Source organism: Vibrio marinisediminis (genome assembly GCF_014050145.1).
GTDB lineage: Bacteria > Pseudomonadota > Gammaproteobacteria > Enterobacterales > Vibrionaceae > Vibrio > Vibrio marinisediminis.
In genome coordinates this window covers 1-49622 of sequence record NZ_JACFYF010000020.1, presented here as the reverse complement: position 1 = coordinate 49622, position 49622 = coordinate 1, and the positions used below count along the sequence as shown (strand labels likewise).

Below are 49622 nucleotides of genomic sequence, written 5' to 3'. Positions count from 1 at the left end.
CATGATCGCTGTCATACCGAATTCACGAACACCGTAATGGATGTAGTTACCGGCAAAGTCACCCGTTTCTAGAGACTTAGAACCAGACCACATTGTTAGGTTAGAAGGGGCTAGGTCAGCAGAGCCGCCCATGAATTCAGGTAGCATAGCACCAAACGCTTCTAGTGCATTTTGTGATGCTTTACGTGATGCAATGTTTGCTGGGTTAGCTTGCAGATCAGCAATAATTTGATTTGCTCTCTCTTCCCACTCACCTGGTAGTTCACCGTTTACGCGGCGTTTGAACTCAGCTGCCAGCTCAGGGTATGCTGCTTCATAAGCTGCAAATTTCTCGTTCCACGCTGCTTCCTTAGTTGCGCCTGTTTCTTGCGCAGACCACTCTGCATAGATTTCCTGCGGAATTTCAAAAGGACCGTGCTCCCAACCTAATTCTTTACGTGTTGCTGCAATTTCTTCAGCGCCTAATGGTGCACCGTGACAGTCGTGTGAACCTGATTTATTTGGTGAACCAAAACCGATGATGGTTTTAGTACAGATTAGGGTAGGGCGAGGGTCTGCTTTTGCCGCTTCAATAGCTGCATTGATTTCGTTAGCATTGTGACCGTCTACTGCTGGGATAACATGCCAGCCGTAAGCTTCAAAACGCTTAGGTGTATCGTCAGAGAACCAACCTTCAACATGACCATCAATAGAGATACCGTTGTCATCCCAGAAAGCAATCAGTTTACCTAGACCCAACGTACCCGCTAGAGAACAAGCTTCGTGAGAGATACCTTCCATCAAGCAGCCATCACCCATGAAGACATAAGTGAAGTGGTCAACGATGTCGTGATCTTCTTTATTGAATTGTGCCGCTAGTGCTTTCTCAGCTAGCGCCATACCTACGGCGTTAGTAATACCTTGACCTAGAGGACCTGTTGTTGTCTCGATACCTGGTGCGTAACCATACTCTGGGTGACCCGGTGTTTTTGAGTGCAGCTGGCGGAAGTTCTTAAGATCATCAATTGATAGCTCGTAGCCACTTAGGTGTAGCAAAGAGTAAATCAGCATTGAACCGTGACCGTTAGACAGTACGAAACGGTCGCGATCAGCCCATTCTGGGTTTGATGGGTTGTGATTTAGGTGAGAACGCCAAAGAACTTCGGCGATGTCTGCCATACCCATAGGTGCACCAGGGTGACCTGAGTTCGCTTGTTGAACACCATCCATGCTTAAAGCACGGATTGCATTGGCTAATTGTTTACGATCCATAATAAGTACCAAATATCACTTGTTTCAAAAAGGGGATAATAAGAGGGGAACGCAAACGTTCCCCTTATTGATTCTGTTGGTTACAGCTTAGCTGCAATCATCTCTTCTAGTTTGCCTTGGTCAACGGCAAAATTGCGAATGCCTTCAGCTAGCTTTTCAACCGCCATTGGGTCTTGGTTGTGGTCCCATAAGAACTCAGAATGTGTCATTGCTGCTGGGCGAGCTTTCGTGCCTTTAGTGTCGATCAGTTTCTCAACGACTTCGCCTTCTGCTGCTTCTAGTTCTGCTAGTAGAGCAGGAGCGATAGTCAGACGGTCACAGCCAGCAAGCTCAAGGATTTCGCCGATGTTGCGGAAGCTTGCGCCCATAACAACGGTGTTATAACCATGTTCTTTGTAGTAGTTGTAGATAGCAGATACTGATAGCACGCCTGGGTCTTCAGATGCTTCAAAATCACGACCTTCCTTCGCTTTATACCAATCCATGATACGACCAACGAATGGAGAAATTAGGAATACGCCCGCTTCAGCACATGCGCGTGCTTGTGCAAACGAAAACAGAAGCGTTAGGTTACAGTTGATGCCTTCTTTTTCTAGGATCTCTGCAGCACGAATACCTTCCCAAGTCGAAGCCAGTTTGATTAGGATACGGTCATTGGTAATGCCAGCATCGTTGTACATTTTAATCAGTTGGCGAGCTTTTGTTACGCTACCTTCCATGTCGTAAGATAGACGAGCATCTACTTCTGTAGAGATGCGTCCTGGAATGGTGGTTAGGATTTCTTTACCAATGTTTACCGCAAGCATGTCACAAGCATCTTGAACTTGTTGTGCTTTGTCTGCGCCTTGTGCTTTTGCGTATGCGATCGATTGTTCAATAAGTGGCGCGTACTCTTCAATTTGAGCGGCTTTAAGAATTAGAGATGGGTTGGTGGTTGCATCTTCTGGCTGGTACTTTTTGATAGCATCAATTTCGCCAGTATCAGCGACTACAGTGGTGAGTTTACGAAGTTGCTCTAATTTGTTGCTCATAATCGATCATCCTATTTCTTAGTTAACACCACATCAGGCTGTGCATTAACATTTGCAAGCGAGTTAACGAATAGTGCGAGGCTAAAATAGTCTGCTTCTACTCATTAAACAGAAAACTTATGCCGTTAGAAGTGATGCTGTGAGCATTTGTTCTAACGATGAGTAAATGATGTGTTCATATTTATCCTATTGGCACTCAAAGTCAATCAACTAGTGCCAATTTCAGTGAGCTGAATCAACATTAATTTGATGGAAAATGACCCGTAGCGTGACTAAACGTTTGCTTAAAGAGAGTAAGGGATGAAGGGGAGTGACGAGCTTTACAATTTGACATGAGAATTTGTCATGCTTGCGAGCAAAAGTTGCATTCAATTCCGTTTGTGACATATGCTAAGGCACTGAGCGGATGCTCATTTAAATGTGTATGCAGTACCTCAATAATTAGACCCAACATCTCAGCGGTTGTTGAACGAAAGCTGATGTGGGTTATAGGTAAACAAATTTGGACTGTTATGGTGACCAATAATCAAGACAACACAATTGATAGTAGTGATTTACTGACTGCAATCTCAGTGGCTTATTATCAAGATGGGGCAACCCAAGAAGAGATCTCAAAGAAATTTGCTATCTCGCGCGCGAAAGTTGGGCGTTTACTGAAACAAGCACGCGATGAAGGTATTGTAGAGATCACCGTTAAGTACCACCCAGTGTTTAGTGCGAAGATCGAACAGCGCTTAATAGAACGTTTTGGTGTCAAGAGGGCTTTGGTGGCGCTCGATCAGCCAAGCGAAGAGCAACAACGTTTGCAAGTGGCTGGGTTGGTGTCGAAGTATTTAGCCAGCACATTACAAAACGGCACGGTAATGACAATTGGACAAGGGCGCAACGTTTCAGCCGTCGCTCACCATGTTGGCGTTATTCCACAAAAGGATGTGAAGTTTGTTTGTGGGATTGGCGGCATCCACCCTCGTGGGGGAATGTTTAATGCCGACCATATTTGTCGTCAGTTTGCTAAGAGTTATGGAGGTTCTTCTGAAACACTCTATGCGCCTGCCTATGCAGAAAACAGAGAGCAAAAACTGGCGTTTATGCAAAATGCGACCGTTAAGCAAACACTGGACTTAGCACGTAAGGCTGATGTTGCTCTGATTGGTATTGGCGACATGAGTGAAAACAGCTACATGGTTGATCTTGGTTGGTTTACTGCTGATGAGGTGGTGCAATCTCGCATGTTACAGGGAGTTGTTGGAGACTTTGCAGGCTACGACTTTTTTGATATCCATGGTATCGCTGCTAAAACAGTGATGAGTGATCGAGTGATTGGTTTAGGGATCGACGAGTTTAAATCGATATCCGAGGTGATCGCCATTGCCGCTGAAAATAGTAAGCCGCTGGCATTACTTGGTGCGCTTCGAACTGGGGCGGTCGATGTTATCGCGACCAGTGTTAGTAATGCGCTTACCGTTCTCAATCTCGATGAACAAATTGCCGATTCAAAAAAGCATCAATCAACGGATGATTAACCTTATGTGATGCCTTTATATAAGCAGCCCCTCAGTGAATACTGGGGGGCTGTGTGTTTTTTGCTTACAAGTATTTGCTGTCGCTACTCAATAGGCAGGTCGACTCGCTGTCCCCACTCAGTCCACGACCCGTCATAAACCGCTAGGTTTTTATACTCACATAAGTGGGCGGCTAACAGTACGATAGCGGCGGTCACGCCTGAACCACAACTAAAAATATACTGCTGTTTATTGTCGGCTAACGTATTCGCTAAAATGGCACGTAATTGCTCAACAGGTTTTAGACGCGAACCTTCAATAAGCTCTGCGAACGGTAAACATACAGAGTTTGGAATATGACCACTTCTTACACCGACTCTCGGCTCAGGTACTTCTGAGCGAAAACGGGCTAATGAGCGGGCATCAACGGTTAGGCTTGTCGAATCATTAATCGCATCAAGTACATCGTCAGCATTAACGAATAAGTTAGGATTAAGCTTGCCAGAAAAATCGCCTTGTCCGGTTGGTTTTGCATAGTCTAGAGAGGTGTCAAACCCAGCGTTTTTCCATTCGGTAAGACCGCCATCAAGAATATAAACCTCTTTGTGTCCCATCGCCTTGAACATCCACCAAGCCCGCGGAGAAGCAAATGTACCGCTATTATCATATACAACGATGATCGAATCGTTGTTTAATCCCAGTAAGCTAGCTAATTGATTAAAGCGCTCTTCAGAGGGCTGCATGTGTGGCAGTGATGAGTCTGGGTCGCAGAAATCTTTGTCATAATCAAAACGCAGTGCGCCGGGGATTTTATTGATCTTATCCTTTTCAGTTTCGGCAGGGATCTGAAAATCAATACTGGCATCAAGAATCACCACATTTTTCTTTTTTCTCAGTTGTTCAAGTTGTTGCGCAGAGATTAATGGTGACATTACGTTTCCTAGTCAGGTTTGGTGATGAGTTAAAGCTACAAGAAGCGAACGGCTAGAGCAATCGAGAATAGTGTCATGGTAGAAAATTATGGCTTGATCGATTCACTTTGTTGTCGGTAACAGGCTTTAAATCGGTAACGGCTCTGTTGCTGGAATAATGTTGATTCGAGTTCCAGTGAAATGCGCGAGCCTTTAGGGCATTCGACAGTAGCAGGGGAGGTGATCAATAGCGTTTGATTGTCGTCAGTCATAACATTGAGATAGCGACGGTGCCCATCAAGAGATTGGGTTAACGTTTGAGAAATGACCGTGCCTTGGATTGTTACTGGGCTTTGCGATGACAAGAGCCAAAGAGTGATTGCGAGAATGAGACAAGCAATAAAAAAGGCGACAATAAAGATTCTCGGGTTATTCATACCATTCCTCTTATTTGATCGCCTCTCAATTTACAAGTTTCTGCTTAGCTACAGACTGTACAGCTTGGCATCTTCATTAAGTTCATCTCGCGCCAAGACATCGTCATTGCGTCTAAAATCAGGATTTTGCCTTGCTTAGGTGTGCCATAGTTAGCAATCACCTTGATCGCTTCCATCGCCTGCATTGCGCCGATAATACCGACAACTGGTGCCATAACGCCAGCTTCAACACAGCTAAGTGCTCCGCCACCAAATAGACTACTTAAGCACTGGTAGCAAGGTGCGCTCTCATCTTGATAGGTAAAGACACTGATTTGACCTTCCATGCGAATAGCCGCACCTGATATAAGCGGTGTTTTGGTTTGGTAGCACAAACGGTTGAGTTGGTTACGGGTTTCAACATTGTCGGATGCATCAAGCACCAAAGTGTGGTTTTCGATCAACGCACGCAACTGCTCATCATTCAGACGTGAATCTACCGTGGCAACCTCAATAAATGGGTTGAGTTGTTTTAACGACTCCGCGGCGGATTCGACTTTCTTTTTACCAATATCCGCATCATGGTGAAGAACTTGGCGTTGAAGATTCGAAAGCTCAACGTTGTCATCGTCAATCAGCGTTAGTTTACCTACACCGGCAGTGGCGAGATATTGGCTAGAAGCACAACCAAGCCCTCCCGCTCCAAGAATGAGAATAGAGGCTTGTTTAAGTGCTTCTTGACCGTCGAAATCAAACTGCTTGAGCACGATTTGTCGGTTATACCTGAGCATCTCTTGATCAGATAAAATCTCCACACTCGCTCCTAGTATAACGTTGAGTTAAACAGTTGGATCTGCACCGTTTCGCCCACTTCCACACGACCACGTTCGCGCTCAAGGACAACAAAACAATTCGCAAGGCTCATAGAACGGAACGCACCAGAGCTTTGATTACCCGTTGTTTCAACCACAAATTGACCGTCTTCTATGGTATAAACACCGCGTTGGTAATCTGTACGACCTGGTCCTTTCTTAAAGGCGGTTTTGGTGATTGCAGGGATAGACTCAGGGGCTTTCCATTCAGTGTGACCGGCTAATTTTGCTAGCATCGGCTGAACCAAAACGTACATGGTTAGCACGGCTGAAACAGGGTTACCTGGTAAACCGCAGAACCATGCGGTATTGAGTTTGCCGAATGCAAATGGTTTACCTGGTTTGATCGCCAACTTCCAAAAGCCAATTTCACCAAGCTCTTCAAGAATATCTTTGGTGTAATCCGCTTCGCCCACACTGACGCCACCAGAGGTGACAACCACATCCGCTAACTGTTGTGCTTGCTCAAACGTTTCTGCAAGGGTTTTTGGGCAATCAGGAATAATACCGAGATCGATCGCTTCACAACCAAAATTTTCGATAAGTGGTTTAATACCATAGCGGTTGCTGTCGTAAATTTGCCCTTCAGCCAGTGGCTCACCAAGTGGTTTCAATTCATCGCCAGTAGAGAAAAAGGCAACTTTAGGTTTACGCACTACAACCACATGGCTGACACCCAGTGTCGCGATCATTGGGATATCACGCGGGGATAAACGAGCGCCTTTAGGCAGTACGATATCACCTTGCTTAATATCATCACCGGTTGGGCGAATGTTATTGTTCAGCTTCACTTCGTCTTGCAAGAATAAAATGCCATCCTCAGTAACCTGAGTGTTTTCTTGCATGATAACCGCGTCGCAACCTTGAGGGATTTTCGCACCCGTCATTATTCGAACGCAGGTGCCTTGTGGCCATTCACCTTCAAAAGGTAGACCAGCAAAGGACTTACCCGCTAATGGTAAGGTTTTTGATTGTTCAAGGTCCGCAATGCGGAGGGCGTAACCGTCCATTGCAGAGTTGTCAAAAGGAGGCACAAAAATTGGCGATAGAATCTCTTCAGCCAGTACGTAGCCTAAAGCCTCAGCAAGGGGCAAGCGAAGGGTGGTTTGAATCGGTTTAATGCGCGATAGCATGTTATCCATCGCTTCTTCTAGTGGCATCAAGCCCGGAGCGTCACAGCAACCCATGTATGATTCCTAATGTATTTCTAGTTTGAGCCAACTTTAACATACTTTCCGCGCCACAATAAGGCTGCCGTCGCTTTGCAAGCCTAGCCCTTAAAGAAAATGTGGGTGTAATTCGGCAAAAATCCGAGTATCCTTGTCACCCGTCCGCAAGGAGTAATTGTGAGGAAGTGGAATGTCAGGTCTTAGCGAATCAGCGAAGTTAGTAAAAGATGCGCTTGAAAGCCGCGGACTCGAAACGCCAATGGTGCGTAGCGGGTTCAGTCGTGAAGAAAAGAAGGAAAAGATTCAATATCATATGCGTGAGATATTAACGCTACTTGATTTGGATTTAACTGACGACAGCTTAGAAGAGACCCCGCATCGTATTTCAAAGATGTATGTTGATGAGATTTTTTCTGGTCTTGACTATCAAAACTTCCCAAAAATCACCGTCATCGAAAATAAGATGAATGTCAGTGAAATGGTTCGAGTAAAGGACATTACTTTAACCAGCACTTGTGAGCATCATCTAGTCACTATTGATGGTAAAGCGGCTGTGGCGTACATTCCGCGTGGGAAAATTATTGGTCTTTCTAAGATCAACCGCATTGTGAGATTTTTCTCACAGCGTCCACAAGTACAAGAACGTCTAACGCAGCAAATTCTCGTTGCGTTGCAAACGTTACTTGAGTCGGATGATGTCGCGGTCACTATTGATGCAACCCATTACTGCGTGAAATCACGTGGGGTAATGGATGCGACTAGCGTAACCACAACAACTGCGCTGGGCGGAATTTTTAAATCTATCCCTGCAACCCGTGCTGAATTTCTACACGGCTTGAGATAACCTTTGGGTTATACCAGATTACGGAAAACCGCTTCGTATGAGGCGGTTTTTTTATTCAACAATTTTAAGCTGCTAAGCCTGCAATATGTAACTGAGGTTTAGGGCAATATCGACGAGAAGAGATTGTGACAGATTCATTTAAATCCCTGCCACTAAGAAATGAGCTACTAACAACGCTAGACACACTTGGCTATACGCAAATGACGGCTATTCAGGCACAAAGTCTGCCGACACTGCTTGAAGGTAAAGATGTTATTGGACAAGGCAAAACAGGCTCAGGCAAAACAGCAACGTTTTCACTGGCACTATTGAGCAACCTAAATGTTCAACGTTTTCGTGTACAGTCGCTAGTACTGTGCCCAACGCGTGAGCTTGCGGATCAAGTAGCAAAAGAGATTCGTACATTAGCGCGTGGCATTCACAACATTAAAGTACTGACTTTATGTGGCGGTATGCCAATGGGACCACAAATAGGTTCACTTGAGCATGGTGCACACATTCTAGTTGGTACCCCAGGTCGAATTTTGGACCATTTGAGCAAAGGTCGAATCGATCTATCTGAGCTAAATACCTTAGTGCTTGATGAAGCTGACCGCATGCTAGAAATGGGCTTCCAAGAAGCGCTTGATGCGGTGATCGAACAAGCACCAAAACAACGCCAAACCTTGTTGTTTAGTGCGACTTTCCCGAAACAGATTGAAGCGATTGCAAGCCGTATTACTCAATCACCTTTGATGGTAAAAGTAGAATCGACGCACCAAACCACGACGATTGAGCAGACATTCTTCAAACTAGAGTCGACACAAGAGCGTGATGATGCTTTGGAAGCTTTGTTGTTGACTCACCGCCCTCAGTCATCAGTTGTATTCTGTAATACCAAGAAAGAAGTGATGAACGTGACTGACGAGTTACTGCATCGCGGTTTTAGCGTTGTAGAGCTTCATGGTGATATGGAACAGCGCGAACGCGATCAAGCACTGACTATGTTTGCTAACAAGAGTATTTCAATTTTAGTTGCGACAGACGTAGCGGCTCGTGGTTTGGATGTTGAAAACCTAGATGCGGTCTTTAACTTCGAATTGTCACGCGATCCAGAAGTTCACGTACACCGTATTGGTCGTACCGGTCGTGCGGGTGCGAAAGGACAAGCGTTTAGTTTCTACAGTGAGAAAGATGGTTACCGTGTCGCTCTGATTGAAGAGTACATGGATATCGAAATTTCACCAAAGGCACTACCAAGTAAACCAAGTGGTGAACCTTACCAAGCAGCAATGACAACTATCCAAATTTTGGGTGGTAAGAAGATGAAAGTGCGAGCAGGTGATATTCTAGGTGCGTTAACTAAGACGGCAGGTATTGATGGCAAACGCATTGGTAAGATCAATATCTTAGCGATGGTTTCATACGTAGCAGTTGAAAACGATGTGGCGAAAGTAGCATTGAAACAACTGCAAATGGGCAAAGTGAAAGGCAAAGCACTTAAAGCTCGTATCATGAAATAACTGACGCTCTGTCGGTGATTCATTTCAATAGAACCAAATCCAGTCTCTATTGAAAAATGGCTCTGTTTACATGATGTATTTAATACATCAGTGAACGGAGCCTATTTATTTAATTTCAAACGGCTTTCCACCTCAGTGGTTCACACTAATATCGACTTAACTTCTCGTCTCGGAGTCATGGCTGTTGCTGGGGCTTTTCCTAAACGAAACAACATTTGCACTGTGTCGTTAGTTTCAATTTGGAAATGCTGCTTAAACGTTGTTTGCAGAGAACGCATATCATCATATTCTTCTAAAATTTGGCTCATCGGGTGCATAGCCACACCTAAATGACTGCAGGTTAGATTGATACGATTGTAGATTTCACCAATTTTTATCTGTGTTTGCCGACTATTCTCTTTGGTCACTAACAGAGCGTAGTGAGGGTTGTCAGCTACGACTTCTTTCACCTTATTAATACCTTGTTGTCCAAATGAGGTAGGGTCGCGTTCAGCTTTTTCACGACTAATAAACATCGTTTCTGCTATCCATTTTTTTATGCCAGAGACTCCGTTTTGCTCCAACCCAAACCCATCGCGATATTTGGCAAATTCTTCGTTGGTAAATCGGAACATATTGATGGTCTCTAAGCTTCTGTATTTATTACTTTCTTCAATGGTTATTGCGTCAACTAAATAGCTTGCCATCTTAGTTTTATCTTTGTGGTCACTGATAAACTTGATGTAGTGTTGTTGATCAGTGACTAAATGAGAAAGGTTAGCTAGCACGGAGTCTGGAAGCATAGTCGGACTGTAAGGAATCTTCGTCGTTTGTCGACGTGAGAGCTCGCGAAATAATGTTTCATTGGGTAATGTTTCACCATGTAAATCCTCTCCAACAGTTGCTTTAACAACGTCAAGAGTGATGTCGACCACAGGCAGTGGTTCCAAACTTAGGTTGTCGTATTCGCCTTGTGGAAAGTAGTTAATTTGGGGGCGCATACTAAAATGTTTTGCTGCAATAATTAAACTATCAACAAAACAGCCGATTCCGATATGAATTTGTCGATGATAAGGGTCTGTCTCAGGTAGCAGCCTTTCCTCATCGACGAAAATACGAATAACGTTGCTTTTGCTTAGGGATACTTTCCATGGCTGTTTGTTATGTGGGTTTGGGCATAGCATTGCGTAACTGATCAATGTCTTACGAATATCTTGATAATCATGCAATGGTCTCAGTATTACGGGTTTTTCATCTGATAACTGAGTGATAACCAGAGGAGACGCGGCGACTATTACCGCACCTGTTCCCATCACCTTAATAAAACTACGTCTGTTCATTACTTTTCCTCCATGGAAAAAATAGATAGAATACATTCCATGGAATAAATATACATTCCTGGGAATGTATTATCAATATATATTGAGAGAATGATCTGCATGAAAAGTGAAATAGCAAATAACTTATTCATTTCTTTAGGAATAGTTAATCAGCTTACAGAAAGCTTATTGGTTCGACACTTGGTCCCTTTTGGTATCACTCCATCTCAATTTACTATTCTCACTCACTTTTTGCGCCATAGAGATGAGGCTCAGACGATTAGTGAATTAGCAAAAGTGATGCAAATGAACCAGCCTGGGCTGACAAAAGTCATCAATAAATTGCATCAAATGGACATGCTGGATATCGAGAAAGACCTAGTTGATGGGCGTAAAAAATGGATACGGATTAATGCATACGGGGTTGAAACAGTACAAGCCGCATACGTTAGTTTCACACCCGTAATAGACGAGATTTTTGCACAGTGGGATGAAAATGAGATGCAACAAACATTGGAAAAGATTGATAAATTGAAAGTGTGGTTGGATACAAACCGAGCTTGATAGCAATGTTCATATGAGTTTAGCTTTGGTTTTTGAGTTGATCCCTTGTGGCTAAACAAGGGATCGAGATTGATACTAACCGCAGCAACTACAATTGCGTTTGTATTTGCTCATTTTGCCAATGCCAGGGTTGAAGGTATTGGTTGGGTCGAGTGAATGATAGAACTCTTGAAGTTGTTTTTCTGCTTCATAAAGGTGCCCAACGTTATGCTCTGCAGGGTACTTGGCCCCTTTTTCTGTCAGAAGTTTAAGCATCAGCGCTTTTATCTTCTTGGTATCTGCCCCTTTTTTGAAAATATAATCTTGGTGGAATACATGGCACATGAAGTGTCCGTAATATAAAGCCATGACCATATCTTTAGTGATCTCTTCAGGTAACTGTTCCACCCAATCGACATCATTTCTTCTTAATGCGATATCAAGCGCGAGAATATCTTCGACGTCATTGGCGTGAACGGTTTCATAGCGAATGGCGGCACCCGCAGCAGCAAAGCGATGTAATAGGGCTTTTTTACCTTCATCTCCACTACATTCGAAATAGTCGCATTGGTCTTGTTTCGACCAAGTGTTTTCAAGGTATTTCTTAGCCTCTTCAATGCCGCCATCACTCATCTTGAGAATCAAATGGTGCTCGTACTTATCACGGTATTCGAGCATACGCGCTGGCAAATGCTGGGGGAATAGCTTGGTTAGCCAGTAGAGCATGATGTCAGGCAAATCTTTTGATACAAAAGGTACGCGTTTTAGAAAGGTTTCAACTTTGGCTTTCAAGCTGAAAAATTTAGGCAGATTGTCGGTACCAAGGTGATTGATCGACAAAAACACATCTTTACCGTACTTTTCTGCCAAATTAAAAATATCGCGGTGCATATACTCACCCATTTCAGGTAAGTGTTTAAACTGGCTCAGTATGTCGCGGCGCAGCATAGTAAGCTTGGCTGGGTCATTACAGCCAATATAGAACAACTGCTCTTTTTCTGGAACAGGGTAAGTGTCTACACGTACTGCAAATACGGCGAGCTTTCCGGCGCAACCGCTAGCCTCAAACAATCTGCGGGCATCGGCATTAAATCGAGAAGGGGTATCAGCATCAACGCTACGTACTCGGTCATTGTATTCACGGTCGGATGCCATTGCATCGCTCTCTTGGATTTGTTCTGGCTGAAAGTGTCCTTTCTCTACATTGGCAAGAATTTCTTCTGGTGAGTCACCTAAACCCGTGATGCCAAGGTGATTAACCAATTCGAGTTTTCCTTCTTTGGTGACTCGACCAAATAGTGCTAGCTCAGTATAAGCCGGACCACGTTTGACTAATGCACCACCCGAATTGTTGGCGATGCCGCCAACAACGGTTGCACCAATAGTGGATGAACCGATCACTGAGTGAGGGGCTCTGTTGACTGTTTTTAATGACTTTTCGAGCTGGTGCAAGCTCACACCCGGTAAGCTAATGATCTGTTTACCACCTTCTAAAAGGTGCAGTGTTTTGATGCGAGTAATGTTGATGATCACCACTTCTCGGTCATAGTCATTCCCACTGGGTGCAGAACCTTCTGTTAATCCAGTTTTCGCTGCCTGCATGATAATGATGCAATTAGCCGCTACGGCAGCTTCAAGTAAACGCCACTGCTCAACGAGCGAAGTCGGAAATAAAACGGCCAGTGCTTTACCTTTTCCAGAGCGAAACCCAGAGCGGTAGTACTCGGTTTTGTGTTCCTGAGTCAGCACATTGTCTTTGCCAATAATTTGTTCGAATTTGGCTATTAACTCTTGGTTATTCATAGGCTTTCCTGGTTTCGTCACTGAACTTGAGCGGGATGTAATAATTGATTTACAGTCTAATAACATTCAGGTGTGGCGGCTAGAGAGGTGGATCATGAATTTAGCGAGCAAAAGAAAAGATCAATGTTTCACTTTTCAATAAAATTCTATTTTTCAATGTGATAGTCTGATTTGATTATTCGAGTTTTTCCAAAAATGCTGTTCACTAATTCCAAAACTGCTATTAAGTGGGCGCTTTAGGTGAGGGATGATGAATCAGATTTGCGTGATCAAAATCACGAGTCATAAAAAAGGAGTGAATCGTTCACTCCTTAATAAGTTTGGATGGTGAGGAGGCTTGACACCCTAACAGCACGTTAGCATGGCATTCCACTGTCTCTGTTGCGCTTTAAACTCAGACTTAAGTTGACGATAACGGATAAGCAGCAATGATCGCTCATACTTTTCCACTAAGTTGTGACGTTTTTGTTCGACGATTTGTTTTTTTAGTTCGAAGTAGTCGTTGAGTTTTTTCATTAGTTGCTCAAACTCTTTGTTTAGAGCGTCTTTAACGTCTTTGTTGTCAGGGCGAGCGTCGAGCCTTTCAATCGCCTGCTTAAAGGCTTGTTTGGCTTTCGCTTGTTCAATCTTAATTTGCGGTGTGATACGCAACTTCTCTGCTAAACCTAAATAGTGAAAGCTTTTAATCAACCATTTGGTTGGATCGTACTGCCACCAATAAATACCGTTACGGTAATCATTTTCAAAAATATGATGAAAATTGTGGTAGCCCTCGCCGAACGTAAAGAAGGCGAGCACACCATTATCTCGTGCAGTATTTTTGTCGGTATATGGCTGTTTACCCCAAATATGAGCGAGCGAGTTTATAAAGAACGTAGTGTGATGGCTAAGCACTAAACGTAAAGCCCCTACAATCAGCAACATACCGATGATGTCTTGATAGACTATGCCTAATAGTAGGGGGATACCAATGTTGGTGACTATTGCCAGCAGTAGGTAGTGTTTGTGCTGCCACATCACCACCCAGTCTTTTTGCAGATCACGACAATTACCGTAGTCGTTATAAGTGTCTTGATTGTAGTTTCTAAGCATCCAACCAATGTGTGAAAACCAAAAGCCGCGCTTAGCTGAATAAGGGTCTTTGTCATTGTTGTCAACATGCTTGTGGTGAACTCTGTGGTCTGAACTCCAATGTAATGCACTGTTTTGTAGGGCAAAGGCTCCGCCTAACGCAAAAATCACGCGTAATACAGGGTGAGCTTGATAGGTTTTGTGTGACCAAAGGCGATGATAACCCGCGGTAATAGACAGATTACAAAATGAGAATGCGACAACTAGCCAAACCCAATGTTCTAAAGCATAACCATGTTGAAATCCGTACCACGGCGTAATAACCGCAGCGAGTACAAAGGTAATTAGAAAAAGAAGCACATTTAGCCAAATTAGAGGTGGCTTTTCCACAGCACGCATTGCTATATCCTTTAAGCGAACAACTGTACGCTAGAATATCAGCGTACAGTTGCAAGTCAAATTAGTGTTGTTGCAAATTGTGAAGGCGGATATTTTTGGAATGTTTTGCTTTTTTTTTGTTAATGAATAGTATAGATGGAGGATTAACTCTTTACAGGAAGTAAAAAGGAACTGGCAATGGAAATAAAAGTAGCTGGATATAAAGACTACGAAAGAATTGCGCATCTACATGCTCAGAGTTGGAAAACCTATTATCAAGGTATATTAGGCGCTGAGTACTTAGCGAATGAAGTCATTGATGATCGATTAGTGATTTGGCAAACCCGATTAATTAACCCACCATTTAACCAACATGTGTTGATCGCCGAAGAGAAAGGCGAGCTCTGTGGGTTCATTTGTGCATTTGGTAATCATGATTTTGAAAAGGGTACTATTGTTGATGCTCTGCATATCAATGCCAATGACAGAGGTCGTGGTACAGGAAAAGCCTTAATCATCGAGATGGCGAAGTGGATTGAGCAGCACTTTCCAAGCAATGGCGTTTACCTAGAGGCGATGGCGGACAATAAGCAAGCGACAGGTTTTTACGAACACCTCGGTGGGCAGAACTCGCTCGAACGTTTATGGGATGCCCCATGTGGTCATCAGATTACAGAATTGGTCTACACTTGGCCATCTCCAGCGAAGTTGCTGGAAGGGTTGAATGTCAAGTTGACCGTATGATAATGATTAGAGTTCGAAACAGATTGATACAATTTTAGCCCCGATCTTGATAATGTTCGGACATAAAACGTAGTACCGTTAGTTAAGTTACTGTTACTAAAACTTATCTAGCGGTATTTTAATGAAAAAAACCATACTTGCTACAGCGCTTATTAGCTCGCTGTTTTTAGCTGGTTGTGGAGAATCTTCACAAGGTCAGCCTCAATCGAATGCGCCACTGGTGGTGGCAGAGCCAGTAATGGCAACCTCTCATCAACAAAGTAAATCTTACATTGGTCGCGTTGAAGCCGTCGAAGACACTAATATTACCGCACAAGTTTCCGGATACCTTAAACAGCGTCATTTTGAAGAAGGGCAAATGGTGGAAGCGGGTCAACTGCTTTACACCATAGAACCTTCGTCATTTGAAGCGCAGCTTGCCGCTTCTAAAGCAAGTTTAGCTCAAGCTAATGCCACGCTCAAAAAAGCACAATTAGATTTTAACCGTGGTAAAAATCTACTACCGAAAGGCAGTATTTCTCAATCGGAATTTGATCACCTGACAGCATCGCTGCTTGGGGCAGAAGCTCAAGTTGAATCGGCAAAGGCACAGCTCAGCCTTGCTGAAGTGAACCTTTCTTTTACTCAAATCCGCGCGCCTTTCTCGGGACGAATCAGTTCAAGCTTAGTTAGTACTGGTGATTTGGTCTCTCCCCAATCCGGTATTCTCACTACTTTAGTCAGCCTAGACCCCGTTCACACCAGTTTCAGTGTTAGCGAGCGCGAGCGCTTGGAAATGGGTATGGATAAAGTGAAAGGCGATGGCAGCGATGAAAGCGCAGGGGTAGAAGTGAAACTGGTGTTAGAAAATGGACAGTCTTTTGAACACCTAGGCGAGCTTGATTACTTAAGCAACCGAATTGACCTTAATACTGGCACGATTGCGATGCGCGCTATGGTGCCGAATCCAGATCATCGACTGCTTCCAGGCCAGCATGTTCGTGTTGAACTGCGTGAAAAAAACAAAACTGAAGTACTCGTTGTACCGCGCCGCTCTGTGCAAACGGACTTGGAGGGTAACTTTGTTATGTTGGTCAGTGAAGGAAATATTGCTGAACGACGCAACGTTGAATTGGGACGACAACTGGATGAAGGAATTATCGTAAGCAGCGGTATTAGCAGTAATGATGTTGTTATAACCCAAGGGTTGCAACGTATCCGCAATGGAGTTCCTGTTCGCTTTGATACTCAAGCACAGCAATAACCGGAGGCTTGATGTTAAGTAGATTTTTTATTCAGAGACCAAAGTTTGCGCTGGTCATTTCCATTATTCTGACTTTGGCAGGGGCTATATCGTTAGCGATACTGCCCGTTGCTGAGTACCCAAAGATTAGTCCACCGTCGGTAAGTGTGACTGCTTATTACACCGGTGCGAGTGCGGAGGTTGTGGAGCAGGCGATTGCAGACCCGTTAGAAGCGGCAGTCAATGGTGTTGAAGACATGATTTATATGTCTTCGAAAAGCGCTAACGATGGTTCATACAGTTTGAACGTTACTTTCGATGTCGGTACTGATCCCGATATGGCGCAAGTGAATGTACAAAACCGAGTGTCTCAAGTTGAGTCCAAATTGCCGCAAGAAGTGCGCATGGTTGGCATCACGGTGAAAAAGCGTTCACCTGATTTGCTGATGGTACTTAACTTCTATTCTCCTGACGGTAAGTACGACGATCAATTTTTGATCAACTACATCAATTTAAACGTGAAAGACCAGCTTGCCCGAGTGACGGGTATTAGCGAGGTTAACGTTATTGGTGGTGGTGAATACGCAATGCGTGTTTGGCTTGATCCTGAAAAGATGGCTAATTTAAAGCTCACCACAACTGATGTGTATGCGGCTTTAAAGGAACAAAACGTTCAGGTGGCAGCGGGTAGAGTAGGGGCTGCGCCATATAACGATGCTCAAGAAGTACAGTTCAATTTGGTAACCAAAGGTCGTTTAGAGACGGTTGGCGAATTTGAAAATGTCGTATTACGAGCCAATAGCGATGGCTCTACTGTTTATTTGAAAGACGTAGCGCGTGTCGAGTTAGGTAAAAAATTCTATGACGGTAGCGGGTTATTCCGAGGTCAAGATGCTTCGATTGTTGCGCTCTCACTACAGTCTGATGCGAATGCACTAGAAAGTGGTCAAGCGGTGATGGATCTGCTTGAAAACCTCAGTGTTAACTTCCCAGAAGGCATGGAGTATGAGACCAGCTATGACACAACAGTCTTTGTTGCGGAATCAATAAAAGGGGTAGTAAAAACCCTGATTGAAGCGATTTTATTGGTGATCGCTGTTACGTATTTATTCTTAGGCAGCGCTCGAGCGACCCTGATCCCGGTGGTGGCGATACCAGTGTCACTGATTGGTACTTTTGCAGTGATGCAAATGACAGGCTTCACCATTAATACGGTGACCTTATTTGGTTTGATCCTAGCGATAGGTATTGTGGTTGATGATGCCATTTTGGTTATCGAAAACGTTGATACCACCATGGCAAAAGATCCAAGCATTTCGCCGAGAAAAGCTACCTTGATTGCGATGAAAGAGGTAACAGGACCTATTGTAACCTCAACCATGGTCCTACTTGCGGTATTCTTGCCCGTTGCAATGTTGCCGGGCATCACCGGAATTATGTATCGACAGTTTGCATTAACTATCTGTATTTCTGTGGTAATTTCATCAATCAATGCATTAACGCTTTCACCTGCTCTTTGTTCTCTGGTCTTAAAGCAAGGCGGAGGTAATACCGCGCGTTGGTTCCAGGCATTTAACAATGGTCTAGATGCCGTTACTGCAAAGTATGGTCAAATCGCGGGTTTCCTCGTGAAAAAGACGTTACTACTTGCGGGTTTCTTCCTCGTTGCACTGGCAGCAGTCACTCTATTTGCCAAAACAACATCAACGGCGTTTGTACCACAGGAAGATAAAGGCATCTTGTTGGTCAATGTACAGCTACCAGACTCTGCTTCGTTATCGCGAACAGAAGAAGTCACCGAGGAGTTGATAGGTCTAGTTGAGCAAGAGCCGGGAGTCGATGGGGTGACGGTTGCCAATGGTTTTGCCTTTATGACCGGAGCGGCGGCCTCAAATGGTGCTTCGTTGTTCATTAAGCTTCACGATTGGGAGATGCGTAATAAACTGGATGGTGAACATTCATCAGATGCTATCGCGCAGCGTATCAATGGACAGGCAGCAATGAAACTACCGCAGGCGGTTGTCTTTGCTATGGGACCACCGGCTGTACCGGGTATGGGTGCCGCGTCAGGTTTCGAGTTTGTATTGGAAGATACATTGGGGCGCAGTCGAACAGACTTGTCTATTGTGATGAATCAACTCATCGAAGAAGCGAAGAAGCAACCGGAAATTGGTTTTGCATTTTCGACCTTCCGCGCTAATGTGCCACATTACTACGTAGATATTGATCGAGAAAAAGCTCAGCAATTGGGTATATCATTGTCGAGTATTTTTCAAACGTTACAAGGTAACTTGGGTTCACTGTACGTCAATGACTTTACCATGTTTGGTAAGAATTTCCGTGTGACGATGCAGGCGGATGCCCAGCATCGTAGCGGTATGGATGATTTAGAGCGTTTTCATCTACGTTCATCTACAGGGATGATGGTTCCGTTAAGTACTTTAGTGACTAACGAACAGATCTTTGAACCTGATGTTGCGTGGCGTTATAACATGTATCGCAGTGCAGTGATTCAAGGTCAGCCTGCTCCTGGTTATTCGAGCGGTGATGCGATCGCAGCGATGGAGCGTGTTGCGGCTGAAATGCTACCGCAAGGTTATCAATATGAATGGACAGGGATGGCGTACCAAGAGGTACTTGCTGGTAACCAAGCTATTTATGCCTTCGCATTAGCTTTGATATTTATTTATCTGTTTATGGTGGCGCAATATGAAAGCTGGAGTATTCCTCTAGCCATTATTCTTGTGGTACCGGTGGCGACTCTCGGTTCCTTCCTCGCACTGAACTTAACAGGGACACCATTGAACCTTTATGCGCAGATAGGGTTAGTCTTACTCATAGCATTGGCGGCAAAGAACGCGATTTTAATTGTGGAATTTGCCAAAGTTGAACGAGAAGAGAAGGATGTACCCATTGATGAAGCAGCCGTCCATGGTGGCAAGTTACGTTTCCGAGCAGTTAATATGACATCTTGGTCATTTATCTTAGGAATTTTCCCGCTGATTTTTGCATCAGGCGCAGGGCATATCAGTCAGAATTCATTGGGAATTTCCTTGATTGGCGGTTTGTTATGTGTGCTTCTTGCCGGTACCTTCCTTATTCCAGGTTTCTATGCCGTGGTTCAACGCCAACGGGAGAAGATTCACGGAGGGAATACGAAAATGCTTGAATTAGATGATGAATAGTCATTGATAAAGGTTAAAGCGCTTGGTGTAGACTGGGCGCTTTTTTTGTATCAGGGAAGACTCAATCAAAAGATTATCGCTTTACACTGTAAAATAGTGAAATACGCTGGTGGATATCGCTAGTAATGTAGTGAACAATGGAATGATTGATTGTTAATATGTTACGTCATTTCAACTGGTTATCGGTAAGTTGAACCGTCATAGGTTCAATTAGCGAAACTGAGAAGTAAATAGCTAAAGTGTCAATTGGCTCTGGAGCATCAGGGTTGAGTGCAGTAAAATGCCGCTCTGGTTAATCAAAAGTAAAATTTAAAGTCATATGGAATTGAAATCGTTTTTAGAGAAACTGAAAAGTGCACCAAGTTCGGTGGAATTCTCACAATCAATTGCCGTGATAGAAGCAAACTATACCTTTACGCCGACGGCGTTTAGTAATGGCACGATGCGTAATCCTGCTGGGGAAAACAACGGCTCATGTAAGATTTTTGCGTTTGGTTTATTGCATAAACTGACGGAAGAGCAAGTATTATCAATGTTTGGTGAGTATTACCGCGGCGATGTGCTGGGTAACCCTGATGGGGATGATCACCAAAATATTCGTAACTTTATTGCCCATGGTTGGCAAGGCGTTAAATTTGAAGGTCAAGCCCTAGCGCAGTAATTGTGAATATAAAAAAATAAAGGAGCCTTCTGGCTCCTTTATTTTTGTCGTATGCCCCGTCCTAAGTACGGATGATGGCACTACTCATGCGTTAAGTACGTGCTAAATCGTCAATGGCACTTCTTCACTCTCATCGACTGGTTCTGGACATTTATGCACTTTCATCATTCCGTACACCGCCATTAATGACATTACCAACATAAAAATGCCCAGTGGCATTTGGTTTGGCGCTGGAACGAGTGAAGCTAGCAGTGTTGCTAAGCCAGCGACGAGGTTTTGCATACCACCTAAAACTGCGCCACCAGTGCCGGCATGGTTAGGAATTGGTGTGAGCGCACCTGTGGTAGCGGAAGGGTAGACGATGCCCGTGCCCAAGAAATAAAGTGCTGCACCAGCAACGAGTGAAATCGCAGACGTGTAGCCTAATACTCCAGGAATTAAAATAACAACTGAGCCTAATGTAATAGCGCCTAAACCCACGTTTAGTATTGTGTTCGTCGTACAACGTGTCGCAAGAATACTAGAGATTGCAGAACCGACTAAATAGCCTGGAATTGGCAAAATAAACAGAATACTAACGGTTGTTGCTGGCAGCTTTAACACCCCTCCAAGTAACACACCCGCAGCGGCTTCAAAAATAGCAAGCCCGGAAAATGTTGCGACTAAACATATTAAATAACCTTGAAAGCGCTTGTTTGCCATTACGAACTTGTAGCTCTGGCTGACTTTTTCATTGCGGCGACGCTCTTTTGGCAGTGTTTCCTTAAAACTGGTCATCATGGTTATAACAACCGCTAAACCAAACAGTGCGAGGAACAAGTAGCTTGAGCGCCAACCAAAGTTTTCCGCCAGCACGCCACCCAGTACAGGTGCAAGTAACGGAGAGAACACAATGCTCATACTGATCAAGCTATTTACTTTGTGTAGCTCAACACCAGAGTAGCGGTCACGGCCAAGAGTACGAGCCATTGCTCCACCGCAGCCAACGCCTAAACCTTGAATAAAACTACCGGCTAAAAACAGCATGTAGTTTGGTGAAAATAGCGCAATCAGTGTACCTAAAACGTAAACAGCTAAACCAAATAGGATTATTGGTTTACGACCAAGGCGATCAGAGATAGGACCATAGACAAATTGTGATAACCCGTAAGGGATTAAATAACAAGCCATTACGGCTTGAAGGCTACCAGGAGTCACAGCAAATTCACTTGCCATTTGACCTATAGCTGGCACGTACATTGTTTGTGTCATTTGACCTACGGCGGTCAAGATGGCGATCAAAAATGTAAATTTAACCAGCTTTGCATAAGCAGACATATACAAATACCTAAAAAAAGGGTGAATGAACCCAGCTAAGGTAGACTCAGCTTATCGATAATTTATTGGGAACATAATACTGTTAAGTATCTTAGATATGTCAGGTTATTTAGGCAATGAAATGTTGACGATCTTAGTAAGACAAATTTCTATTAATCGGATTAGTTTTGCTTATCTGTGATCTTTATCTAATTGGTAGATAAGACAAGCACTTACGACAAAGGCAGGTGTTGGTTTTGATAGTGTTAGACAAGTCACGCTTTTCTATATCAAAACACCAGCAATGGTCTTTGCCTGCACTTATGTCGCAATGGCTCTGCTCACCGCATGACGGGCATGAATGGGTGGCTACAATGCCTTTTATTTCAGCTATGCGCATAGATTGTTGTGCGTCATTTAGCTCTCGCCACTGGGTGAGTTCGTTCATTGTTCTAAAGCAGCCTGAGCATATTCCTGCATTATTTTTACACGCTGCGATACAAGGGGTTTTCATTAACTCTCCTATAGATAAATGGCGCCAAGTGATGGCAGGAAAGAATAAACTAAGAAGCGAAATGAGGCAGATATAACCCGTATACCGTGAGCATTACACGTTATACGGGGAATCATCAGTTAATCAGCTTTGGTAATGCTACCGAGCTCAAGTACAGGGGCTACGTCGATATCTTCAGCATTCATCATCGCCGAGAGTCTTTGAACAGAAGAGAGCAGCAGAGTTTGCTCCCAGTCATCTAATTGCTGAAATTTGTTAATAAAACTCTGTTGTAAAGGGAGTGGGGCTTGCGCGAGACGCTCTCTACCTTGTTCTGTCAGAACCGCATGAACTTTACGTTTATCGGTTTCACTTCGTTTTCTTTCAATTAGCCCGTTTCGTTGTAAGCGATCAAGGATGATGGTAGCCGTTGCCTGACTCATATTTGTATGGTTCGACAACTGCTTGATCGTCACTTCACCCAGCTCGCGAATAGAGCGCATTAAAATAAGCTGAGGTGCCGTTAAGCCTGACTCTTTGCTTAATTTTTTTGAATGTAAATCGATTGCCCGGATGATTTGTCGTAACGACACCAGTACTTCTTCGTGCTTTTCCAAGATAAACCCTTAAAACGTAGCCACTTTTTTTTCAAGAACATAACCTAAATCGGTGCTGAATAGAAGTGTAAATACAGAATTTTTACAGATGCTATATTCATTAGACTACAAATAAAATTGATGTCTTTCAACATAAGGTCTGAAAGCAATCGGAGATGCCAAAAAATGCATCAAACACTGTAAACAGGTAATTATGATGAATAAGTTTGCGTAAATTGGCATTTTTCACTACAAAGCGTACAATGTTTAGTAACTATTGAAGAACGAGAAGTTACTTTAAATCATTTATAGCTCTAAATGATAGAGAAGAAAGAAGTACAAAAACTAGAGAGATTTTATGACCAAAGGGATTGATAAATACAGTATTGACAGTACTGATTATACGATAGGCCAAGATAATGTTCAGAAATGGGGCTTCGATGTACACAACCCTGTGTTTGGTATTAGTGCTGGCTTTATTGCCTTATTTTTAATTGGTGCATTGGTTTTAGATGCGCATACAGCGAAGACATTTCTAGACGGAATCAAATGGCAAATCATTGGTAACTTTGACTGGCTATTCATCTGGTCAGGAAACTTGTTTGTCGTTTTCTGTTTAGTGCTAGTCGTTAGCCCACTGGGTAAGATTCGACTAGGAGGAGAAGACGCGAAAGCCGATTATTCATTCATATCTTGGCTATCAATGTTATTTGCCGCTGGTATGGGTATAGGCTTGATGTTCTGGAGTGTGGCTGAACCGGTAGCTTATTTTACCGGTTGGTATGAGACGCCTTTGGGTGTTGAAGCGAATACACCAGAAGCCGCTCGCCTTGCGATGGGTGCAACGATGTATCACTGGGGCTTACATCCATGGGCAATCTATGGGGTAGTCGCATTATCATTGGCTTTCTTTGCTTATAACAAAGGGTTACCACTTTCGATCCGCTCAATATTTTACCCTTTACTTGGTGACCGCGCATGGGGTTGGGCAGGGCACATTGTTGATATATTGGCCGTACTGGCAACACTATTTGGACTCGCGACCTCTTTAGGTTTAGGTGCGCAACAAGCCGCAAGTGGTATTCACCATGTATTTGGCGTGGATGCGGGTTTAGGCCTGCAAATTGCGGTTATCACTATTGTTACGCTACTGGCTGTTGTATCGGTTGTTCGTGGTATTGATGGCGGCGTAAAGGTGATCAGTAACATCAACATGATTGTCGCGTTCTTGCTGCTGATCTTGGTTGCGTTCATTGGCTGGGCGGTTGCACTTGGCAATATTCCAACAACGCTAATGGCATATATCGAAAACATTATCCCATTAAGTAACCCGCACGGTCGTACTGATGAAGCTTGGTTCCAAGGTTGGACAGTATTCTATTGGGCATGGTGGATTTCATGGTCACCATTTGTTGGTATGTTTATCGCTCGCGTATCAAGAGGCCGTACTGTTCGCCAATTTATCACTGCTGTATTGATCGTACCTACGTCGGTTACTGTCATTTGGATGTCAGTCTTTGGTGGTCTAGCAATCGATCAGGTCGTCAATAACGTTGGTGAGCTGGGTACTAAAGGCTTAACGGATGTTTCACTTGCGATGTTCCAGATGTTTGATGTGCTGCCAATGGGCAATATATTGTCGATCATTGCTGTTGTCTTGGTACTTGTGTTCTTTATCACTTCATCGGATTCAGGCTCGTTGGTTATTGATAGCATAACCGCTGGCGGTAAGGTGGATGCGCCCGTTCTACAACGTATCTTCTGGGCATTTATGGAAGGCGCAATTGCAGTCGCATTACTTTGGATTGGCGGAACTGAAGCGATTCAAGCCCTGCAAGCAGGGGCTATTTCTACCGCATTGCCATTTACCATTGTACTCTTACTGATGTGTGTTAGTTTGATTATGGGTATGCGAACTGAAAAAGTGAGTTAATACCAAGTTACTTGAGTAAAAGGGATGCATTGCATCCCTTTTTTATGCCTGTCAGCTAATCTTACTTACTTAATCCACTATTGGCATGGTAACGAAACTTCAAAAAATTCTGAGAATTACTCAGAACAAGAAACGCATCTTTTAAGTTACGGCGTTCAAATTCTGAAAGGTTCTCTGGCTCAATATTGTTATCGGGTTCTATTTCGTTTTCGACGTCATAAGCTTGGTGGCGGATTCGAACCATTGAGATAAACTCTAACGCGTCACGCAGAGCATGCGCTTTTCCTTTCGGAAGAATTCCCGCATCGTGAATGTCATCTAGGCGCTCAAATGAGTTTTGCGCGCGTGAACCGACTGCGAGTGCATGTACGCGTACTAAATCGGCAAGTGGGGCCGTACCGCGTCGTTTCAAGTTTATCGAGTTTTTATGCTGCCCATCTTTTTCAACAACAAAATCTTTGAAAAAGCCCAAGGGTGGGGTTCGATTGAGAGCGTTACGAGCAAGACATGCGAGAAAACGGTTGTTCTTTCTCGCCCGTCTGACAATAAAGCCGTTGAGTTGTTCAGCCCATTTTAATCGACCACAAACACCGACGAGGTCGAAAAATATGGAAGCATTTAGTAGTGCTTTTGGGTTTGGGTCATCAATCCAATCGGCAAAGCACTCTTCCCACTCCGTGCGAGTCATGCGCCAATCTGGGTTGGTTGCCATAATATCACCAGTACAATACTCATAACCGCAGCGTGCCAAGCCATCACAGACGATTTTAGCCAGACTTTCAAAGTAGGTTTGGTGGAGCTCTGGTTGGTAACTGTTGTCCAAAATGATGGCGTTGTCTTGATCGGTGACCAACAGTTGTTCATCTCTTCCCATTGATCCCAGAGCTAAAAAGCAAAAAGGAATTGGGGCTGGACCGAGTTCCTGTTCGGCTAACTCAACCATTCTCTGTTTAAAGCTACGCCCAATGACTGACATCGCGCTACCCACCATGTGAGAGTTGGCATCTTCATTGACCAAGCGGACAAAGCAATCTTTCACTTGTTCTGCCAAAGTGGCGAGATCATCAATAGATTGTTGTTGGAAGATGCGGCTCACTAATAGTAGAGAGTTTTGTGACTCGTAGCGGACAATGTCGGTTGTTTCAATTATACCGATGGGTTGTCGATCTTTTAATACGGGTAAATGATGAACGTTATAACGCAACATGGTCAACATGGCCTCGTAAACATAGGCATTATGATCGAGTGAGATGACTTCATGTGTCATTACATTAACAACATGGTCACTAGGATCTAATCCCGTCGCGAGGACCCGTGTGCAGAGATCTCTATCGGTAATAATGCCGACCAGGCCAGAGGTATCTTCATCTTCATTTTCTTCAATTTCATTATCAATCACTAACAAAGATGAGACATTTTCGTCAGCCATCTTTATTGCGGCGTTCTGTATGGAATCGTTACTGTATATAAAAGGGGCGTCACCAGTGATCAAAGTTCGCACTTTTGATGTGGTTAAGTCGTTATCATCGTGGGTTGATGACACGGCTTGTCTTAGGCGAGTGTTATGTTCTACTTCGACAAAATCAGCGAAGCTTTCATGTTTTTCATAGAGTTCGAGAAAGATGGCTTCAGGGATGCAGTAAAGTAGTGTATCTCTTACTGCGCGTGCAGGAAATCGCACTTTATTGTGGGTCAATAACCCCATTTGACCAAATAATGCACCGCTATCAAGACGGTTATAAAGCTCGCCTTTTCGTCGATAAACTTCGACGACACCACTTCTCACCATATATAAATCATGGATTTGGTCGCCAAATTTGATGATAGAGGAGCCTTCTCGATAGTAAGCCACCTCAATGCTTTTCGCGATCTGTCCCAAAACATCATCGTCTAGCTCATCAAACGGTGGGTGTTGGGCAAGAAAGGATTTTATTTCGAGTTGCTCTGCTTCCATCTAGATACTCTCTTTAAAGTCACTGACTATTAAAGGGTATATCATCTCCGTACAGATATCCGATTAAAATGAAAAAGCTTAGTTTTCACTAAGCTTTTGTTGAAAATGATGACGTTAGTAACTGAATTCTAGCCAAGAGCAGGTAACACACCTGCGGTGATAAATAGCTGTGCAGTAATGATTAATACACCAGCCAAAGTGCTCAGTGCGATACCTGCTCTTCCGCCTGGGACTTGGTACTCAGCAGGTTCGTAAGTGACACGAGCTTTGATGATCATTATGACGGGTAAAAAGATGGCTAAAACCGCCAGTGCAATTGCAGCATAACCAAGCGCAGTAATGAATCCTTGTGGGTAGAACAGGGCAAAACCCATAGGCGGAATAAACGTCACCGCTCCGGTAATTAGGCGCGAAGAGTGGGTCTTGTTCATCGAATCTCCGAGAAATTCGAATAACCCTAAGCTCACACCTAGGAATGAGGTCAGCAGCGCTAGATCGGCAAACAAAGCAATGGCGTGGCTAATGTTTGATTGCTGAACTGTGGTCGACAATTGGGCGATCAACGCGGTTAAGCCTTGGTTATCGAGAAGTTCGGGTTGGCTAACTACGCCCAAGGTTACGATCTGCCAAAAAATGTAGATCACAAGAGGAATTGCAGAACCAACCAGAATCGCTTTACGTAGCGACGGGGTATCACCATCTAGATAGCGAACGATCGCAGGAATACTGCCGTGGAAACCAAATGACGTAAAGATAACGGGGATAGCTGCGACTATAAGCCCTTGCTCAATCGGCATGCTGAGTAAGTAGGACTGAGTAACGTTTGGCGCGAGAAATAATAATACACTCGCCATCGCAACCAGTTTTAGCGTGAATAGAACACGGTTTACCTTATCAACGGTTGCTGTGCCAATCACAACGATGGCTGCGACCAAAACAGTAAAAATGACAGTACCCGTTTGACCTGAAATATCCAGCCCCGTCCATTGTTGGATACGTTGACCAAATTGCGCACCACCACCTGCGATATACGCGGCGCAAAGAGAGTAAAATAGAAACAGCATTGAAAGACTGGCCAACCATTTCCCACGTTTGCCGAGAATTTGCAACGCGAGTGTATGCAGAGTGGCTTGGCTATCAGCGTGTTGGTGAAGTTCTACCATCATTAGTGCGGTATAAGCCATTAGTGCCCAGAGACATAACATAATGATCAGTGATGTAGAAAAGCCGATTCCTGCAGAAGCGAGCGGTAGGGCTAACATGCCCGCACCAATAGTAGTACCTGCAATAATCAAAGTACTACCCATTACCTTTGATTTATTCATGTGTTTATAATTCTTTACGTTAAGTGGTGTAACTATGAATGAACATCTCGTTGCTCAAGTGCTTTCTAGTTCAAGTGCCTAGTGGTTGCACAGTTTGTAAGATCGAAAACTAAATATCAAGCAGAATGTACGATAATATTTCCATCTGTGTATATCAATATTTACATTGCTAGTTAATGTTGATAGCAAACGTTTGCTGGTGGCGTAGGTCAAATTCGTGATGGTAGTGGCTTTTGCCTTTGAAAAAAATGTCATATAAAGTGAGCTAAAGGAACTCCCTACATATAGAGATAGCGTAGGCGATACAATTACCTAAGGAGGTCAAATGTGTGACCAAATAGTGCATGACGATAGCCTAGAGCTACTTGATGCGTTAGAAATCGGCATTAATTTGTCTGATTATGAAAGCAGTGCAGAAGAAAGCACAGATGATGCTTAGCAAAGCATTGTAAACAATCCTACAACGATTCGTCGTCTCGATAAGCCAGTGCATTCGCGCTGGCTTTGTGCTTTTATGGGTAAAGAAACTAAACCTTAGCAAAACAGGTCGTATATGAATTTTCTCGCCCATCTGCATATTGCCCAATCCTGCCAATCAAGCATGTTGGGTAATTTACTGGGAGACTTTGTTAAAGGTGATCCTATGCGTCAATTTCCTGTTGAGGTTGCGCAAGGAATACGGTTACATCGATTTGTTGATAGCTACACAGATTCGCATGCCGTTATCCGCCGAGCCAAAACCAACTTTTCTAGCAAACAAAGGCGTTTCGCTGGCATCGCACTTGATGTCATGTGGGACCACTATCTTGCTGTCAACTGGACAAACTATCACTCGAGTGAGTTGGATGAATTTTGTCTACAGGCGGAGCTTATGGTGAGACAGGAACAAACGATGCCGGTTCCTGAGCGATTTCAATTAGTGACAACCCGTATGTGGCAAGGTCGCTGGCTTGAGTCATACCAACATCTCGATAATATTGAGTTTGCATTGATGAGGATGTCAGAACGCTCCAGTAGAATGGCGCCTTTAGCCGAGTGTTTTACTTCATTAGAGCAGCATTATGCAGAGTTTGAACTGCTATTTAATGAGTTTTACCCTCAGTTATTGAGTGTTAGTAGAGAATTTTGTGTTAATTCTGGTAACTAACCGCCCCTTAAGTATAGAATCGCTGCCGTTCAAAGATTAGGTAACGGAAAATATGTCACAAGCATTTGCAAACCTTGGTCTGGCCGATTATTTGGTTAAGACATTAGGACAACTTGGTTTTGAGAAGCCAACAGACGTTCAACAACAAGCCATTCCCTACGTATTAGAGGGGCAAGATGTCTTAGCCGGAGCTCAAACTGGTACCGGTAAAACGGCCGCTTTTGGTTTGCCAATTATTCAGCGTTTGCTAGAGCAAAATGTGGTGAGAGATGTACAACGCAATGATGTATTGTCGCTGGTACTTGTTCCTACTCGAGAGCTGGCACAACAAGTATTCGATAATATGACCGCGTATGCGCAAAATACCGAACTGAAGATTGTTACCGCTTATGGTGGTACCAGTATGGGTGTGCAAGTAAAAAATCTTCAAAGTGGTTGTGACATTTTAATTGCGACGCCTGGGCGTCTACTTGATCATCTTTTTTGTAAGAACATCTCATTGTTGAAGACTCAAGTTCTAGTGCTGGATGAAGCCGATCGCATGCTTGATATGGGGTTTTGGCCAGACTTAAAGCGCATTTTGTCTAAAATGAGTCCGAAACGCCAAACGCTGTTCTTCTCGGCAACCTTTGATAAAAAAATCAAAGACATTGCTTACCGCATGATGAATGAACCACAAGAGGTTCAGGTTGCGGCAGAAAATAGTACCGCAGATACCGTGGTGCAAATGGTCCACCCTGTTGATAAAAAACGTAAGGCAGAGCTACTGGCTTATTTGATAGGCTCGCGTAACTGGCAACAAGTACTGGTATTCACTAAGACGAAGCAAGGCAGTGATGAACTTGCCAAAGAGCTTAAGCTTGATGGTATTAAAGCGGTATCGATTAATGGCGATAAAAGCCAAGGTGCACGCCAAAAAGCATTAGATGACTTTAAACAAGGTAATGTGAGGGCTTTGATTGCGACAGATGTCGCTGCGCGTGGGCTCGACATCAATCAACTTGAACAAGTTGTTAACTTTGATATGCCTTTTAAAGCGGAAGACTATGTACACCGAATTGGTCGTACAGGTCGTGCGGGTAAAAAAGGACTAGCGGTTTCTCTGATGAGCCGCGATGAAGAATACTTGTTAGAGGCAATTGAGCGCTTGCTTGATACTCGATTACCTCAAGAATGGCTTGAAGGTTATGAACCGAGTTTGATTGAAGAGATCAGTGATGATTCAACGCCAAAACGTAAAGGGCGCTCTTCAGACAAACGTAGAATGAAAGCGAAGATGAAAATTCACGCAAATCGCGGTAAGCGTCGTTAAAATCGGTCAACCTGAATAAAAAAAGCCAGCGTAAGCTGGCTTTTTTACATTTAATTCTAATTGCGGCGGGTAATTAAAGTGCGCATTCACAAGGGTAGACGAGTTCAGCTACCGTATTCGGTGTTAGGCGTTTTTCTACAGGTATTTGTAGTCGATGCGCCATGATTTGATTGAACATCTGCCAGTGGTTTAATAGGCATTGATCAATGTCATTAGTTTCTTCAGACCAAGTTTGCAGTAAAAATGGTGCCATGCTGGCAGCGCCATGTGCGTACATAATCATTTGCCACTTTATTTCCCATACCTTAATTGGTGTATCTGGGTGCTCTTGATTGTACTCATCCGCGATAGTATCAACCACCGCTTGGATCTCGCCGGATTGATCAACAAAATAGTCAAAGAGAGCATCTTCTTGACGCACTGCGTCGGCAATCAGCTGAATTGGCTGCTTGTTCATCAGCATGTGGGCGAGTAAACGTACAGCAAAAATGTACATTTTCTCATTTGCAGGTAGCTTTTCAGGCATGTTGTCGATGATGGTTCGAATGTAGCCAATCATAAACTCCTGCAAGCAGTCACTAATTGCATACCAAATTTTTTCTTTGCTACCAAAGTGATGACGAATCAAACTATGAGAAACACCCGCCTGTTCGCTAATATTTCGTAGCGATACCCGTTCGTATCCCAATGTACAAAACATATTCGCGGCAACCCTAAGGATTTCTCCTTTGGTTTTGACAGCATCCTGCGCGCTTCTACGCCCTTGTTTTCTCTCGATCATCTAAAAATACCAACCCAAAAATTTCGCTCTATTTTTACCAGAAATGGCATCAACATTCACCAAGAAATATTTACTGCACGACTGGAAAATAAAGTTTGATCTCAAAATTAAAATCTTTATACTGCCCGAGCGTGCAATAAAAAGAGTTATTAAGATGAATTACAGGAAGTGGGTTGAAACTAATATAGCAAGAGTGGTTGTGATCAGTGGGATAGCATTGTTCATAGCAGGGTGTAATCAGGCGAATTCTGAGGAAACAGAATTCGTAGTGAAACCGGTGAAACTATTTGAAGTTCCCGACTCAGCGGCGCAACAATATGATTCATTTATTGCAGAGATCGACGCGACAGAAAGGGCTACGCTGTCATTTCAAGTGTCGGGTGAAATCGAGCTAATCAAAGTGAAAATGGGTCAACAAGTAGAAAAGGGCGAGCTGCTTAGCCAATTAGACCCTCTTGATTACCAATTGGCTGTTAATGCAAAGAATGCAGAATACGAACTGGCACTAACTGCCTATGAGCGTGCTCAAGCGCTGTTCGCAAAAAAACTAATCAGTGCGGATGTTTTTGACCAGCGAGAAACACAATATAAAGCATCTAAAGCTGCGTTAGCTCAAGCTAAGACTGATTTGGCGTATACCCAAATCAAAGCACCATTTGATGGCGTAATTTCATTCTCTCACGTACAAGAGCATCAAGTCGTCACCACAAACCAACCTGTACTCAATCTAATTAACAATTCGGTGATGGATGTTGTATTCAATATCCCCGTTAGCTACATCGACCAATATGGCTTAGACCGTATTGCCAATGCCTCACCCAGTGTGACGATGGATACACATAAACAAGCGCAAATACCAGCAAGGTTTAAAGAGATATCGACCACGGCGGACCGTGATATTAATAGCTATCGCGCCAGCGTCACCATTGCACGCCCATTAGATCAAAACTTGTTTTCTGGAATGACCGGGCAAGTGCATCTAGTTAAACCGGAAAGTAAAGAAGGCGTAGATATTGTTGAATCTGCGTGGGTCTCTAAGTCAAACGAGCATGGCGCATTGTATCGATTTTCATCGGAAACACACACATTGAGCACTATTCACGTTGACTTAAATTCGCAAGGAAAAGTGATTCGCGGTCTGAAGGCGGGTGACTTAATTGTAGAAACTGGGGTGGATCAGTTAACAGAAGGACAACAAGTAAAAGCTTGGGTCAAGGAAGAGGGGATTTAGAGATGATGTTACGAAAAACTTCTTTGATTCTCTTAGCTAGTAGCCTGTTGCTTGGTTGCCAATTCGAGGCGGAGCATCGCGAGAAACCCCCTTTGGTGGTTGAATTACTTGAGGTTACCGCACCTATTTCTTCGCAATTTCGTATCTTCAATGGTGTTGTCGAACCGGCGGATCTTACCCCTTTGTCTTTTCGTGTCGAAGGTGAATTAAGTCAAATCGTTGTAAAAGAAGGGGACCGAGTTAAACAAGGTGACGTTTTGGCGACCGTAAATAGTGACAAGTTTAAGCAAAACTTAGATAACGCCCAAGTTCGCTATGAACTGGCGGCTCGTCAGCTTGAGAGAGGACAAGACCTTTATCAGCGAGAGATGGTCTCGAGTGCAGAGTTAGATGAGCTTTCCGCAACATCTAAGCTGGCGAAAGCTCAGCGTGACACCGCGAAAACATTTGTTCGATATTCACGGCTTAAGGCGCCATTTGATGGCGTGATATCGTCTGTCGACAAGAAAAAGCATGAAAATATTTCTCCAGGGGAAGTGGTGTTAACACTTTACAAGGAAGATCAACTGCACGTAAAAATCAACGTGTCAGATTCGATATTAGCAATGATGGACCCAACCGGGCGTAACCGAAATTATCAACCTCTAGTGTCATTTGCGGGAAATGAAAAACGTGTGGCTATGCATTATTTAGAGCACACCAGTGAATTGCATCCACAAAGCCAATCTTATGAGTTTTGGCTGCATCGTGAACAAATTACACCCGAGATATTGCCAGGAACGAGTGCCACGGTTTATGTCGATATGGTTTCCGCTGGCATGGGAAATCTGCATGGGCATCTGATTCCAATGACTGCGATTTATTCAGGGGAGTCCAACAACGATTTTTATGTATGGAAATTAGAAAACAATCTTGCGCAGCGTTACCCAATAACTGTTGATCAAATTACTGGTTTGGGTGCTGTTGTATCTAAGGGTATTGAGCAAGGCGACACCATCATAAATTCTAATTTACGTAAGTTAAGAGCAGGCATGGAAATCAAAGGAGCGGCGCTGTGAATATTGCGGAGTACTCAATTAAAAACAAAGTAATCAGTTGGTTATTTTTGGTGATTCTAGCGGTAGGCGGTGTGACTTCCTTTATGGATTTAGGTCGGTTAGAAGACCCTGCATTTACCATCAAAGAAGCGATGATCATCTCGACTTATCCGGGCGCAAATTCACAAGAAGTTGAAGAAGAGCTTACCTACCCGCTAGAGCAAGAGATACGAAAGCTACCGTATATCGACAAAATTACCTCAACATCATCTAACGGTATGTCACAGATCATGGTGGCAATGGAAATGACTTACGGTCCTGACGAGTTGCCGCAAATATGGGATGAGATGCGCCGCAAGATAAACGATTTGAAGCCTAATCTACCCAGCGGAGTTAATTCGATCCAAATCATGGATGACTTTGGTGACGTATACGGCATCATGCTAATGCTTACGGGAGAGGGCTATGATTACATTGAACTAAAACGCTATGCCGATTACCTTCGCCGTGATCTCGAATTGGTAGAGGGTGTGGGTAAAATAGACATAGCCGGAGACCAACAGCAGCAGTTGTTTGTTGAAATGTCCCTTTCGCAACTAGCGGCATTTAACCTCGATCTTTCCACGGTTATCGGGTTATTGAATAACCAAAATAGCGTGCAGTCTGCGGGCGAAGTGATGCTCAATGGCGAGAATGTTGTGATTCGCCCAAGTGGAACCATGAGTAGTGAACAAGAACTGGAAGAATTGATCATTCATGGGCGCAATACTGGCAACCTAATTCGCTTGAAAGACATCGCAACAGTCACTCGAGGAATTCAAGAAAAGCCGACTAATATTGTCACCTACAACGGTAAACCTGCAATTAACCTTGCGATATCCTTTGCATCGGGTGTGAACGTTGTTGAAGTCGGAAAAGCCATCGATTCGAAACTCCAAGAATTGGAGTCTATTAAGCCCGCGGGTTTGAATATTGACTACTTCTATAACCAATCTAATGAAGTCGATAAGTCAGTTTCTGATTTTGTGATTAGCCTTGCCCAGGCCGTAGTCATTGTCATTGTTGTGTTGCTATTTGCAATGGGTGTGCGAAGCGGCATCATTATTGGTGCGGTATTACTGCTTACCGTCTTTGGTACTTTCATTTTAATGAAACAGTTTGACATAGAGCTTCACCGGATCTCTCTTGGCGCCCTGATCATAGCGCTCGGTATGCTGGTGGACAATGCTATTGTCGTTGTTGAAGGTATTCTGGTTGGGATGAAGAAAGGTCAGACGAAGCTAGACGCGGCAAAAAGTATTGTTCAGCAAACTCAATGGCCACTGCTTGGCGCAACGATCATCGCAATAACTGCATTTGCTCCTATCGGACTCTCGGAAGATGCAACCGGCGAATTCATGGGCTCGTTATTTTGGGTGCTTTGCTTCTCGTTATTTTTGAGTTGGATTACTGCGATAACGCTAACGCCATTTTTAGCTGACTTATTGTTTAAAGACCAGAGCATAGATGAAAACAATAAAGAGATTGATCCATATAAAGGCGTATTGTTTTCCATCTTTGGCGCCGTGCTGAGGTTTGCACTGCGTTTCCGTTGGTTGACGGTAGCGCTGATGTCGGTCTTATTAGTCGTTGCTGTCGCAGGCTTTGGATTGGTGAAACAGTCTTTCTTTCCGCCGTCCAACACCCCTATGTTTTATGTTGATATGTGGATGCCTGAAGGTACCGATATTCGTCAAACACTTGAACAAGTCGAAAAAGTAGAGAGTTATATCCGCACCATTGATGATGTCGAGTTTGTTACAACATCAACAGGGCAGGGGCTACAGCGTTTTGCACTTACCTATCAGCCAGAAAAAAGCTATGAAGCGTATTCGCAATTGCAAGTTCGAGCGGTCGATAGAGAATCGATGTTTGGTATTTTACAAACACTAGATAAGCAACTGCCTAGTAAATTTAATACAGCGAGCTTTCAGTTTAAGTTAATGGAGTTTGGTCCTTCTCCAGCTTCAAAAATTGAAGCACGAATAACAGGTTCTGACCCTCAAGTACTGCGTGAAATAGCGTTAGACGTTGAAGATATTCTAATGGCTGATCCTGGCTCGCGAAATGTTCGTCATGATTGGCGCGAGCGAACCAAACAGATTGTCCCTTTGTTTAATGAGTCTAAAGCTCGTCGCTTAGGTATTTCAAAACAAGACCTTTCAGAGTCATTGCAGATGGCCTTTGGCGGAACGCCGATTGGTGTTCTACGTGATGGTACACATATGTTGCCGATAATTGTTCGCCTAACGGAACAAGAGCGTGTGGACTTTGATTCATTGGCAAATGCAAAGTTGTGGAGCCCGACATTACAGACATATGTGCCGTTAGAGCAGGTAATTGATGGTGTGGATTTGCAATGGCAAGAACCGTTAATCCAACGACGAGATAGAAAGCGAACACTCAGCGTATTGGCTGACCATGATGTTCTTAGCGATGAAACTGCAGATGCGCTCTTTAAGCGAGTTAAACCGCAAATTGAGTCGCTAGATTTACCTCAAGGCTACAATATTAGCTGGGGTGGTGAATATGAGTCTTCTAAGGAAGCACAGGATGCATTATTTGGCTCATTGCCAATGGGCTATTTATTAATGTTTATTATCACCATGCTACTGTTTAATTCATTGCGTAAGCCATTAGTCATTTGGTTAACGGTACCTCTTTCAGTCATCGGCGTTTCTATTGGACTTTTGTCTACAAATATGCCGTTTAGCTTTACAGCTTTCCTTGGTCTACTAAGCTTAAGTGGAATGATTTTGAAAAACGGTATTGTTTTACTTGATCAAATTAATATTGAACTCGATTTAGGAAAAGATAAATATCAAGCTGTATTTGACAGTGCAATATCGAGGGTTAGACCAGTCAGTATGGCTGCTTTGACCACGATACTTGGTATGCTTCCTCTCGTGTTTGATGCATTTTTTGGCTCAATGGCAATAACAATTATGGCGGGTCTTGGTTTCGCTACAATATTAACACTCGTCGTAGTCCCCGTGTTATTTGCCATTTTTTATCGAATCGAACCATCCACTGCCTAAAGGATTATCCGGATTCGTATTAGCCAACCCAGCGTTAACGCTGGGTTTTTTTATATGGTTTTAGTGCTAAATATCAGGGTAATTTATACTATATGTACTCAAACAGGGGATTATAGTCGATAGTTCGATGATATTTAAAAATGATATATGTAGTTTCTATGCAGATAAATATTTACTAATATTAATGTCAGCAATAATAATTATATTGATGACAGTGAGTGAGTTGAGTAGGTAATTAGTGAAAAAAAACATTTAAGATAAAACTACTTTTAATTCATAGATTTATCTATCTGGTCTTAGCTGTAGGTGTTAGGTAATTTTATATAAATCAGAGAGTTGCAACTCATTAACATGTGAGTAACATTTCATGGTGATGAGATCTGGCGCAACTTTATATATCTTAATCAAAAAAATATTTGAAATGTAACAATTGCCTATTAGTTTTAAATATATAGGAAGCGCATATAAATATATCGACACGACGTATTATTAATAATTTACGTATTTAAGTGTTCGCATGTAATTCAAAAACGGATTGTTTTAACTTGCTGTTTGACATGGAGTCTCACATGAAAAAGATCGCTTTGATCACCGGATCAAAAGGCGGGATTGGATCTGCTATTACCTCACAATTAGTTGATGATGGTTACCGCGTTATAGCTACGCATTTCACGGGTAAGCTTGAATGCGCCCAAAAGTGGTTCGACGAAAATAACTTCAACCCTGAACAGGTACGTTTGTTTGAGCTTGATGTTACCGATACTGAGCAATGTGCAGAGCGACTTGCTAAGTTGTTGGAAGAAGAAGGAACCATTGATGTCGTTATTAATAATGCCGGAATCACCAAAGACGGTGTATTTAAAAAAATGACAGCACAATCATGGAAAGATGTCATTGATACAAACTTAAATAGTGTATTTAACGTCACTCAACCATTGTTCGCAACTATGTGTGAAAAAGGGGGAGGACGTGTAGTCAATATCTCCTCAGTGAATGGTATTAAAGGTCAATTTGGTCAAACCAACTACAGTGCGGCTAAAGCCGGAATGATTGGTTTTACCAAAGCGTTAGCGGCGGAAGGTGCGCGTAGCGGAGTGACAGTTAACGCTGTGGCTCCGGGTTATACCATGACTCCGATGGTTGAAATGATGAAGCCGGAAGCATTGGATTACATTAAAGATCAAATCCCAATGCGTAGATTGGCTGGTACTGAAGAAATTGCAAAAGCGGTTGGCTTCTTAGTGAGTGATGCCGGTGCGTATATAACGGGCGAAACCTTGTCCGTTAATGGCGGCCTACACATGCAATAAGGAGTGAATTGTGGAAAAAGTATACATAGTTTCAGCTAAACGAACGCCGATCGGTGCATTTGGTGGTTCATTAAAAAATATTAGTGCTGGTGATTTAGCCGCCGTGGCAATTAAAGCGGTACTTTCGGAAGGAAATGTACAGGCAAGCGCGGTCGATGAAGTGATTGTTGGTAACGTAATTGGTGCAGGGCAAGGCATGAACATCGGTCGCCAAGCCGCAGTCTACGCGGGTATTCCTGAATCAACACCGGCGTACACGCTTAATATGGTTTGTGGCAGTGGCATGAAAACAGTCATGGATGCGGTCAGCCATATACGCTCTGGTGATGGCGATATTATCGTTGCCGCGGGTGTCGAAGTGATGTCACAGATTCCTTTTACCGTGCCAAGCCAAGTGCGTGATGGTCAACGAATGGGCAATATGACACTGACGGACTTGCTCATTAACGATGGCTTAACTGATGTGTTCAATCAGTACCACATGGGCGTGACAGCAGAAAATGTGGTTAAAGAAGTCGGTCTGACTCGTGAGCAGCAAGACCGCTATGCGCTTGAAAGCCAAAAAAAGGCGGTTGCAGCCATTGAAGCAGGAAAATTTGTCGATGAAATTGTACCTGTTGAAGTGAAGCAACGTCGTGAAATCGTATCGTTTGATACTGATGAATACCCGAAAGTAAACGCCACATTAGAAGCGCTTGAAAAACTTCGCCCAGCTTTTAACAAAGAAGGCAGTGTTACAGCGGGCAATGCATCAGGCATAAATGATGGAGCCAGCGCGGTAATTCTAGCGAGCGAGTCCGCTGTCGAAAAACACAACTTACGCCCAATCGCGGAAGTGGTTGGTTATGCCCAAGCGGGTATTGACCCGAAAATTATGGGGTTAGGTCCTGTTCCTGCGGTCACTAAAGCACTTTCTAAAGCGCAATTGAATGCAAAAGATATTGATGTCTATGAACTGAATGAGGCATTTGCGGGTCAAGCCTTAGGTGTCATTCATCAGCTCGCGGAAGAGCATGATCTTCCTATCACTGCCATCTTAGATAAGGCCAATAAAAACGGTGGTGCAATCGCACTTGGTCACCCTTTGGGCGCATCAGGCAACCGAATTTTGGTCACACTTATTCATGAACTCAACCGAAGTAATGGCCAATACGGCGTTGCCTCTCTTTGTGTTGGCGGGGGTATGGGTACCGCTGTCATCGTTAAATCTGTCGAATGGAATTAAATATAAATAACTAGGAGTTACTACATGTACACTGATTTTTTTAAAAACTTTAATGATCAAACTGAAAAGCAATTAGAACCGTATATCAAATTCAATAAGCTGGTTACTAAGAATGTTGAAGTGATGACAGAGCTGCAATTGAACGCTGTACGCACTTATAGCGAAATGGGTTTAACGCAAATGAAAGCCGCGACTGAAATCAAAGATGCGACATCTTTTGCTTTGTTTAACAGTCAGCAACTTAATGTGTTATCAAAGCTATCTCAGCAAATGACGGAAGACAGCAACAAGCTACAGAACATTGCAAAAGAGTTTAAAGATGATGTTGAGAAACTTACTTCGGAAAACCTTAAGACAGTGAACCCAGCATAAACACTGACTAAGTTCGCCGCCTTGTTTAAGGCGGCTTTTTCGATCAAAGGAGTTATCTATGTTTCAGCACTTCTTTTCGGATTACCTTGTTGAGCTCCAGAAAACCAATCAAAGATGGTGGGAAGATCTTGAACAAAATAGGGAATTCGTGAATACCCCGCTTAATAAAGCAATGCATGAAGTCAATTTAGAAGACACGGCACTTCTGTTTGAAAAAGCGGCAAATCAGCCTACAGCGTTAATGGAAGTTCAAGCGCAATGGTGGCAGCAGCAATTAGATATATGGCAGAACGTTGTTCTTGCGGGCAACACGGACTGTATAGTTGAAGCCGAAAAAGGTGATAAACGATTCAGTAATGAAAGCTGGCGTAATGAGTTGGTGTTTAACTTCATCAAACAATCTTATCTATTGTTTGGTAAAACCTATCTAGAGACAATCAATAGCATTGAAGGTTTAGACGACAAAACCAAAGAGCGTCTCATCTTCTTTTCACGTCAATCAATCAATGCGCTTTCACCGAGTAACTTCATTGCTACTAACCCTGAACTATTAAAACTAACCATCGAACAAAACGGCGAAAACCTGTTGGTGGGGCTTGATCAGCTTAAAAGCGATTTAGATGCGAGCTCAGATATTCTGAAAGTGCGTATGACGAATAACAATGCTTTTCGTATTGGCGAGGACATTGCTAATACGCAAGGTGACATTGTTTTCAAAAACGAACTCTTCGAGTTAATTCAATATCGCCCTCTAACAGAGAAAGTCAATGCGACGCCTTTGCTCATCGTGCCTCCGTTCGTAAACAAATACTACATTTTGGATTTGCGAGAGAAAAACTCAATGGTACGTTGGCTGCTCAATCAAGGTCATAGTGTCTTTATGATCTCTTGGCGCAATCCAGCAGAAGCTCAAAGAAGCGTAGAGTTTGGTGATTACGTGACTGAGGGTGTAGTTAAAGCGGTATCAGCCATTGAAGACATCACTGGGCAGTCTCAGATCAATGCGGCGGGATACTGTATTGGCGGGACGGTACTGGCCTCTACGATTGCCTATTATGCGGCTAAACGTATGAAAAAGCGCATTAAGAGTGCGACTTTCTTTACGACGTTACTCGATTTTTCTCAGCCTGGAGAAGTCGGTGCATACATTAACGAACCAATTATCAACGCAATTGAGATTCAAAATAACGCGAAAGGTTATATGGATGGACGTTCGTTAAGTGTGACATTTAGTTTACTAAGAGAGAACAGCCTCTATTGGAACTATTATGTTGATAATTACCTGAAGGGTCAGAGCCCAGTCGACTTTGATATGCTTTATTGGAACAGTGATAGCACCAATGTCACTGCTCCAACGCACAATTTTATGCTGCGTAATCTCTACCTAGAAAATAAACTGGTACAAGATAAAGGCGTGAAAATTGGTGGTGTTTGGATTGACTTGGATAAAATCAAGATTCCAAGTTACTTCATTTCAACTAAAGATGATCATATTGCTCTTTGGCAAGGGACTTATCGCGGAGCGCTCAAAGTGGGTGGCAATAAGACGTTTGTTCTTGGAGAATCAGGGCATATCGCCGGCATTGTCAACCACCCTGATAAGAATAAGTATGGCTATTGGGTTAATGAAAGCTTGGAAGACAGCGCTGATGAATGGATGAACTCTGCGAGTTACAGCGAAGGGTCATGGTGGCGCCATTGGGACCAATGGTTGCTAGGTTTTAATGCTGATGAGCAGGTAGAGCCTTTCCCGCAAGGCAACGAAAACTATCCCGTTATTGATAAAGCGCCAGGGCAATATGTCAAACAGGTGCTGCCAGTTGTTGAAGAAGAACCACTCAACGACCCTGCGTAGCGTGTGATATTGACTGGAAAACATTAGAGGAACCTAGGTTCCTCTTTTTTTGCCTTAATAACCTATCAACAAGACACGAGATAGCCCTCAAGCATAGGGGCTTGGCGATTCGTTGGTGTGAACAGTGATAAGTAGATCCCAAAACCCTTTTAAACTATCCAAATTTCATGATTAAGAGTACAGCTATCTGTTTAAAGTGATTCAAACTGCTAACCTGCTTGTCTATAGTCGGTAGTAGAGACTTTTGTTGTGGTTTTAAGTAAAGGAATTACAAAAATGCTAAGCATGAATATTCGGCTTTCATTTTTCAGGGATAGCTCTATGCGATTAGTGTTCACCTTGTTTGGCGCATTAATGTTGAACGGTTGCCTCGGAATGCCAGAGACAGTAAAACCGGTTGATGATTTTGAAATCAGCCAGTATTTAGGAAAATGGTATGAAGTTGCTCGGCTTGATCATTCATTTGAAGAAGGATTAGAGAGAGTCTCTGCGGAGTACATAGAGTTAGAAAAAAGCGGGATTGCAGTAATAAACCGAGGTTATGACCCGCTTAGCCAAGAGTGGCAGCAGGCAAACGGAGAGGCATATTTTGTCACCCATAATGATATTGGCTATTTGCAGGTTTCGTTTTTTGGTCCGTTTTATAGCTCTTATGTAGTGTTTGGTTTAGATAAGCAGAACTACCAATATGCTTTTGTATCAGGTCCGACTTTAGATTATTTATGGTTGTTATCGCGTACACCGACCGTCTCTGATGAAGTGATGGGAGAGTTTCTTAACCAAGCTAAAGAGCGAGGCTTTAACACCGATGAGCTAATTTTTGTTAAGCATTGATGGAAACAATCGCAACGAGAGGGTTTGTGCGTAAGTTGTATGGTAAAGATTGGCGAAGATACTCAGAAATAAACTGCAATAAATCTGTAATGAAAGTGTAATAATTTGTCAATCACGCGACGACTTTTGATGATATCCCCATAGAACATGTTAAATTTCGATGTATGAATTGGTGATAATTTATACGGTAAATGGTTAAGGTGTTCTGGGTAGATGATGTTTAAAGCTAACTCTTTTTTATTGTTCTATGCGTTTTCTATGCAAATCAATTTTGCTTATGCTGGCTCGTCATCTTGCCATCACGCCCTGCAAATAGTTGTCGATAAAGTCGAAGAAAACTATGTAGGCTTCTCAGATAGAACTAGAGACCTAGTCGAATTAGCCAAAGTTCAAACGGATGAACGTATTGCGAATTCAGCAAAATCCGATTGCTTACCGTTTATCTTACAATGGCTAGACGCTTTTTCAGACCCGCATTTGCAAGCAACGCATTTTACCCTCTCAGCGCAATCATTTGATGTGAGTTCTAGTGCTAGTCAGATCCCCCCAAAGATTGAATGGCTATCAAACGAGGTAGTCTTATTTGTGTTGCCTTCTTTTCATCAAGGTCACACAGACAAATTTAGAGAGTTAATTGACCAACATCGCCATAAACTAACTCTGGCGAAAGGGATGATTGTTGACCTTAGAGGAAATAGAAATGGTAGTTTCGTTGCAATGTTTCCCGCAGTCGAGCTTATTGGCGTTGGTGACTACCATTCAAGATGGCATGTTCTTTCTTCCACTAAAAATACGGACTACTACCGAGAGTTACTAACAGAAGATCGGCTTACTCAATATCCTGAACAGCTTAAAGTATTTAGTCGCCTCGTAGAGGAAATGGATGAGTATCCCAACACATGGATTGAATTCACTTGGCCTGCTATAAATCCAATGAGGACGCTGAGTAATTTGCAACATATTTATATTCTTCAAAACGATACCGTTAGTTTTAGTGGTGAAGAGTTTATTATTGCGGTGTCGAGCAATGATAAAGTCACAACCTTCGGCTCAGTGACAGAAGGGAAATTGGATTATGCCGAGCCCATTTCTCACCAAATCTTAGGTCAATATATTCTTAATATACCGTCGCAAAAAAGAGTTTGGTATCAACTAGGACCTATAGATAATGTTGGTATTGAGCCAGATCTCACCTTATCCATTTCTGAAGATGAAGCCGTTGATTTCTTATATAGAAAAATGGTCACCAAACTGAACTAAACCATTTGATTTAGTTGCGCTTTGCATTATTGGTCTACTATTAACAGTACGATAGTCAGGCAATTTGGTGAGCGGGATGCACTATTTTTTTCTAACATTTAGCTGGTTTTTTGGGCTGTTATTTTGGGTTTGGGGGGTGAGTGGACTGCGCTTTGACGTTGCAGCATCTCTGGCTTGTATCGTCATTTCAGCCTTGCTTCTACCACCTATCCGCGATTTTACTTATAAGCATACGCAGCGTGAACTTTCGTTTGCAACACGTGGTGTTGCTATATTTTGCCTACTTGCTGTAAGCGTATGGTTGACGCCTCAGTAGCCCCTTTATACTCTCAAAATAACCTACCTTGAGTAACCGACTGTTTTATTCAAAGCAGTGTCATAGCCGTGTTCAAATAACACTCATCCCTCTAACTAACTGATCTACGTGCATTAAACCTGTACGCAGCTAATTTGTGCTGCATATCACAGTTACTAACACTTGCGTTTGTAATGAATAAACAAAAGTTTATATTGCAAACATTAGTTTGGTTTCTTGGTTGGTATTCATTGGTGAGGACACTATGACAGAGCGGGAAAATGAAATTCTGGCGCTGATTAAATTAGATCCTATGATTGCGCAACAAACGCTGGCCGATAAATTAGGTTTAAGCCGCAGTGCAGTCGCAGGGCATATTATGAATTTAACTCGTAAAGGTTTCATTCAAGGAAAGGGCTACGTGATTACTCCTGAGCGATACGCTGTTGTGATTGGCGGTGCGAACATGGATTTATGTGGTCGCTCTAGCAATGAATTGGTTCTTGGTGACTCAAACCCAGGTGTACTAACCAGTAGCGCTGGTGGTGTAGGGCGTAATATTGCCGATAACCTCGGGCGTTTGGGCAGTAAAGTTCAATTTATCGGTGCAATTGGCGATGACAAGTGGGGTGAGCAGTTAAAACAAGCTTGTCACCTTGCTAATGTTGGCGTTGATCACTGTGTGATTGTTAATGGTGCAACGACCAGTAGTTACCTTTCAATCCATGGACCTGATGGTGAAATGCAAATCGCCCTCAACGATATGGGCTTGATTGAAGAATTGAACGCTGAAACGCTAGCAGCACGCGATGGTGTATTGAGCCGTGCGGGCGCGATCGTTCTTGATGCGAACCTATGCGATAGCGCGTTGGATTACCTATTTAGTGTCCATAGTGATAAGCCTATTTTGGTCGACCCTGTGTCTTCGGTTAAAGCAAGCAAGCTAGTGCCTTACTTAGACAGAATCCATACGCTAAAGCCGAATAAGTTAGAGGCTGAGCTTCTATCTGGTATTAAGATTGAAACGCTGGACCAACTGCCAAGTGTGGCTGACGCCTTACACAAAAAAGGTGTCACGCGCCTATTGATTAGCCTTGGTCATTTGGGTGCCTTTTCGAGTACCGAAACCGAACAAAGATTTATTCCCCCTTCTGCTACGCAAGTCAACAACGTGACTGGAGCTGGAGATGCCCTAATGGCTGGTTTGGCTCATGGTCACATGAGTGATTGGTCATGGCAAAAAAGTGTCGACTTTGCCTTAGCAGCAGCTTGCTTGGCACTTAAAGCTGACAAAACAATTAATTCGACTATGTCTGAACATGCAGTACAACGATTATTAGAGGAAACCTCAAGATGTTAGAGAAATACCTAGATATTCAACCAGAAGTAGCAATGGCGCTTGCGAATAACCAACCTGTGGTCGCTTTAGAATCTACCATTATTTCTCATGGTATGCCTTACCCACGTAACGTTGAAACTGCATTATTGGTTGAACAAACGATCCGCGATCAAGGTGCTGTGCCTGCAACAATCGCAATCATCGGTGGTCGTTTGAAAGTAGGTCTAGACGAAGAGCAAATCCGCCACCTTGGTCAAGCGGGTGCTGCGGTAACAAAAGTAAGCCGCCGTGACATTCCATTTGTCGTAGCGGGTAAAAAAGATGGTGCAACTACAGTAGCAGCAACCATGATCTTGGCTGAAATGGCAGGTATCAAAGTGTTCGCAACTGGTGGTATTGGTGGTGTGCATCGCGGTGCACAAGAGACATTCGACATCTCTGCTGACCTTCAAGAACTTGCAAATACAGATGTAGCGGTAGTTTGTGCGGGGGCTAAATCAATTCTTGATCTAGCATTAACTCGCGAATACCTCGAAACTCAAGGTGTTCCAGTTATTGGTTTCCAAACTGATAGCCTACCAGCATTCTACACTCGTGAAAGCGAGCACGGCATTGATTACCGTTTAGATAGCGCCGAAGAAATCGCACTTGCGCTAAAAGCGAAGTGGGAAATGGCACTTAAAGGTGGTGTTGTCGTGGCAAACCCAATCCCAGTTGAATATGCGATGGCACCAGAGCTGATCACGAATGCAATCGAGACAGCGCTAAAAGAAGCTGAAGAGCAAGGTATCTCAGGTAAGGAATCGACTCCATTCTTGTTGGCTCGCGTTTGTGAACTAACAGGCGGCAATAGCCTAGATTCAAACATTCAGTTGGTGCTGAATAACGCACGTTTAGGTGCTGATATTGCGAAGCACTACTGCGCTTAATTATTAGCTTAAGATGTGAAAGCCGAGGTAATTATGCCTCGGCTTTTTTAATTGTTGGCTAGGTAAACTGAGTGCCAAATTGCATCCAATTGCGGTTTAGTGTGTGATAATATCGCGGCATCATTATAAATATAGAGGCAATATTAATGTCTTCAGATTTCTACGGATCAAGTGCTGCATATCGACGTAACGAGAGTGGCTATCGAGAAAAAGCGCTTAAACTATACCCTTGGGTGTGCGGTAGTTGCGCTCGTGAATTCGTTTATTCAAACCTGCGTGAGTTGACGGTTCACCACAAAGATCACGACCATACTAATAATCCAGAAGATGGCAGTAACTGGGAGCTTTTATGCTTGTACTGCCATGATCATGAGCACAGTAAATATCTTGAGCATGATCGCTATGGTTCAGAGATAAAGCCTGGGCAAGATGACCACCAAACAGCAACTCATAACCCGTTTGCTGACTTGGCTGCAATGATGAAAAAATCTCGTTAATTGATTCGATGTTCAATGAGCAGGGAAATTGTGAACCTGCTCATTGTTATCAGAAGTAAACCGCTGTGATTTGCTTTTCTAACCATCGACATTGACGATATTGAGTTGGCTGATCAATCTATCCATGATCGTGTCTTGACCTGCTCCAGTATCATTTATGCCTAGGTCATTCCAGCCAACATTATTCATCACAACTTTACTTACACCTCCATTTTCATCAGTAACCGAGAGGGTGGTGGTGGGTGTATCTGTTAGGTCGTTAATATCGTCATCAATCTCAACCTCTATGTGATCAAGTAAATCTTGAGTCGTCGGCGAGTCAGGAAGTAAATCTGATAAATCAATCACATCATTATTTACATTGAAATTCATTATGGTGTCAGTCGTCGGGCTTGCACTACTGCCTGCATTTTCAGCAAGAATACGGAAGGTGTCGTTGCCCATGCCACTTCTAAAGACATCGTCACCGGTTGTACCACTAAGAACATCATCACCTTCATGACCGTAGGTATCAGAAATAAGAAGTTTCTCTTCTGAAACAAGGTGACTTAGTACTTCGGCATCGGACATTCCAGCTGCATTAGTTCCGATAAAATCATTGATTGAAATACCTTGTAGGGTGATGGACTGAACTAACTCATCGTTATTGTCTAATAGAGTTATTTGCGTATCACTATTCACTTCAGTGAACTGCACGTTCTGGGCAACATTGGCTGAACTCCAGACAGAGCTTGCCGATACGAAACCCCGCAAATCTATGATGTCTTGGCTAGTGTCAAACGTATCGATGGCTGCACGACCTGGGGCATCGTCTGTTCCAACAGTATCATCAGACCATGAATAAGTGTTGTCTGTCGCGCCGACATTAATGTTAACCGTAGCGGAATCGCTGCCACCTTGCGCGTCTGAAATTGTATATTCAAAGGTTGCTTTACCCACATAACTTACGCCTGCGGTAAACTCGATATTTCCAGAACCATTAATAATGACTGTACCACCAATCGCATTTTGTACGGATGTAATGGAGAGTGTTCCACCATCTATATCGCTATCATTTTCAAGTAATGCAGATGCTGCAATTATGAGGGTCTCGCTCTCTTCGACGTAAAGTTCACCTTTGGTAATGTCGCTGTCGATTAGTTTTTTGTCGCTCATATCAAGCGTAATATCGGCATCGTCGTAGTTTAAATCAAGTGCAACATGGTTAGGTGTTTCTGAGTTGTCGGCTTGTATAGTTGTGAGTACAAAGGCATCAGCTAAGGTTTTCGAAATAACCATGTTTTGCACCACATAAGTACCGTTACTACCCGAGGTGGTTAGTTCAAATGTTTTCACCGGACGGTCGGTGGTAAACGAGTAGTAATCTTCATAAGAACCAGACTGACGATAGCCAGATTGGGTATCAATCAGGTCGCCATTTTCATCAAAAGCAGTAATTTTTACTTTAGTTGCATTCGGTGAGGTTTCATCAAAATAACTACCTAAACCACTGAGACGGAAGGTGACTTCGTTAATATCTTCTCCATCAATAGTAATAGAGAGTTTTTCACCTTGGCTTAAGCCGCTATTATCATTATCCCCAATCCCTGAGCCTAAGTGACCATAGGTGTTATAGGCAGTGAGTGAACCACTTGAGCTTTTGGTGGTAATGGTGGTGCCATTCTCTTCAAAGACAGCGGTTGTTCCTGAGACTGTCCCCCAGTGATTAGTTGAAATTGGACCGTTAAATTCAGGGGTATTAGGATTTGCATCAAAGCTACCGACCTTGATATCACGGGTCATCGTCTGAATGGTGGTTTCATCAGGTACGAAGCGAACTTGGGCGTTGGCACTGTATTCTTCACCTACCACCATGTCCTGCCATCCTTGGTTATCCACTTTGTACTGCATCGTACCGTAACTAGGTGCTTCATCGAGTCTGATTCGAGGCTCTTGAGTCACTTTCGAGTCATTCATGGCATCAGGAATTTCATTAACACCATTGATAGTGACCTTAATATCGTGGGTTGTGCCGTCAATAGAGGCGACAGAGAAGACTTCTTCTTTGATTTCACCGCCTTTTAGATATTGAACGTCGGCATTGTCTACTTGGTAATCCCAGTTGCCATCGGCATCGATGGTGAGAGAACCTAGCGCGCCAGTTGGAGTGACTACACTGGTAGGGTCGAACTTGGCTTCATCGGTATCAGCGTCGGTGAGGGTTAAAATACCTGAATCGGTCAGTACCGGATCGCTATCATCTTCAGTCACGGCACCCATGGCATCGCCTGAAATCATGGCGCTGTCGTTAACCCCAGTAATAGTAATAACGATCTCATGCGTGGTGCCATCGACTGAGGCAACGGTGAAGGTTTCAATTTTTGTTTCGTCTTGAGCAAGGTACTGAACATCGGCATTATCGACGTTGTAAACCCAGTTACCATCCGCATCGATGGTGAGTGCGCCGAGCGCGCCAGCTGGAGTGACTACGCTGGTCGGGTCGAACTCGGCTTCACCGGTATCAGTATCGGTGAGCGTTAACACGCCCGAATCTGTGAGTACTGGATCGGTATCATCTTCAGTCACCGCGCCAATCGCATCGCCAGAGATGACCGCGCTGTCATTAATACCGGTAATGGTGATGACGATGTCATGCGTGGTGCCATCAACCGAAGCCACGGTGAAGGTTTCCACTTTTGTTTCGTCTTGAGTAAGGTATTGAACATCGGCGTTGTCGACGTTATACACCCAGTTACCATCCGCATCGATGGTCAGTGAGCCAAGTGCGCCAGCAGGCGTCACCACGCTAGCAGGATCGAACTTGGCTTCGCCGGTATCAGCGTCGGTGAGCATTAACACGCCCGAATCAGTCAGCACTGGGTCGGTAGCATCTTCAGTCACGGCGCCGACTGCATCGCCTGAAATCACGGCGCTGTCGTTAACCCCAGTGATGGTAATAACGATGTTGTGGGTGGTGCCATCCTCTGAGGCGACGGTGAAGGTTTCAATTTTTGTTTCGTCTTGCGCCAGATATTGTACATCCGCGTTGTCGACGTTATACACCCAGTTACCATCGGCATCGATGGTGAGAGCCCCTAATGCGCCAGCCGGCGTGACCACGCTGGTCGGGTCGAACTTGGCT

The 49622-nt window shown here is 43.5% G+C and carries 39 protein-coding genes; 23 read left to right on the top strand and 16 right to left on the bottom strand.

Annotation, left to right across the window (positions count from 1 at the left end; translation table 11 throughout):
* Both H2O73_RS18890 and tal read right to left on the bottom strand, forming a co-directional pair.
* A partial coding sequence (locus H2O73_RS18890; protein ID WP_281364253.1) for a transketolase family protein occupies window positions 1-1251 on the bottom strand: 1251 nt, incomplete at its 3' end.
* 80 nt (window positions 1252-1331) lie between these two features.
* Window positions 1332-2282: a transaldolase gene (gene tal / locus H2O73_RS18885; RefSeq protein ID WP_182110475.1), complete on the bottom strand. Its 951-nt coding sequence runs from the start codon at window positions 2280-2282 to the stop codon at window positions 1332-1334.
* A gap of 512 nt (window positions 2283-2794) precedes the next feature.
* Between tal and H2O73_RS18880 the strand changes: the two genes are divergently transcribed.
* On the top strand, window positions 2795-3805 hold the full coding sequence (locus H2O73_RS18880; protein ID WP_182110478.1) for a sugar-binding transcriptional regulator: 1011 nt from the start codon (window positions 2795-2797) through the stop codon (window positions 3803-3805).
* An 83-nt stretch (window positions 3806-3888) separates the two neighbouring features.
* On the opposite strand, the gene H2O73_RS18875 is transcribed toward H2O73_RS18880, so the two are convergent.
* The 4 genes from H2O73_RS18875 to moeA all read right to left on the bottom strand — a co-directional run bounded on the left by H2O73_RS18875 (window position 3889) and on the right by moeA (window position 7170).
* Window positions 3889-4716, bottom strand: coding sequence for a sulfurtransferase (locus H2O73_RS18875; protein ID WP_182110474.1), 828 nt, complete (start codon window positions 4714-4716; stop codon window positions 3889-3891).
* A gap of 86 nt (window positions 4717-4802) precedes the next feature.
* Window positions 4803-5132 carry a hypothetical protein gene (locus H2O73_RS18870; protein ID WP_182110479.1) on the bottom strand — a complete coding sequence of 110 codons (330 nt, stop codon included), beginning with the start codon at window positions 5130-5132 and terminating at the stop codon, window positions 4803-4805.
* A gap of 44 nt (window positions 5133-5176) precedes the next feature.
* Complete coding sequence (gene moeB / locus H2O73_RS18865; protein WP_182110473.1) at window positions 5177-5926, bottom strand: molybdopterin-synthase adenylyltransferase MoeB; 750 nt, start codon at window positions 5924-5926, stop codon at window positions 5177-5179.
* An 8-nt stretch (window positions 5927-5934) separates the two neighbouring features.
* Complete coding sequence (gene moeA / locus H2O73_RS18860) at window positions 5935-7170, bottom strand: molybdopterin molybdotransferase MoeA (RefSeq protein WP_182110472.1); 1236 nt, start codon at window positions 7168-7170, stop codon at window positions 5935-5937.
* Between the two features lie 172 nt (window positions 7171-7342).
* On the opposite strand from moeA, the gene folE reads away from it, so the two are divergent.
* On the top strand, window positions 7343-7996 hold the full coding sequence (gene folE / locus H2O73_RS18855; RefSeq protein WP_182110471.1) for a GTP cyclohydrolase I FolE: 654 nt from the start codon (window positions 7343-7345) through the stop codon (window positions 7994-7996).
* Window positions 7997-8118: 122 nt separating this feature from the next.
* Window positions 8119-9498: an ATP-dependent RNA helicase DbpA gene (dbpA, locus tag H2O73_RS18850; protein WP_182110477.1), complete on the top strand. Its 1380-nt coding sequence runs from the start codon at window positions 8119-8121 to the stop codon at window positions 9496-9498.
* Window positions 9499-9638: 140 nt separating this feature from the next.
* On the opposite strand, the gene H2O73_RS18845 is transcribed toward dbpA, so the two are convergent.
* Complete coding sequence (locus tag H2O73_RS18845; protein ID WP_246335970.1) at window positions 9639-10817, bottom strand: Acg family FMN-binding oxidoreductase; 1179 nt, start codon at window positions 10815-10817, stop codon at window positions 9639-9641.
* A gap of 99 nt (window positions 10818-10916) precedes the next feature.
* Between H2O73_RS18845 and H2O73_RS18840 the strand changes: the two genes are divergently transcribed.
* On the top strand, window positions 10917-11360 hold the full coding sequence (locus tag H2O73_RS18840; protein ID WP_246335968.1) for a MarR family winged helix-turn-helix transcriptional regulator: 444 nt from the start codon (window positions 10917-10919) through the stop codon (window positions 11358-11360).
* Window positions 11361-11435: 75 nt separating this feature from the next.
* Here the strand turns inward: H2O73_RS18840 and dld are convergent, their stop codons facing one another.
* Both dld and H2O73_RS18830 read right to left on the bottom strand, forming a co-directional pair.
* Window positions 11436-13142 carry a D-lactate dehydrogenase gene (gene dld, locus H2O73_RS18835; RefSeq protein ID WP_182110469.1) on the bottom strand — a complete coding sequence of 569 codons (1707 nt, stop codon included), beginning with the start codon at window positions 13140-13142 and terminating at the stop codon, window positions 11436-11438.
* Between the two features lie 345 nt (window positions 13143-13487).
* Window positions 13488-14612, bottom strand: coding sequence for an acyl-CoA desaturase (locus H2O73_RS18830; RefSeq protein ID WP_182110468.1), 1125 nt, complete (start codon window positions 14610-14612; stop codon window positions 13488-13490).
* A 177-nt stretch (window positions 14613-14789) separates the two neighbouring features.
* Here H2O73_RS18830 and H2O73_RS18825 point away from each other — a divergent pair, with 177 nt between their 5' ends.
* The 4 genes from H2O73_RS18825 to H2O73_RS18810 all read left to right on the top strand — a co-directional run bounded on the left by H2O73_RS18825 (window position 14790) and on the right by H2O73_RS18810 (window position 20403).
* Window positions 14790-15335: a GNAT family N-acetyltransferase gene (locus H2O73_RS18825; protein WP_182110467.1), complete on the top strand. Its 546-nt coding sequence runs from the start codon at window positions 14790-14792 to the stop codon at window positions 15333-15335.
* A 121-nt stretch (window positions 15336-15456) separates the two neighbouring features.
* The gene (locus H2O73_RS18820; RefSeq protein WP_182110466.1) at window positions 15457-16578 is read left to right on the top strand and encodes an efflux RND transporter periplasmic adaptor subunit; all 1122 of its coding nucleotides are present in this window, start codon (window positions 15457-15459) and stop codon (window positions 16576-16578) included.
* Window positions 16579-16589: 11 nt separating this feature from the next.
* Complete coding sequence (locus tag H2O73_RS18815; protein ID WP_182110465.1) at window positions 16590-19742, top strand: efflux RND transporter permease subunit; 3153 nt, start codon at window positions 16590-16592, stop codon at window positions 19740-19742.
* Window positions 19743-20061: 319 nt separating this feature from the next.
* The gene (locus H2O73_RS18810; protein WP_182110464.1) at window positions 20062-20403 is read left to right on the top strand and encodes a HopJ type III effector protein; all 342 of its coding nucleotides are present in this window, start codon (window positions 20062-20064) and stop codon (window positions 20401-20403) included.
* A gap of 102 nt (window positions 20404-20505) precedes the next feature.
* On the opposite strand, the gene emrD is transcribed toward H2O73_RS18810, so the two are convergent.
* The 3 genes from emrD to H2O73_RS18795 all read right to left on the bottom strand — a co-directional run bounded on the left by emrD (window position 20506) and on the right by H2O73_RS18795 (window position 22809).
* Window positions 20506-21720, bottom strand: a complete 1215-nt coding sequence (gene emrD, locus H2O73_RS18805; protein WP_182110463.1) for a multidrug efflux MFS transporter EmrD — start codon at window positions 21718-21720, stop codon at window positions 20506-20508.
* Between the two features lie 184 nt (window positions 21721-21904).
* Complete coding sequence (locus H2O73_RS18800; protein ID WP_182110462.1) at window positions 21905-22213, bottom strand: cysteine-rich CWC family protein; 309 nt, start codon at window positions 22211-22213, stop codon at window positions 21905-21907.
* Window positions 22214-22332: 119 nt separating this feature from the next.
* Entirely contained in the window at window positions 22333-22809 is a 477-nt protein-coding gene (locus H2O73_RS18795; RefSeq protein WP_182110461.1) for a MarR family winged helix-turn-helix transcriptional regulator, read from the bottom strand.
* Between the two features lie 337 nt (window positions 22810-23146).
* Here H2O73_RS18795 and H2O73_RS18790 point away from each other — a divergent pair, with 337 nt between their 5' ends.
* Window positions 23147-24721 carry a BCCT family transporter gene (locus H2O73_RS18790; protein WP_182110460.1) on the top strand — a complete coding sequence of 525 codons (1575 nt, stop codon included), beginning with the start codon at window positions 23147-23149 and terminating at the stop codon, window positions 24719-24721.
* Between the two features lie 61 nt (window positions 24722-24782).
* On the opposite strand, the gene H2O73_RS18785 is transcribed toward H2O73_RS18790, so the two are convergent.
* Complete coding sequence (locus H2O73_RS18785) at window positions 24783-26675, bottom strand: putative nucleotidyltransferase substrate binding domain-containing protein (protein ID WP_182110459.1); 1893 nt, start codon at window positions 26673-26675, stop codon at window positions 24783-24785.
* Between the two features lie 128 nt (window positions 26676-26803).
* Window positions 26804-28000 carry an aromatic amino acid transport family protein gene (locus H2O73_RS18780; RefSeq protein WP_182110458.1) on the bottom strand — a complete coding sequence of 399 codons (1197 nt, stop codon included), beginning with the start codon at window positions 27998-28000 and terminating at the stop codon, window positions 26804-26806.
* Between the two features lie 553 nt (window positions 28001-28553).
* Here H2O73_RS18780 and H2O73_RS18775 point away from each other — a divergent pair.
* Together H2O73_RS18775 and H2O73_RS18770 are read left to right on the top strand one after the other, a co-directional pair.
* Window positions 28554-29147 carry an acyl carrier protein phosphodiesterase gene (locus tag H2O73_RS18775; protein ID WP_182110457.1) on the top strand — a complete coding sequence of 198 codons (594 nt, stop codon included), beginning with the start codon at window positions 28554-28556 and terminating at the stop codon, window positions 29145-29147.
* A 52-nt stretch (window positions 29148-29199) separates the two neighbouring features.
* On the top strand, window positions 29200-30459 hold the full coding sequence (locus H2O73_RS18770; RefSeq protein WP_182110456.1) for a DEAD/DEAH box helicase: 1260 nt from the start codon (window positions 29200-29202) through the stop codon (window positions 30457-30459).
* A 73-nt stretch (window positions 30460-30532) separates the two neighbouring features.
* Here H2O73_RS18770 and H2O73_RS18765 read toward each other — a convergent pair whose 3' ends face one another.
* Window positions 30533-31240, bottom strand: a complete 708-nt coding sequence (locus H2O73_RS18765) for a TetR/AcrR family transcriptional regulator (protein ID WP_182110455.1) — start codon at window positions 31238-31240, stop codon at window positions 30533-30535.
* 154 nt (window positions 31241-31394) lie between these two features.
* Here H2O73_RS18765 and H2O73_RS18760 point away from each other — a divergent pair, with 154 nt between their 5' ends.
* From H2O73_RS18760 to H2O73_RS18705, 12 genes are all read left to right on the top strand, one after another.
* On the top strand, window positions 31395-32471 hold the full coding sequence (locus H2O73_RS18760; RefSeq protein ID WP_182110454.1) for an efflux RND transporter periplasmic adaptor subunit: 1077 nt from the start codon (window positions 31395-31397) through the stop codon (window positions 32469-32471).
* 2 nt (window positions 32472-32473) lie between these two features.
* Window positions 32474-33529, top strand: coding sequence for an efflux RND transporter periplasmic adaptor subunit (locus H2O73_RS18755; RefSeq protein WP_182110453.1), 1056 nt, complete (start codon window positions 32474-32476; stop codon window positions 33527-33529).
* Window positions 33526-36585: an efflux RND transporter permease subunit gene (locus H2O73_RS18750; RefSeq protein ID WP_182110452.1), complete on the top strand. Its 3060-nt coding sequence runs from the start codon at window positions 33526-33528 to the stop codon at window positions 36583-36585. The genes H2O73_RS18755 and H2O73_RS18750 overlap by 4 nt, the downstream gene beginning before the upstream one ends.
* A 569-nt stretch (window positions 36586-37154) precedes the next feature.
* On the top strand, window positions 37155-37895 hold the full coding sequence (locus H2O73_RS18745) for an SDR family oxidoreductase (protein WP_182110451.1): 741 nt from the start codon (window positions 37155-37157) through the stop codon (window positions 37893-37895).
* A gap of 10 nt (window positions 37896-37905) precedes the next feature.
* Window positions 37906-39120, top strand: coding sequence for an acetyl-CoA C-acetyltransferase (locus H2O73_RS18740; RefSeq protein WP_182110450.1), 1215 nt, complete (start codon window positions 37906-37908; stop codon window positions 39118-39120).
* Between the two features lie 24 nt (window positions 39121-39144).
* A complete protein-coding gene (locus tag H2O73_RS18735) occupies window positions 39145-39492 on the top strand; it encodes a phasin family protein (protein ID WP_182110449.1) in 348 nt (115 codons plus the stop codon).
* Between the two features lie 58 nt (window positions 39493-39550).
* Window positions 39551-41347 carry a class I poly(R)-hydroxyalkanoic acid synthase gene (phaC, locus tag H2O73_RS18730; RefSeq protein ID WP_182110448.1) on the top strand — a complete coding sequence of 599 codons (1797 nt, stop codon included), beginning with the start codon at window positions 39551-39553 and terminating at the stop codon, window positions 41345-41347.
* 321 nt (window positions 41348-41668) lie between these two features.
* Window positions 41669-42181, top strand: coding sequence for a lipocalin family protein (locus tag H2O73_RS18725; RefSeq protein ID WP_182110447.1), 513 nt, complete (start codon window positions 41669-41671; stop codon window positions 42179-42181).
* Between the two features lie 213 nt (window positions 42182-42394).
* Window positions 42395-43441 carry a S41 family peptidase gene (locus tag H2O73_RS18720; RefSeq protein WP_182110446.1) on the top strand — a complete coding sequence of 349 codons (1047 nt, stop codon included), beginning with the start codon at window positions 42395-42397 and terminating at the stop codon, window positions 43439-43441.
* Window positions 43442-44001: 560 nt separating this feature from the next.
* On the top strand, window positions 44002-45096 hold the full coding sequence (locus tag H2O73_RS18715; protein ID WP_182110445.1) for a PfkB family carbohydrate kinase: 1095 nt from the start codon (window positions 44002-44004) through the stop codon (window positions 45094-45096).
* Entirely contained in the window at window positions 45090-46004 is a 915-nt protein-coding gene (locus H2O73_RS18710) for a pseudouridine-5'-phosphate glycosidase (protein ID WP_182110444.1), read from the top strand. Before H2O73_RS18715 ends, H2O73_RS18710 begins: the two co-directional genes overlap by 7 nt.
* Window positions 46005-46150: 146 nt before the next feature.
* Window positions 46151-46501 carry a YajD family HNH nuclease gene (locus H2O73_RS18705; protein WP_182110443.1) on the top strand — a complete coding sequence of 117 codons (351 nt, stop codon included), beginning with the start codon at window positions 46151-46153 and terminating at the stop codon, window positions 46499-46501.
* Window positions 46502-46579: 78 nt separating this feature from the next.
* Here the strand turns inward: H2O73_RS18705 and H2O73_RS18700 are convergent.
* A partial coding sequence (locus H2O73_RS18700) for a VCBS domain-containing protein (protein ID WP_182110442.1) occupies window positions 46580-49622 on the bottom strand: 3043 nt, incomplete at its 5' end.

Bases quoted from the DNA above. Each gene is read 5' to 3' on its own strand.
- H2O73_RS18820 (WP_182110466.1), top strand. From the start codon at position 15,457: ATGAAAAAAACCATACTTGCTACAGCGCTTATTAGCTCGCTGTTTTTA.
- H2O73_RS18840 (WP_246335968.1), top strand. From the start codon at position 10,917: ATGAAAAGTGAAATAGCAAATAACTTATTCATTTCTTTAGGAATAGTT.
- H2O73_RS18810 (WP_182110464.1), top strand. From the start codon at position 20,062: ATGGAATTGAAATCGTTTTTAGAGAAACTGAAAAGTGCACCAAGTTCG.
- H2O73_RS18725 (WP_182110447.1), top strand. From the start codon at position 41,669: ATGCGATTAGTGTTCACCTTGTTTGGCGCATTAATGTTGAACGGTTGC.
- H2O73_RS18880 (WP_182110478.1), top strand. From the start codon at position 2,795: ATGGTGACCAATAATCAAGACAACACAATTGATAGTAGTGATTTACTG.
- H2O73_RS18790 (WP_182110460.1), top strand. From the start codon at position 23,147: ATGACCAAAGGGATTGATAAATACAGTATTGACAGTACTGATTATACG.
- H2O73_RS18830 (WP_182110468.1), bottom strand. From the start codon at position 14,612: ATGCGTGCTGTGGAAAAGCCACCTCTAATTTGGCTAAATGTGCTTCTT.
- H2O73_RS18870 (WP_182110479.1), bottom strand. From the start codon at position 5,132: ATGAATAACCCGAGAATCTTTATTGTCGCCTTTTTTATTGCTTGTCTC.
- H2O73_RS18825 (WP_182110467.1), top strand. From the start codon at position 14,790: ATGGAAATAAAAGTAGCTGGATATAAAGACTACGAAAGAATTGCGCAT.
- dld (WP_182110469.1), bottom strand. From the start codon at position 13,142: ATGAATAACCAAGAGTTAATAGCCAAATTCGAACAAATTATTGGCAAA.
- H2O73_RS18875 (WP_182110474.1), bottom strand. From the start codon at position 4,716: ATGTCACCATTAATCTCTGCGCAACAACTTGAACAACTGAGAAAAAAG.
- folE (WP_182110471.1), top strand. From the start codon at position 7,343: ATGTCAGGTCTTAGCGAATCAGCGAAGTTAGTAAAAGATGCGCTTGAA.
- moeA (WP_182110472.1), bottom strand. From the start codon at position 7,170: ATGGGTTGCTGTGACGCTCCGGGCTTGATGCCACTAGAAGAAGCGATG.
- H2O73_RS18800 (WP_182110462.1), bottom strand. From the start codon at position 22,213: ATGAAAACCCCTTGTATCGCAGCGTGTAAAAATAATGCAGGAATATGC.
- H2O73_RS18785 (WP_182110459.1), bottom strand. From the start codon at position 26,675: ATGGAAGCAGAGCAACTCGAAATAAAATCCTTTCTTGCCCAACACCCA.
- H2O73_RS18755 (WP_182110453.1), top strand. From the start codon at position 32,474: ATGATGTTACGAAAAACTTCTTTGATTCTCTTAGCTAGTAGCCTGTTG.
- H2O73_RS18765 (WP_182110455.1), bottom strand. From the start codon at position 31,240: ATGATCGAGAGAAAACAAGGGCGTAGAAGCGCGCAGGATGCTGTCAAA.
- tal (WP_182110475.1), bottom strand. From the start codon at position 2,282: ATGAGCAACAAATTAGAGCAACTTCGTAAACTCACCACTGTAGTCGCT.
- H2O73_RS18720 (WP_182110446.1), top strand. From the start codon at position 42,395: ATGATGTTTAAAGCTAACTCTTTTTTATTGTTCTATGCGTTTTCTATG.
- phaC (WP_182110448.1), top strand. From the start codon at position 39,551: ATGTTTCAGCACTTCTTTTCGGATTACCTTGTTGAGCTCCAGAAAACC.
- H2O73_RS18760 (WP_182110454.1), top strand. From the start codon at position 31,395: ATGAATTACAGGAAGTGGGTTGAAACTAATATAGCAAGAGTGGTTGTG.
- H2O73_RS18705 (WP_182110443.1), top strand. From the start codon at position 46,151: ATGTCTTCAGATTTCTACGGATCAAGTGCTGCATATCGACGTAACGAG.
- H2O73_RS18710 (WP_182110444.1), top strand. From the start codon at position 45,090: ATGTTAGAGAAATACCTAGATATTCAACCAGAAGTAGCAATGGCGCTT.
- H2O73_RS18845 (WP_246335970.1), bottom strand. From the start codon at position 10,817: ATGAACAGACGTAGTTTTATTAAGGTGATGGGAACAGGTGCGGTAATA.
- H2O73_RS18780 (WP_182110458.1), bottom strand. From the start codon at position 28,000: ATGAATAAATCAAAGGTAATGGGTAGTACTTTGATTATTGCAGGTACT.
- H2O73_RS18770 (WP_182110456.1), top strand. From the start codon at position 29,200: ATGTCACAAGCATTTGCAAACCTTGGTCTGGCCGATTATTTGGTTAAG.
- H2O73_RS18715 (WP_182110445.1), top strand. From the start codon at position 44,002: ATGACAGAGCGGGAAAATGAAATTCTGGCGCTGATTAAATTAGATCCT.
- H2O73_RS18745 (WP_182110451.1), top strand. From the start codon at position 37,155: ATGAAAAAGATCGCTTTGATCACCGGATCAAAAGGCGGGATTGGATCT.
- H2O73_RS18815 (WP_182110465.1), top strand. From the start codon at position 16,590: ATGTTAAGTAGATTTTTTATTCAGAGACCAAAGTTTGCGCTGGTCATT.
- H2O73_RS18775 (WP_182110457.1), top strand. From the start codon at position 28,554: ATGAATTTTCTCGCCCATCTGCATATTGCCCAATCCTGCCAATCAAGC.
- emrD (WP_182110463.1), bottom strand. From the start codon at position 21,720: ATGTCTGCTTATGCAAAGCTGGTTAAATTTACATTTTTGATCGCCATC.
- H2O73_RS18735 (WP_182110449.1), top strand. From the start codon at position 39,145: ATGTACACTGATTTTTTTAAAAACTTTAATGATCAAACTGAAAAGCAA.